This is a genomic window from Lentzea sp. NPDC042327, from assembly GCF_040647275.1.
Lineage (GTDB): Bacteria > Actinomycetota > Actinomycetes > Mycobacteriales > Pseudonocardiaceae > Lentzea.
The window spans coordinates 283,806-341,476 of record NZ_JBEZBX010000005.1 but is presented as its reverse complement, the minus strand read 5'-3'; the positions used below and the strand labels follow the sequence as shown (position 1 = coordinate 341,476).

Here is a 57,671-nt window from a genome sequence, read left to right as displayed (position 1 = left end):
GCAGCCGCCACCCAGCGCAGCAGCTTCGGCACACCGCCGGGGGTCCGGAACGCGATGACCCAGGTGTCACCGGCCGGCGACACGGCCGGGTCGACCACGGTCTCGTCGGCGTAGTTCGTGACCTCGGTCCACGGGTGCCACGCCGTGCCCGCCGACGCGACCTGCCCGGTGCGGTAGACGAACCCGTCGTCACCGCGCACCGCGAGCTGCACCGTCCCCTGCGGAGCCAAGAGCGCGGACGGAGCGCCGACCGCCGTCACGCCGCTGGGCAACGAGCCGGGCACCGCGGTCCAGGTGTCCGGGATCGTGCCGCTCGACGTCGTCTGGACGGTGTGGACGGTGCCGTCCGACTTGCGCGCGAACAGCTGCACGACGTTGTTGGGCAGGGCGACGACCGCGGCCGCGCTGGTGAACCCGTTGGTGGTGGTGCACTGCCACGCCGTCTGCACCAGGTCGGTGATGCCCGCCTTGCACTGGCGGCCGTCGGCGTTGCGGACGACCAGCACGATCGTGTCGCCCTGAGCGTACGCGGTGAAGTCCTTGCTGCCCGGTGCCACCGGTGCCGCGCCACCCGGCCTGCGCCACGACGGGAAACCGCCGTTGAGCACGCGCTGCTGGCGCAGCCAGAGCGCACCGGAGGAGTCGATCGCCACCATCGTCTGGATCTTGTTCGCGGTCCGCACGAACTGCGGGGCGCTGACCATGTACCCGCCGAAGTCGGCGTGCGGGTTCCACACACCGGGCGAGTTGCGCAGGAAGCCGTGCACGTTCGAGTCGGTACCCGGCCCGTAGACGCGGATCATGCCGTTCTCGTTCTCACCCGTCGTCAGCGCACCGGTGAAGGACGAGTAGCCGGTGCGCGTCTCGAACCCGTTGGGGGTCGTCCCCGACAGGTCGGTGATCTCCCCGTGCACCAACGACTTCGCGTTGTCGACGTAGCTGTAGTGGAGGTTGCCCGTGGTGGTGGACCTCAGCAACGACGGCTTGGCCGTCGGCTCGGACGCGGCCGCGGGGATCGCCGGGTTCGTCACACCGGTCACCGCGCAGGTGTCCGGTGCCGCCGTCGTCGTCGCGCTGTCCGCCGCCCAGTTCGTGCCGGCGGGCTGGGCACCGCTGCCCGTGGCGAAGCGCTGCTCGGAGTCGATCCACCGGTACCACCACACGGTCCGGTACTGGGCGTGGATGCCGTAGACGATGTCGCCGCCGGGGGAGAACAGCGTGCTGTGCGCGTTCCACCCCGTAGCAAGCTTGCCGCTGCGCGACACCCACCGCTGGGACGGGGCGTGGTAGCGGAACCGGTACACGTCACCGGCCGGGGTGCGGGCCCACAGCACGCCCTCGCCGGCGGCGACGATCGCGTCGTACTGGTTCCACCCGCCGTCGAGGTACCACTCGGCCCAGCTGTTCGAGGTCTGGTTGTACCGCTTCATCCGCAGCGCTCCGGCGGCGTCGACGTAGTAGAAGTCGCCGCGCGCGTCGATGGTCAGGCGCTGCCGGTAGGCCGGGTCCGTGTTGTAGATCTTCCAGCTGTCCGACGTGTCGATCTTCGTCGACTCGCCGTTCTTGTCCCAGCCGGTGCCCAGCCAGATCTGCTGGTGCACCTCGCCGGCCGAGTTGATGTAGTACACCTTGCCGCCGGGCCCGGCGTACGTCGAGGCGGGCCACCCGTTGCCGATGCCGGCGTTGTTGCCCCAGACGTTCTGACCGGTCTCCGGCTCCTCGTGGTAGTGGATGTGCAACCCGCCACCCGTCCGCGCTTCGAAGATCGGCGCGGTCGTCTTGCACGTGAACGAGTCCACCGCGGCGGCAGTGGGAGCGGTGACCGCGGCGGGCAGCACCGCCACCGCGGTGGCGACGACCGCGGGCAGGGCGAATCTTCGGAAGTTCATGCGGTTCAAGCCTTTCTGAGCAGAAGAGCGGCGTGTCAGTCGCCGGCGGACGTGAACGAGCCCTGGTCGGCGACAGGAGCGCCGCCCGTGCGCGCCGCGGTCGTGCTCGGCACCCAGAACTGCATCTTCGGCACGCCGTCGGGGGTGCGGAACGCGATCAGCCAGGTGTCGTTGGCGAGCGACATGGCCGGGTCGGAACCTGCCTCGTCGGAGTAGTTCGTGATCTCCGTCCACGGCCACCACGCCGTGCTGGCGGGGGCCTGCTGACCGGTGCGGTAGATCCAGCCGTCGCTGCCGCGCACGGACAGCTGGACGGTGCCGTCGGGTGCCCTCAGCGCAGCGGGGTCGCCCACCACCAGAGCGCCCCCCGGCAGGTCGACCGGCACCGCGGTCCACGCGCCGGTCAGAGTGTCGCTCGCGGTGGTGCGGGTCGTGTAGACCCTGCCGTCGGCCCGCCGCGCGTACAGCTGGAGGGTGTTGTCCGCCAAGGGGATCACGGCCGCCGCGTCCGTGCCGCCGGAGCCGCCGCACGACCAGTCGCCGACCGCGGTGGGCGTGACCGTGAGCTTGCAGTAGTCACCGCCGGTGCGCAGGGCGACCACGTGGATGGAGGTGCCCGTCGTGACGGCGGTGACGTGCCCGGTCGCGCTGATCGGCTGCGCGGTCAGCCTGCGCCACGGGTACAGCGTGCCGTTCGACCCGTACTGCTTCGCCCAGACGTGGCCGTCGGCCGAGAGCGCGACGTAGCCGACCTTGCCGTCCGAGGTGCGGACGGCCTGCGGCGCGGTGAGCATCCGGCCGAAGTGGTTGACCGGCGCCTTCCAGGAGTTGATCGCCTGCCGGTCGAAGACGCGCGCGTCGGCGTCGGTGGCGCGGGCCCAGATCCTGGTGCTGCCGTCGGTGTTCTCGGCGAGCGCGGGCGTGCCGCGGAAGTCGACGGCGGTGTCCGGGAGAGCGCTGAACGGGTGGGGCCCGACCCGCACGTCGGCGATGTCCGAGTGGACGACGTCGCTGTTGCCGTTGACGTAGGCGAACTGGAGGTGGCCGTCGGAGGTCTTGAGCAGCGCGGGCTTGGCGTACCCCGTGGGCGGGACGCTCGGGCGGGCCGGACCCGGTTCGGTGACGAGGGTGCACGCGTCCGGCGCGGCGAGCGCGGTGACGCCGTCGGTCCACCACGTGCCCGCCTGCACGCCGGAGGTGATGTGGTGGGCGGTCTCGGAGTAGCGGAACCAGTAGACCTTGTTGTCGCGGATGCCGTAGATGACGTCCGCGCCGGGCGAGGTCAGGTTCTGGTACTGCTCCCACGGGATGCCGGGGATCGCGACGGGCGCGGGCGTGAGCCAGCGCTGCGAGCCGGCGTGGAAGCGGTAGCGGAACATCGCGCCGTTCGGCTGGCGGGCCCACAGCACGCCGTCACCGGCCGCGAAGATCAGGTCGTACCGGTCCCAGCCGCTGTCGATCGCCAGCTCGTCCCAGACACCGGTGGCCTCGTCGTAGGTGCGGCGCCACAGCCCGCCGTTGCCGTCGACCATGTAGAACGCGCCGGTGCTGTCGATCGTGAGCTTCCTGGCGCCGGCGGGATCGGCGTAGTAGCCCATGCCTTCGCGGATGGGCTTGCTGGTGCCGCCGTTCTCCCAGGACGGCGAGCCGGTGCCGAGCCAGCGGTGCCGCTGCAACGTGCCGTCGGCCGCGTTCAGGTAGTACATGCGGCCGTCCGGGCCCGCCCAGCTCGCCGCCGGCCAGCCCGAGCTCACCTCCGAGCCGTTGCTCCACGCGTCGGCACCGGTCGCCGGCGCGTGGTGCTCGTGCAGGTGCAGCTTGGTGGTGGCGCGCACCGCCCAGAGGCGGGCCGTCTGCTGGCAGGTGAACTCGTCGGCGGCCACGGCCGGTCGTACCGCGTCCGTCAACGCCGGTGCGGCGGTCAGGACGCCCGTCGCGGCGAGGACGGCCATGACCGCGGGCAGCGTTCTTCTGCGCGACAGCTGTGGTCGCATGGGATCTCCCCAGAGGTGGAAGGTGAAGTGCGGTGCGCCGGGAAGGCGGCCTTCCCGGCGGGTGGTCAGCGCTGGAGCACGACCTCGTCAGCGGCTCAGCGGAACGTCCACGAACGAGCCGTTGCCCGTCGGTGCCGCGGACCGGGCCGTGGCACTCGTCGTCGACGGCGCCGGGACGAAGGAGCGCAGCTTCGGGAGGCCCGCCGGCGTCCGGTAGGCGATGACCCAGGTGTTCTCGGCGAGCGACAGCGTCGGGTCCACCTCCGTCTCGTCGGCGTAGGCGGTGATCTCGTGCCACGGCCACCACGCGGTCGAGGCGTGGGCCTGCTGACCGGTGCGGTAGGTGAAGCCGTCGGTGCCGCGGACGGCCACCTCCAGCGTGCCGGAGGTGGGCGCCAGGACAGCACTGGGCGGGCCCGCCGCCGTGACGCCCGGCGAGAGCTCACCGAGGATCGGCGTCCACGTGCCGTTGGCCGCGGAGCTGTGGGTGTAGACCTTGCCGTCGGTCGTGCGGGCGAACAGTTGCAGGACGCCGCCGTCCAGCGCGACCGCGGCGGCGGGACCGGTGTTGCCCGTGCCGCCGTTGTTCTGCCACACAACGGTTTCCGTGGTCGGCGTCAGCGCCGTGGTGCCGTACGTGCCGTCGGTGCGCAACGCGACGACCTTGATCGTGTTGTCGACCGCCAGCACGGTGAGCTGACCGGTCGGGCGGGGTTCGCCGGTCTGGAACGACTGGCCCTTCACCCGCGACCACGGGAGCAGGTCGCCGTTCGCGGTCTTCTGCGACCGCGTCCAGAGGAAGCCGTCCTTGTCCACGGCCACGTACGAGACGAGGCCGTTGGTGCGCACGAGCTGCGGCGGCGACTGCATCCGGCCGCCCAGGTCGGCGAGACCGCCGAACGAGGCCCCCGGCTGGGCCTGGAAGGCGCCGCGGGCGTCGGAGTCCTCGGTGTGCGCCGCGATCCGCAGCGACTGGTCCTGGTTGTCCACGATGGACGGAACACCGGTGAGGTTCGTGACACCGGGGAACGTCTCGAAGCCGTTGGGGCCGCCGGAGAGGCTGCGCACCTCGGCGTGGACGAGCATGCCGTCCTTCGCGACGTAGGCGTACTGCAGGTAGCCGTTGGACGTCTTGGTGAGCGCCGCGGCGGCCAGCCGGTTCCGCGGCACGACCGGGCGGTCCGGGTTCGGCTCCGGGGTGCGGACGCAGTTGTCGGTCAGCGCGAACACGGACAGGTCGTCGTGCCAGCCGTTGCCGACCTCCCGGCCGAAGCCGGTGACCGGGTCGCCCTGCCAGGTGCCGTTCGTCTCGTCGTAGCGGTACCAGAGCAGCTGGCCGGTGTCCGGTCGCGTGCCGTACAGCACGTCGCCGCCGGGGGAGAAGACGCGGCTGAACATCTGCCAGCCGAAGCCGACCGGCTTCGCGTACTCGAGCCAGCGCTGCGACGGCGCGTGGTAGCGGAAGCGGAACAGCTCACCGCCGGGACCGGCCTTGCGGGCGTAGACCACACCGTTGCCCGCGGCCGTGATGAGGTCGTACTGCTCCCAGCCGGTGTCGATGACCGCGGCCGCCCAGGCGCCGCCCGACTCGTCGTACGAGCGCCAGTGCAGGTTGCCTGCCTTGTCCACGTCGTAGAAGTGGCCGAGCGGGTCGACCGTGACCCTGTTCTTGAAGTTCGCGTCGGCGTGGTCCTGCCAGTCGTCGGCGATCTTGCGCCCGCTGCCGCCGTCCTCCCAGCCGGTGTTCGGGTCCAGCCGGAAGCGCCAGAGCTCCCCGTTCTCCTTGACGTCGTAGACCCGGCGGTCGGGGCCGCCGAACGCCCGCGACGCCCAGCCGGAGCCGACCTGGTTCCACTGGTTCCACTGCGCGGCACCGGTTTCCGGTTCCTGGTGCGGGTAGAGCCACAGGTTGCCGTCCGGGTAGACGGTGAAGATCAGCGCCTCGGAGTTGCACCTCAGGTAGCCGTCGGCCGCGTGGGCGACGACGGACGTGCCCGGTGCCACGACGGTGCCGAGCACCGCCGCCAGCGCGACGGCGATGGACGTGCTTCTTCTTCGCGACAGCTCAGGTCGCATCGATCCCCCCAGGGCATGTGTGAAGTTGGGCGATGGCCCGCGCCCCTCCCTTGGCCCGTGCACCGCGCACGAAGCATGCGGCGCGCACCCCGCCCACCGCAAGGGGCTTGCTTTCCGCGGCGCCGGAACGCATCCTGTGCGCTGCGTCGTGTCCGACCTGGGGAGGTGCCGGGCAAGGCGGCCTGGGTGGACACATGGGGGGATTCGACGTGGCCGAACCGCGGTTCTTCAGCATGCCCGGAAAACGGGCGCCGGGCAGCCGCGGCCGGCGTGCCGGTCTGGCCGGACTCGTGGGTGTGTTGGTGCTCACCATCGCCGGTCCCGCGCTCGCGGAGGTCTTCCCGGAGGCGTTGCAGCGCACCATCGCCGTGATGGGCCCGGCGTCCGGGCCCGGACAGCAGTGGGGTGACGCGGCCGCCGCGAACGGCGACCCGGCGGCGAACAGGGCAGACCCCCGGTCGTTGCAGGCGGAGTACCAGCCCGTGAAGGGCCAGGACACACCGTCCGCGAAGGACAACCCCACCGAGGTCGTCACGAGGGAACGCGGCGCCGTCCGCGGGTTCGACGCCGCCACGAGCAAGGAGCTCGCCGACCGGCGAACCGAGACGAGCCGCACGTTCGGCAACGCCGACGGCACCGAGACCACCGAGGTCAGCCAGGAGCCGATCAACCACCGCGGGCCGGACGGCAGCTGGGCACCGGTCGACCCGAGCCTGGTGGCCGCGGGCGGCGGCTGGCGCAACGCCTCGGACAGCGTCGACATCAGGCTCGCCGCCGCGGCCGACGCCACGCCGCTCGTGCGGTACGCCCTCGACGGCGACCACGAGCTCGGCTTCTCCCTGCGCGGGTCCGCCGCGTCCGCCGGGCAGGTGAGCGGCTCCTCGGTGACCTACCCCGCCGTCCAGCCGCGGGTCGACCTCAGGTTCGACGTCAGCGCGGGCACGGTCAAGGAGTCCATCGTCCTGCACTCCGCGGACACGCCGCGGACGTTCGACTTCCCGTTGCACCTCAAGGGACTCACGCCGCGCATCAGCAACGGCAACCTGGAGCTCACCGGCCGTGACGGGAAGGTCGCCGCCGTCGTGCCCGCCGGGTTCATGGTCGACGCCCACGACGGCCCCGCCGGTGGCGTCCAGTCGAAGGGCGTGCGGTACGAGCTGGCCGGACAGGTGCTGCGGGTCACGCTCGACGACGCGTGGCTCCGAGACCCGGCGCGCAAGTACCCGGTCGTGGTCGACCCGACGGTGACCACGCCGGAGTCCGGCCACACCATGTACGTGCAGCGCGTCGGCAGCTCGTCGAACACCAGCTACTCCGACGGGGCCCAGCTGCGCGCGGGCACCGTGGTCGACAACGGCACGCGGATCAACGCCGCCACCTACCTCGACTTCTCCGGCATCGAGAACACCCTGCGCAACCACCGGATCTTCGGCGCCACCCTCGGCCTCACCAACGAGTGGTCGTACTCCTGCGGCGCCCGGCCGGTGTCGGTGCACCCGGTCACGCAGGGCTGGAACGCGTTCGCCGGCACGTACCCCTACCCCGGCCCCGCCTACGGTGGTGAGCTGGCGAGCTCGTCGTTCGCCTACGGCTACATCGCGCCGGGCAGCTCGCGGTCGAACTGCCCGCAGGCCACCGCCGCGATCGACCTCGGCGCCGCCGGTCGCGACCTCGTGCAGCGCTGGGTGACCGGCCAGCAGGCCAACTACGGCCTCACGGTCCGCGCCTCCGAGACCGACGTCTACGGCTGGAAGAAGTTCTACGGTCACGCGACGGCGAACAAGCCGAAGCTCTCGATCACGCACACCCCGTACGACGCCGAGTACCGCTTCGACCGCCCGGTGCCCAAGCCCGCGCTGCTCAAGGGCGGTGTGCCCGGCACGATCGGCATCAGCGTGACGAACCGGGGCGCCACCACGTGGACCCCGGGCGAGTACGTGCTGTCGTACCGCCAGTTCGCCGCCAGCGGTGCGCCCATGGTGCAGGTGAACGACTCCGCGACGCTCACCGGTGACGTCGGCCGCGGGCAGACGGTCGCGCTGGAGGCGAAGATCTTCCCGCCCGCCGACTGGGGCGAGTACACGTTCGAGTTCTCCATGCACCGCAAGGGACACGCGTACTTCGTCGACGAGCAGATCCCGCCCGCGGTGCTCAACCTCGAGATGCAGAACGTGCCGCCGGCGTTGCAGGAGCAGTACCCGCCGAACGGCTACTCGGCACCGACGCTGCGCCCCACGCTGTGGGCCGGCGGCATCGACATCGACAACGGCGGTGCCGGCCTGCAGTACCGGTTCAAGGTCTGCGACAAGGACAACGCGTCGTCCTGTGTGGACTCCGGGTACAGCGCGAACCAGTCGTGGACCGTGCCGGCAGGCGCGTTGCGGTGGAGCAAGACCTACCTGTGGAACGCGTTCGTGAAGGACTCCGGTGGCGCGGAGAGCCAGCCGGTCCAGGGCAGCGCGCTGCTCACCGCCGTGCCGCAGCCGGAGATCACCTCACACCTGGGCAACGCGCCCTACAGCGGCAGCACCGGTGAGGTCGACGCGCAGGTCGGCAACTACCGCACCAGCGCGGTGGACCTGTCGGTCGGCGGTGTCGGGCCCGCGCTCGGCGTGTCCCGCACCTACAACAGCCTCGACCCGCGCCGGGACCTGACGTTCGGCGCCGGCTGGAGCACCCAGTTCGACATGCGGGTCGTCGAGGACACCGACGGCTCCGGCAACGCCGTGGTCACCTACCCGGACGGCCAGCAGGTCCGCTTCGGCCACAACGGCGGCGGCACCTACTCGCCCCCGCCCGGCCGCTACGCCACGTTCTTCCGCAACGACAGCGGCTGGACGCTCGTCGACAAGAACTCGACCGGCTACTTCTTCCGCCCCGACGGCAAGCTGGCCAGGATCGCCGACAACAGCGGTCGCTTCATCGACTTCACCTACGACGCCACCACGGGCCGGCTCACCTCCGCCGGCAACCCCGCCTCCGGTCGCGCGCTGACCTTCACCTGGACCGGCGACGTCGTCACGCAGGTCAGCGCGACCGTCGACGGCACCGAGCTGAAGTGGGCCTACACCTACTCCACCGACCTGCCCGAACGCGGGCGGCGGCTGGAGGAGGTCTGCGACCCGAAGGGCGGCTGCACCACCTACTCCTACGGCTGGGGCTCGCACTACCGCAGCACGGTCCTCGACACCCGGCCCGAGTCCTACTGGACGCTGGGCGAGACCGACGGCTCCGCCAAGGCGCACAGCCAGATCGGCCTCAACCTGGGCAACGACGCGGCCACGTACACCGACGTGACCCGCGGTGTGACCGGTGTGGCCCAGGGCTCACCGGACAGCGCGGTGTCGTTCGACGGCACCAAGTCGCGGGTCACGTTGCCGGACAACGCCATCCGCAAGAACCGCAGCGTCGCCGTCGAGCTGTGGTTCAAGACCACGAAGTCCGGTCCGCTCGCCGCGTTCGCCGACAAGCCGTTCACCGAGAACTCCGCGTTCAACGGCATGTACGTCGGCACGGACGGCAAGCTGCGCGCCCGGTTCACCACCACCGCGGCCACCCAGCCGGCACCGATCACCACCACGGGCACCGTCAACGACGGCCAGTGGCACCACGTCGTGCTCAGCGCGGACGTCGCCACGCAGGTCCTCTACCTCGACGGCGCCAAGGTCGGCGAGATCGCCGGTGACGTGCAGACGGCGGCGCTGAAGCACGGCCAGCTCGGCGCGGGCAACAGCTCCGGCCCCGCGTGGGGTGCGCCGCAGTGGTTCTTCCAGGGCGAGGTCGACGAGGTCGCCGTCTACGCGCACCCGTTGGGGCTCAACGAGGTCAACGCCCACGTGCAGGCCGCGAAGATGCCCGGCGCCCAGGTGGCGCGGGTGACGTTGCCGAGCGGCCGGGTCGCGGGCGAGGTCCGCTACGACACGGTCCGCGACCGGGTCAGCGAGCAGATCGACCGCAACGGCGGCTCGTGGCGGTTCGGCGCGCCCGCGTTCACCGGCAACGAGCAGAACCCGGTGCGCACGGTCCGGGTCACCGACCCCGGGAACCGCCACCACTTCTACGACTTCGACCCGCTGCGCGGACGCATCCTGCGCTACCTCTCGCCGCTCGGCATGGAGACCCGCAAGGAGGACCGCCCGCCGGGCTCCACGGCACCGGCACCCGGTGAGCCCACCTGCGCGCCGCAGCCGGACGGCAGCTTCTGCGACGTCCCGGTCACCGGTGGCGGTGGTTTCGTGAACGTCGAGTTCCAGGGCGTGCGGAACTTCTCCTACGACGAGGCCGGGTTCCAGACGACGATCACCGACGAGGTCGGCAACCAGGTCGTCCTGGCGCACGACCCCCGCGGCAACGTCACGTCCCGCAAGACCTGCCGCCGTGCCGCGGACTGCCAGGTCGCCCACTACACCTACTACCTCAACCCGGCCGACCTGACCGACCCGCGCAACGACAAGGTGATTGAGCACCGCGACGGGCGGTCGGCCGGCGCCACCGACAACACCTACCTCACCCGGTACTCCTACGACCCCAAGGGCCGGCTGCTGGAGCAGGTGACCGCGGACAACGCGTCCGTGAAGCACACCTACACCGACGGCAGCTCCGCGGCCGTCGGCGGCGGCAACGAACCGGCCGGACTGGTGAAGACCAGCCGCGACCCGATGGGCGCCGTCACGACGTACCTGTACCACCGCAACGGTGACGTGGCCGAGGTCCGGTCGCCGAGCGGTCTGCGGCAGGTCTCGACGTACGACGCGCTGGGCCGCAAGGTCACCGGCAAGACCATCTCCGACGCCTACCCCAACGGGCTGCTGACGACGTACAGGTACGACGAGCGTTCTCGGCTCGTGCGCGTCACGGCACCCGGTGTCGTGAACGTGCTCACCGGCAAGACGCACGTCCTGCAGACGTCCCTGGAGTACGACGCCGACGGCAACCAGACGAGGGTGTCGCGCGCCGACCTCACCGGCGGCGACCCGACCCGGGAGACGTTCACCCACTACGACTCGCGCGGCCGGGTCGAGCGGGTGGTCGACGCCGAGGGCGGGGAGATCTCGCTGGGGTACGACTCCTTCGGCAACACCACGTTCGTCGTCAACGCGGACGGCGTGCGCACCGAGTTCGCCTACACCGCCCGCAACGCGGTGTCCGAGGTGCGGCTGCGCGGCTGGAACGGCGACCCCGAGGGCGCGCCGGCGCTGCCCAACGGCTACCTCGTGGTGCAGCGCAACAGCTACGACCGGGCCGGCCGGCTCATCCGCACCACCGACGCCATGAACCGCACCGAGGTGCGCGACTACTACGGCGACGACCTGCTGTTCTCCCGCAAGCTGCTGGGAGCGGGCACGGGGACCGGCGCACCGCCGAAGATCGACCTGGAGACGAACTCCTACGACGGCGCCGGCAACCTCGTCGAACGCCGCCAGCCCGGCAACCTCGTCACGAAGTACACCTACGACGCCGTCGGCCGCACGCTCACCACCGTGGACGACCCCGGCGGCCTGGACCGGCGCACCGCGTTCGCCTACAACCTGAACGGCGGCATCACCCAGGTCACCCGCACCGGCAACACCTCCAACGCGGGGCAGCTGCAGAGCGGCACCGCGGAGGTCGTCGACTACGGCTACGACTCCTTCGGCCGGCGCACGTCGGAGGACGTGCGCCTGAACACCGGCCGGCTGCGCACCACGTGGGAGTACGACCAGCGCGGTCTCGTGCGCAAGGTCGTGCCACCGCGCGGCAACGAACCGGGCGCCAGCGCCGCCGCGTTCACGACCGACCTGACCTACGACGAGGCCGGCCGCCTGGTCGGCACGACCTCGCCCGCCGTCTCCGTCGTGACCGCCGAGAACGACCCCGCGACCGTGCGGCCCGTGACGAAGATCGGCTACAACGCGTTCGGCGAGTCGCAGCAGGCGCAGGACGCCAACGGCGTCGTGCACCGCTCCGAGGTCGACCGGCTGGGCCGGACCGTCAAGTCCTCCGCGCCCTCTTACACACCGCCCGGTGCGTCGCAGCCGGTCGAGGGCTTCTCCACGGCGCGGTACGACGGCAACGGCAACGTGCTGGAGACCGTCGACGCGCGCGGTGCGTCGACGACGTTCGAGTACGACCAGATGGGTCGCGTGGTGAAGACCACCGGCCCGGCCGGCAGCGTCGTGCGGACCTACACCAGGACCGGCGAGCTGCTGTCCACCGTGGACGAGAGCGGTGCGCGCACCGAGTCGACCTACGACGTGTTCGGCCGCCTCGCCACGAGCACCGTGCTGGAGCGGTCGCCCGCCAAGACCCTGACGAGCACCTACTCCTACAACGCGGCCAACCGCCTGGAGAAGGTCAGGTCGCCGCTGGGCGCCGAGTCGAAGCTGGAGTACGACGTGCTCGGCTCGCTCGTCCGCAGCACCGACCCCGCCGGTGTCGTCAACTCCTTCGGCTACGACCTCGCGGGCCGCCGGATCAAGGTGGCCGACGGCGCCGGCCGCGCCACGTTCACCGGGTACGACCAGGCGGGCCGGGTCGAGTCGGTCCGCCGCCTCAGTGCGTCCGGCGGGCTGGTCAGCCGTTCGACGTTCGTCCACGACGCCGCCGGCAACCTGACCACCGCCACCGACCCGCTGGGCCGCAAGACCACCTACGCCCACGACGCGCTCAACCGCACCGTCGGCCAGGTCGAGCCGGTCTCCGACACCGAGTCGATCACCACGTCCTCCGGCTACGACTCGGCCGGCAACCGCACGCGGTTCGTCGACGGCCGCGGCAACCGCACCGCCTACACCTACAACACGCTCGGCCTGCCGGAGTCCACGATCGAGGCGGCGACGGCGGAGCACCCCGCTCCGGCCGACCGCACGTGGACCACGACCTACAACGCGGCCGGCGACCCCGTGTCCGAACGCGCGCCGGGCGGTGTCGTCCGCACCCGCACGTTCGACCCGCTGGGCCGGCTGACGAAGGAGACCGGCTCGGGCGCCGAGGCGGCCACCACCGACCGCGGCTACGACTACGACGCGCTGGGCCGCCTGGTCGGCTCGTCCAGCGCGGGCGGCACCGACACGTTCACCTACAACGACCGCGGCCTGCTGCTGACGTCGTCCGGACCGGGCGGCACCGCGTCGCGCGAGTACGACGACGACGGCAACCTGACCGCGCGCACCGACGCATCGGGCACCTCCCGGTTCACCTACCTGCTCGGGCGGACCCAGTCCGTGCAGGACGGCGTGACCGGTCTGACGCAGACCTTCGGCTACGACACCGCGGGCCTGCTGAAGACGCTCGACCTGGGCAACGGCCGCACGCGCACCTACGACTACGACGACGGCGGCCGCCTGGCCAAGGACACCGTCGCCGGCGCCGCGTCCGTCGCCTACACCTACGACCGCGCCGACCGGGTGCTCACGAAGACCTCGACCGGCACGACGGCCGCCGGTCAGCAGACCTACGACTACGACCACTCGGGCCGCCTGAAGTCCTGGACCTCACCGGCCGGAACGGTCTCGTACGGCTGGGACGCCGCGGGCAACCGCACCCGCGCGGGCGACGCCCAGTCGACCTACGACGAACGCAACCGCCTCCGCACCGAGAACGGAGCGGTGGTCTCCCACAACGCGCGCGGCGGCGTGACCTCCCGTGCGGGTGTCACGGCCTCGTTCGACGCCTTCGACCGCATGGTGAGCCAAGGCGCGCAGACGTACACGTACGACGCGTTGGACCGCGTGACCAAGCGCAACGACAAGTCGTTCCAGTACAGCGGCACGTCCAGCGCGGTCGTGTCGGACGGCACCGCGGTCTACGGCCGCGACGCCTCCGGCTCGGTCCTCGCCATCGGCCAGGGCACCGACAAGAAGCTCGCCGTCTCCGACCGGCACGGCGACGTCGTCGGCACCCTCGACCCGGCCGGCACCATGACGTCGCTGGCCGACTCGACCGCCTACGACCCGTTCGGCGTGGTCACCTCCGGCGCCAAGCGCGCGGTCGGTTTCCAGGGCGAGTGGACCGACCCGGCCTCCGGCACGGTCAACATGGCCGCGCGCTGGTACAACCCGGGCAGCGGCGGCTTCGAGTCACGCGACTCGTGGACCCTGCCGGCCGCTCCGTCCGGCATGGCCAACCGCTACTCCTACGGGCTCGGGTCGCCGGTGAACCACGTCGATCCGACGGGCCACTACCCGTGCAAGGGCTTCGGCGGCGGCAACCCGTGCGGCGACGACAGCAGTGGCGGTCTCTGCATCCTCATGCCGATGCTGTGCTCGTGGTTCCCCGGCGGTGGCACCCACGAGGACCCCGGTGTCGGTGGCAGCAACCAGTCCAGCAGCAACCAGGGCAGCAGCAACCCGAGCAACAACAGGAAGAACAACAACTCGAACCAGCGCAGGACCCAGCAGCAGACCGACCCGTCGGTCAACGCCCGCAAGCAGGCCCAGGACTACGGTCGCCGCAACCCGTTGCCGGTACCGGAGGCGATGACCCAGCCGTCGTTCAGCGGTGACCGCAAGCCGCCGGTGTCGTCGGCGCCCGACCGGCGTTCCGAGGTCGCGAGCACGTACTCGAACCCGGTCAACGACGTGAACGACAGCTACCGCAAGCTCGAAATGCTGCTCGTGGTGCCCTCGAACGCCCTGATCGGCTCGGTGTCGCTCGCGTCGTCCGGCCCAGGCGAGATGACGTCGGTGCACTGGCGTCAGGACCGCGACCGCGATCCCGACGGCGTGCGGCCGCCCAAGGAGTGCGACCCCGACACCTACCTCAACCACAACGACCTGTGCCCTGCCGGCTCCGTGCCGCCGACGCCGCCGGACCCGCTCGCCGGCTGCGACTCGAACACCAAGGCCAACAAGCCGGAGCTTTGCGGGCAAGGCGGCTTCACGATGTGGGACCTCTTCGGAGGTGAGATCGAGGCCACAGCCGCCTGCGTGCAGGACCCCGGCGTCACCTGGGCATGCGGTCTCGCCGCCGCAGGTGTGGTCCTCGCCGTCATACCGTGGGGGAAGATCTTCAAACGCGCCGGCAGCGGTGTGGTGCGGCTGAGTCCGCTGGAACGGGCTGCGAGCCCGACGCTCACGGACCTGGACGAGGTCGCCGCGCACCTCGGCAAGCTCGACCACTCGCCGAGCAACGACCTCATGATCGGCCGAATCAGGGGCAACCTCCAGGCGGGAAGGCCGCTTCCGCAGAGCCAGACGAACTTCATGCGGCACGAGCTCACGGAGTCCGGACTCATGCAGCAGGGCATGAAGTACGAAGACGCGCACGAGCTGGCGCTCAAGACCCACGACCCCGGTAAGAACTACGACGTTGACATCATCGACAACGACCCGTCGTTCGGCCCGTGGTGGCGCAAGCAGAACGGCCTGCCGCCGAGGAAGTGAGATGTCGGCATGATCGAAGTAGATCTCCAGGGCCGCGGTGTGGTCGCGGTGGAGTTCGGCCGGATGAGCGCTCCACTGCTGGCGGACGACTGGCTCATCGACCGTTCCTCCGCGACCGCCACCGGTGCGGCGGGCAGCACCGTCGTGACAGTGGAGCTGTTGCGGCGGTTCGGCGGCGTCGCTCCGAGGGCGTTGCTCGGAGCGACCTACACACCACTCGGTGCAGAGGCGTCGGCGGGTGTGCTGGAGGTGCGGGTGCCCCGCGCCGCCACGTCGGCCGGCGGCGAGATCACCTGCGCGTCCCGGCTGTGGAAGAACCCGTTCGAGGTGGGCCTGCCGGAGGACTTCCCGGAAGGGGCCTTGAAAGGCGTTCTCTCCGGTGGGGCGGAGCTGCCCGCCGGAACGCTGGTGGTCGACCAGGCAGGCTTCGACGAGATGAACTCGTCGGCGTTCGCCTTCGAACAGGCGGGCGCACTGCTGCGCCGGGTCCTGTCGGCCTCGATGCGTGGGGAAGACGTCGAGGCCGTGGTGGTCAGGACGATGCAGAAGTGGTGACGGAGGACCTGGCGAGGTAGGCGGGCAGCGGCACCGGCCGTCGTCGTAGGCTGATCACCGTGCAACGCTGGCGCGGACTGGATCACCTCCCCGGCGGCTGGGGCCGCTGCGTGGTCACCATCGGTGTGTTCGACGGTGTCCACAGGGGGCATCAGGCGCTCATCGGCCGGGCCGTCGAGCTCGCGCGGGAGCGGGGGCTGCCGGGTGTCCTCATGACGTTCGACCCCCATCCGTCCGAAGTGGTCCGGCCGGGCAGCCACCCCGCCCAGCTCACGACGCTGCGGCGCAGGGCCCAGCTGGTCGAGGAGCTCGGGGTCGACCACTTCGTGGTGGTGCCGTTCAGCCTGGAGACCAGCCGGATGCCGGCGGACGAGTTCGTGCACGAGGTGCTGGTCGAGAAGCTGCACGCGGCGGCTGTCGTGGTGGGTGAGAACTTCACCTTCGGGCACAGGGCGGCGGGTAACGTCGCGATGCTGCGCCAGCTGGGGCAGCGGTTCGGCTTTGTGACCGAGGGGGCTGATCTGGTGTCCGCTGACGACGTGACCTACTCGTCGACCTACATCCGCGCGTGCATCGACGCCGGTGACGTGAAGGCCGCCGCGGAGGCGCTGGGGCGGCCGCACCGGCTGGAGGGGATCGTCGTCAAGGGCGACGGGCGGGGCAAGGACCTGGGGTTCCCCACCGCGAACCTGTCGACGCCCCGGTTCGCGGCCGTGCCCGCGGACGGGATCTACGCCTGCTGGTTCACCGACGCCAAGGGGCGGACGCTCAAGGCCGCCGTCTCGGTCGGCACGAACCCGACGTTCTCGGGACGGGAACGGCGGGTCGAGGCGTTCGTGCTGGACGTGGACGAGGACTACTACGGCCAGCGGGTCGCCGTGGACTTCGTGGAACGGCTCCGCGAGATGGAGAAGTACGACTCCGTCGAGGCGCTCCTGGAGCAGATGCACCGGGATGTAGACCGAACGAGGGAACTGCTCACCGAGTCGTGACCGTCAGATGGCACGAAGTGCGCATGTGACGGCCTTCGTGCTGGCAGGATGCGGGTCGAAGCAGGCTACGGGAGAGGCCAAGGTGGAGGACCACAAGATCGTTCAGCGCAACCTCGCCCTCCAGCGGGAGTGGTACGGGGAACCCCTGGGAGACCGGGTGAGGCGCTTGGTCGTGGCCTTCAACGTGTCGCAGGCGCAGCTGGCCGACGTGCTGGGGATCAGCGCGCCCATGCTCAGCCAGGTCATGAGCGGGCGGCGGGCCAAGATCGGCAACCCGGCCGTGCTCGCGCGGATGATCATGCTGGAGCGCAAGGTGCTCACGCCGGACGTGGCGACCGGGGCGCCGGAGGCGTTGCAGCGCGCGCTCGACGACGTGCGCGACTCCAAGCCGACCGTGTCGCGCGACTCGCTGCCGGTCAACGGCGACGAGAGCGTCGCGTACCCGGTGCTGCGCCGCGTCGCCGACCGGGTCGAGCTGCAGCAGGCCGCCGACCTCCTGCACGAGGACTTCCCCGCGATCGCCGAGCTGTTCCGCCGCGCCATCCGGGCCGCCGGGCCCCGGTGAGGTTCTTCACCGCCCTCTTCCCGCCCCGGAACGTGGTCGACGAGCTCGACGCCGTGCTGGACCGTTCGCTCGACATCGGGTGGACGAACTCCGGGAAATGGCACATCACGCTCTGCTTTCACGGCGAAAGCGCTGATGAGGAACGTTTCCGGGCACTCGCGGGACATCCCGTGCCGCAACTGCGGGTGAAGGGCTTCGGCGACTTCCGCGGCACGGTCCTGTGGGCGGGAATCGACGGCGACTTAAATGGGTTGGCACGGGCGGCGGGCGCGGACGACAATTGGAAAGCGCACCTGACGTTGGCCTACGGGTATCGGGGCCAGCCGATGCCGGCCTTCGAGAGCAGCCCGTGGACGCCGGCCGAGGCGGTGCTCGTGAGCAGCGCAGACGGCGTCCACTCGCCCGTGGCACGGGTGGGGTTGCGCACGTCAACGCGCCGTTGAGCGGTGTGCCTGATAACCTTCGCAGTTGGGTCTGGCTGCGGTCCGTGGCGGCCAGTACCGGCTACCCCGGCCAGCAATTCGGCGGGCGTGGGGCCGCACGGACCTGAACAAGTAGGAGAACCACCCAGTGGCACTGTCCACGGAGCAGAAGAAGACCATCCTCGGTGAGTACGGTCTGCACGACAGCGACACCGGCTCGACCGAGGCGCAGGTCGCGCTCCTGAGCAAGCGCATCGCCGACCTCACGGAGCACCTCAAGCAGCACAAGCACGACCACCACTCCCGCCGTGGTCTTCTGCTGATGGTCGGCCGTCGCCGCCGTCTGCTGAACTACCTGACCAAGGTGGACATCAACCGCTACCGCGCGCTGATCCAGCGCCTCGGTCTGCGCAGGTGATACCCGCCGAGGGGGAGTGACCGGCCGGTCGCTCCCCCTCGGCGCACAACCGGGTGTATACAGACCCCTGGTTGCAAAGAGGAACAAAACAGGGCCCGCATCGCGCGAAGCAGTTATCGCCGGTCCTCGGTAGTGGCCCTCTGGTGGAACGCCCCAGAGGACTTCGATCGAAGACCGGCCTCGTCAGAACGCGTGTTGCGGTGTCCCAAAAGACGAGGAGAAACACTTATATGACGGACATCGAAGTTCACGAGGCGACTGCCGTGATCGACAACGGCAAGTTCGGCTCGCGCACGATCCGCTTCGAGACCGGGCGCCTGGCGCGCCAGGCCGCGGGCAGCGTGGTCGCGTACCTGGACGACGACACGATGCTGCTCTCCGCCACCACGGCGTCGAAGCAGCCGAAGGAGCACTTCGACTTCTTCCCCCTCACGGTGGACGTCGAGGAGCGCATGTACGCCGCGGGCCGCATCCCCGGCTCGTTCTTCCGGCGTGAGGGCCGTCCGAGCACGGACGCCATCCTGACCTGCCGCCTGATCGACCGTCCGCTGCGCCCGTCCTTCGTGGACGGTCTGCGCAACGAGATCCAGGTCGTCATCACGGTCATGAGCCTCAACCCGGCCGACCTGTACGACGTCGTGGCGATCAACGCCGCGTCCGCGTCGACGCAGCTCGCCGGCCTGCCGTTCTCCGGCCCGATCGGTGGCGTCCGCGTCGCTCTGATCGAGGGCCAGTGGGTGGCGTTCCCGACCCACGAGCAGCTCGAGAAGGCCGTGTTCGACATGGTCGTCGCGGGCCGCGTGGTCGACTCCGGCGACGTCGCGATCATGATGGTCGAGGCGGAGGCCACCGAGAACGTGATCGACCTGATCGGCGAGGGCGCCGTCGCCCCCACCGAGGAGGTCGTGGCCGCTGGCCTCGAGGCCGCGAAGCCGTTCATCAAGGTCCTCTGCGAGGCGCAGGCGCAGCTCGCGCAGGTCGCCGCCAAGGAGACCGGTGAGTACCCGACGTTCCCGGCCTACCAGGCCGACGCGTTCGAGGCCGTCGAGTCGGCCGCCTCCGGCGAGCTCGCCCAGGCGCTGACCATCGCGGGCAAGGCCGAGCGCGAGAACAAGCTCGACGAGATCAAGGCCGCCACGCTGGACAAGCTGGCCGAGCAGTTCGAGGGCCGCGAGAAGGAGATCGGCGCGGCGTTCCGCTCGCTCACCAAGAAGCTGGTCCGCCAGCGGATCCTGCGCGACCAGGTGCGCATCGACGGCCGCGGTGTCACCGACATCCGCGACCTGGGTGCCGAGGTCGCCGTGATCCCGAGGACGCACGGCTCGGCGCTGTTCGAGCGCGGCGAGACCCAGATCCTGGGTGTCACCACGCTGAACATGCTGCGCATGGAGCAGCAGATCGACTCGCTGTCCCCCGAGACGCACAAGCGCTACCTGCACCACTACAACTTCCCGCCCTACTCGACCGGTGAGACCGGCCGCGTGGGCTCGCCGAAGCGCCGCGAGATCGGCCACGGCGCACTGGCCGAGCGCGCGCTCATGCCGGTGCTGCCGAAGCGGGACGAGTTCCCCTACGCGATCCGCCAGGTGTCCGAGGCGCTGGGCTCCAACGGCTCGACGTCCATGGGCTCGGTCTGCGCCTCGACGCTGTCGCTGCTCAACGCCGGTGTCCCGCTGAAGGCCCCGGTCTCCGGCATCGCGATGGGCCTCGTGTCCGACGAGGTCGACGGTGAGACCCGCTACGTGGCGCTGACCGACATCCTCGGTGCCGAGGACGCGTTCGGCGACATGGACTTCAAGGTCGCGGGCACCAAGGAGTTCGTGACGGCGCTGCAGCTCGACACGAAGCTCGACGGCATCCCGTCCGAGGTGCTGGCGGCGGCGCTGGGCCAGGCCCGCGACGCGCGCTACACCATCCTGGAGGTCATGGCCGAGGCCATCTCCGACCCGGACGAGATGAGCGCCTTCGCTCCGCGCGTCACGTCGGTCAAGATTCCGACCGACAAGATCGGCGAGGTCATCGGCCCGAAGGGCAAGATGATCAACTCGATCACCGAGCAGACCGGTGCCGACATCTCCATCGAGGACGACGGCACGATCTACGTCGGTGCGGCGGACGGCCCCTCGGCCGAGGCCGCGATCGACATGATCAACGCGATCGCGAACCCGCAGCTGCCGAAGGTCGGCGAGCGCTTCCTGGGCACCGTGGTGAAGACCGCGGCGTTCGGCGCGTTCGTCTCGCTGCTGCCCGGCAAGGACGGCCTCGTCCACATCTCGAAGCTGGGCAACGGCAAGCGCATCGCGAAGGTGGAGGACGTCGTCAAGGTCGGCGACAAGCTCCGCGTCGAGATCGCCGACATCGACCAGCGCGGCAAGATCAGCCTGGTGGTCGTGAACGAGGACGCCACCGAGGCGCCCGCGTCCGACGCCACCGAGGCGCCCGCTGCCACCGAGGCCGCTGAGGCGGCTCCCGCGCAGTGAGCACGACTGACAACAACGTGACGGCCGCGGGTGCATCCACCCGCGGCCGTCCGCGTACTCCAGTGCTGGGGCACCTGCAGAAGCCGGGCAGCACGCGGGTGCTCGAGACCTCCGCGGGCTCCGAGGTGCGGCGCAGCATGCTGCCCTCGGGGCTGCGGGTCATCACCGAACGCATCCCCGGCGTGCGGTCCGCCTCGGTCGGGCTGTGGGTGCAGGTCGGGTCGCGCGACGAGCGCCCGGCGGTCGCGGGCGCGGCGCACTACCTGGAACACCTGCTGTTCAAGGGAACGGCGCGGCGTTCGGCGGCGGCGATCGCGGAGGAGATCGACGCGGTCGGTGGCGAGCTGAACGCGTTCACCGCCAAGGAGCACACCTGCTACTACGCGCACGTCCTCGACGAGGACCTGCCGCTGGCGGTGGACCTGGTGGCGGACGTGGTGTTCGAGGCGTTGTGCGCGCCGCGGGACTTCGAGACCGAACGCGGTGTCGTGCTCGAAGAGATCGCGATGCGCGACGACGACCCCGAGGACCTGCTGCACGACGCGTTCATCGAGGCGTTGTTCGGCGGGCACGCGCTGGGCCGTCCGGTGCTGGGCACCGAGAAGTCCATCCAGGACATGGAACGGGACAACCTGTACTCGTTCTACAAGAAGAACTACACGTTGCCGCGCATGGTGTTCGCCGTCGCGGGCAACATCGAGCACGCGCACGTCATGCGCCTGGTGCGCAAGGCGATCGGTGACCGGCTGTCGCGGGAGGGCAGCGCGGTCGCACCGCGGGCGGGCCGGGCGCGCATCGCCGACGCCCGCAAGCTGGTGCTGCACACCGACGACACCGAGCAGGCGCACCTGATGCTCGGCATGAAGGGCCTCGACCGCCACGACGAGCGCCGGTTCGCGTTGAACGTGCTGAACGCGGCGGTCGGCGGCGGCATGAGCTCGCGGCTGTTCCAGGAGGTCCGCGAACGCCGCGGCCTCGCCTACCAGGTGTACTCGTCGGTCGGCATGTACGCCGACACGGGCACGTTCGCCGTGTACGCGGGCTGCCAGCCGGACCGCCTCGGCGACGTCGCCGGCGTGATCCGCGAGGTGCTGGTGGACGTGGCGCGCGGTGGCCTGTCCGACGCCGAGGTGGCCCGTGGCAAGGGCCAGCTGCGCGGCGGGCTGGTGCTGGGCCTGGAGGACACGAGCTCGCGCATGTCGCGGATCGGCAAGTCCGAGCTGAACTACGGCGACCACCTGAGCGTCGAGGCGACGCTCGCGCGGATCGACGCGGTCACCGCCGAGGAAGTGGCGCTGCTCGCACGTGATCTGCTGCGCCGACCGGTCGCCGCCGCGGTGGTCGGTCCCTACGATCATGCCGACGATCTGCCGGACCAGGTACACGAGGTGATTGCATGATTCGCGTCGGTGTTCTCGGCGCGCGGGGCCGCATGGGCTCCGAGGTGGTCCGCGCCGTCGAGGCGGCGAAGGACATGGAGGTCGTGGCGGCACTCGACGCCGACGACCCGTTGCCGGCCCTGGTGGACGCGGGCGCTCAGGTCGTCGTCGACTTCACGCACCCGGACGTCGTGCTGGGGAACCTGGAGTTTTGCATCGGCGCCGGAATCCACTGCGTCGTCGGCACTTCCGGCTTCGACCAGTCCCGTTTGGACGCCGTGGCGGCACTGCTCGCCGACCAGCCGTCGGTCGGTGTGCTGATCGCGCCGAACTTCGGCATCGGCGCGGTGCTGCTGATGCGCTTCTCGGAGATCGCGGCCCGCTACTACGAGTCGGCGGAGATCATCGAGCTGCACCACCCGCGCAAGGCCGACGCGCCTTCGGGCACGGCCGCGCACACCGCCCGGCTGATCGCGGCGGCCCGCGAGGGCATGGACCCGATGCCGGACGCGACCACGCAGGAGGAGCCGGGTGCCCGTGGCGCCGTCGTCGACGGCGTGCGCGTCCACTCGCTGCGCATCTCCGGCATGATCGCGCACCAGGAGGTCGTGTTCGGCGGCGAGAGCGAGACGCTGACGCTGCGCCAGGACTCGTTGCACCGCACGTCGTTCATGCCGGGGGTGGTGCTCGGGGTGCGGGAGATCGTCTCGCGGCCGGGGCTCGCGGTCGGTCTCGACAAGTACCTGGACCTGTGAAGACCCGGATCACCGTGGGGCTGCTGATCGCGGCCCTCGCGGTGTACTTCGTGCTGCTGGCCGGCCGTGCCGTGGCGTTGCTGCGCACCGGTGACGTGGTGGCGGTGCTGCTCGGCGTCGGCGTGCTGATCCTGCCGCTGCTCGGTGTGTGGCTCGTGTACTCGAACCTGCGGTTCGGGTGGGAGACCGAGAGGATGGCCCGCGAGCTCGACGCGGACGGGCTGCTGCCGGACGTCTCGCACCTGCCGCGCCGTCCGTCCGGGCGGGTCGACCGGGATGCCGCGGACGCGTGGTTCGAGGAGCGGCGCGGTGAGGTCGAGACCTCGCCCGACGACTGGCGCGCCTGGTTCCGGCTGGCGTACGCGTACGACGTCGCCGGGGACCGCGGCCGGGCCCGGGAGACGATGAAGAAGGCGATCCAGCTGCACTCCTGACCTCGTCGGGGTGCTGGACACGGTGAGACGCAGGGGTTCCCGCAACGGGGACCCCTGCGTTCGTTTGTGCGGGTGAAAGCGGCCCTCGACCGGCGAGCAGGCACGTGCACAATTGACAAAAAAGCTTTGAACGTTCAAAGTTGTTTTTGCGATGAGAGACGTCATCTACCTGGACCGGATGGAGCAGGCCGAGACCCTGCTCAAGCCGCAGCGGATCGAAGTGCTGCGGCAGCTCGCCGCGCCGCGGTCGTGCACCGAGGTCGCCGAGGTGCTGGAGCAGACGCCGCAGCGGGTGCACTACCACGTGAAGCAGCTGGTCAAGGCCGGGCTGGCCGTTCAGGTCGCCGAACGCAAGGTGCGCGGGGTGCACGAGGGGCTCTACCAGGCGGTGGCGCGGTCGTACTGGCTGTCGCCCGCGCTGGTGGGGCGGATCGGGACCAGGGACGAGCTGGCGCTGGGGCACCTCGTGGACCTGGCCGAGCAGGTGCAGTCGGACATCGCGGCGCTCGACCGGGACGGGGAGCTGCCGTCGGTCGGGGTGTCGGGGGAGATCCGCGTGCGGCCGGAGGACCGGCAGCGGTTCCTGGCCGAGCTGCAGACGACGTTGCAGGAGCTGTTCACCCGTTATGGCGGGGACGAGGGTGATGCGTTCCGCGTTGCCCTCGCCTGCTATCCGAAGGGAGACAACCGATGAGCACGGGAGTGGTGCGCGTTCGGGCACGGGCTTCGGTCGAGCGCGTGCGGGAGGCGTTGACGAGGGCCGGCGAGCTGCGCGTGTGGCTGGCGGAGCACGCCGAGGTGGGCCTGGAGCGCGGCGTCTTCGAGTTCTGGGGGCGGTTCACGCCGGAGGGGGAGCGGGGGCGGCAGAAGCTGCTCGGGTTCGACGAGCGGTCGGTGCGGTTTTCGTGGTTCCTGCACGGCGAGGAGCACACGGTGGAGCTGTCCGTCGAGGAACGGGACGGGGAGACCGTTGTCGCCGCCGCGCAGTCGCCGTACCCGGAGTGGGGCGAGGCGATCGTGGACGAGGTGCACGCCGGGGTCGAGCAGACGTTCTGGTCGTTCATGCTCGCGAACCTCGTCGAGCACGTCGAAGGACGCGAGGTGTTCGGGTTCTGCGACTTCTCGACGTCCGAGCAGCGGTTCGAGGTCGACATCGCGGCGCCGGCCGCGCGGATCATCGACGCGTTGACCGACATGGAGAAGTTCCAGCGGTGGTTCGGGGCGCGGGCGTCCATCGAGCCGCACGTCGGCGGCCGGTGGGCCATGGGGAGCTTCGACGACGAACCGAACCCCGGCAAGGTCCTCGCGCTCGACGAGAACCGGTTCGCGATCGAGTTCCCGGACGGGATGGTGTCGTCGTGGGAGCTCGCCGAGTCGGGCGGGAAGACGCACCTGACGTTCGTGCAGAGCGGGTTCGATCCGGAGCGGCCGCCGTACGGGTCGTGGATGGGCTGGCTCAGCGGGTTCGCGGACCTGCGGCGGATGCTGGAGATCCCGGACTGGAAGCCGATGTGGCACTCCGTGGAGGTGCCGGGGCTGCCGGATGGCGTGCTCGTGCTCGAATGATCGGGCGTGAAACGGCGGGTGAGAGCTGGATCATCCGGCTCTCACCCGTTTGCACGTGGCTTTGTCCGGTGCGGGCTCGCTAGTTTGAGGCACGTGCTGAAGGAGACCCGTGTTGTGTTCGCCGCGCTCGTGATCGCGTTCTCGGTGGCGGTGTCGATCGTGTTCGGCTAGAGCCACGCCATGATCAGGCCGGGTGAGGCGCACAGGAGGCTGAACCTGGCGAACCGGCCGACCAGCCCGGTGACCACGAAGACCAGCGTGGACATCCCGGCGAGGCCGGCGAGGACGCTCGTCGCCATGAACGGCGGCAGACCCACCAGCGAGCTGACAGCGTGGGTGCCGGCCATCCAGTTCGGGTGCGCCCGGCACTTCACGTGGATCCAGTCGCCCCACCGGTGCATGCGGGTGCCCTCGCCGAACCAGCGCTGCGCCAGCGTTGGCTTCGTGCGCTCTTTCTTCTTGCGGTGCAACCACTTCGGCAGCTGGATGTCACCGCGCGCCGCGTAGAAGTACACCAGCTTGCCCAGCACCTGGCCGACGGCGACGACGAGCCCGACCACCCAGAACGGGAGGCCCGGCCAGCGCGCGCCAAGCCCCACCACCCACGCTTCGATGCTGATGAAGGGGAGGAGCGCGGAGCCGAGAGCGATGCCGAAGGTGAGGCCCACCAAGCCGAACACCCGCCCGAGGCTACACAGTTCTCAGTCGCCGAGTCGGACCTCGAGCGGACCGGACAGCCGCACCTCGCGCAACGGACGACCGCCCGCGTCCAGGGTGCGCACCGTGCCGTCACCCGTCCAGCCCAGTCGCTCGTAGAAGTTCCGCGACGCCTTGTCGGCCTCGGGGACCCACGCGATCCCCCTGGTGGCGCCTGCTTTCGCAAGCTCGCGGCACGCTTCGGCGACGAGCCGGGTGCCGTGGCCGCGGCGGCCCCAGCGGGGTTCGGTGAGCACGCTCAGCAACGCGGTCGTCGCGGCGTCCTCGGGCAGCGACCCGTCCGCCCTGGCGACCTCTTCGTCCGGGGCCTTGGTCGCCACGGCGAAACCGACGGTCCACTCGCCCTCGGTCGCCACGAGCACGGCGCCGTTCTGCACGGCCAGCGACCACGCCTCGTCCGTGTCGAGCGTGCTCAGCACGTCTTCCGGCAGCAGTTGCGCGTAGGCGAGGCGCCAGGTCTCGCGGTGGATGCGGATGATCTCCGGAACGTCGTTCGCGGTGGCGGTGTGCACGCCGGCGTCGGCCATTGCCGCACCTTATCGGCCGTCCCCCGGAGAATTGTCAGGGGTGCGTGGCAGCATCGACGGGGTGCAGAGGATGAGTGCGGACGTCGCCCGGCGGATCGCCCTGGGGGCGCAGGGTTTCACGGACGGGCGGCCGTCAGCGGCCACGCGCAGGCACCTGCAGCGCGTGCTGTCGCGGGTGCAGCTGTTGCAGATCGACTCGGTGAACGTGGCGGTGCGCGCGCACTACATGCCGTTGTTCTCGCGGCTGGGTGCGTACGAACCGGTGCTGCTGGACGACGCGGCGTGGACGCATTCGGCGCGCAGGCCGCGGATGCTGGTGGAGACGTGGGCGCACGAGGCGTCGCTGGTGCCGGTGGCCGACTGGCCGCTGTTCCACTCCGGGGCGAAGAAGCGCGGCTGGTGGCAGAACTACCAGACGATCGTGGACCGTTCGCCCCAGCTCGTGGACGAGGTGCTGGCGGCGGTCAAGGAGCTCGGCCCGATCGGCGCGGGCGCGCTGGAGAAGGCGCTGATGGGTGACACGGGCCGGGCGAAGGGTCCGTGGTGGGACTGGTCGGAGGTCAAGCGGATCTGCGAGGTGCTGTTCGGCGTCGGCGTGCTGACGACGGGCACGCGCCGCGGCTTCGAACGGCTCTACGACCTCACCGAGCGGGTCATCCCGCCGGACGTGCTGGCGCGGCGGCTGAGTCCGGAGGAGGGCGCGCGTGAGCTGGTCACGCGGGCGGCGGTGGCGCTGGGCGTTGCCACGGAACCGGACCTGCGCGACTACTACCGGCTCGACCCGCGGCGCTCGCAGGCGGCGGTGGCCGAGCTGGCGCAGGAGGGCGTGCTGGAGCCGGTGGCGGTCGACGGCTGGCGCGGTCCTGCCTACCGGCACGTCGAGGCGAAGGCGCCGCGCCGGGTGACCGGGCGGGCGCTGCTGTGCCCGTTCGACCCGCTGATCTGGGAACGGGCCCGCACCGAGCGGATCTTCGGCTTCCGGTACCGCATCGAGATCTACGTGCCGGAGCCGCGGCGGGTGCACGGCTACTACGTGTTCCCGTTCCTGCTGGACGGCCGGCTGGTGGCGCGGGTCGACCTCAAGGCGGACCGGGCGGCGGGGGTGCTGCGGGTGCAGTCGGCGTTCGCGGAACCGGAGGTGGACCGGCCGCGCGTGGCGGCGGAGCTGGCGGCCGAGCTCGCGCACATGGCGGAGTGGCTGGGCTTGGAAGACGTACTGGTCGTGCCGAAGGGAGATCTGGCAGGCGAACTGGCGGCCGCGCAGGCGTGAAGCGCGGAGCGTACAAATAACGGCTGACAGATGTTGAAATCTGTCATCCCAAGGTGCATAGTCGACCTCAGCCACAGAGGAGGAGTTCGTCATGCAGAAGCGTCAGCTCGGCAGCACCGGCCCGGTCGTGTCCGCGCTCGGGTTGGGCTGCATGGGCATGTCCAACGCGTACGGACCGGCCGATCGGGACGAGAGCATTGCCACGATCCACGCCGCCCTGGACGCCGAGGTCACGCTGCTCGACACCGGTGACTTCTACGGTCAGGGCCACAACGAGCTGCTGATCCGCGAGGCGATCAAGGGCCGCCGCGACGAGGTGCAGCTCAGCGTCAAGTTCGGTGGCATGCGGGACCGCGCGGGGGCGTTCATCGGGTTCGACACCCGGCCCGCGGCGGTGGCCAACTTCCTGGCCTACTCGCTGGAGCGGCTCGGCACGGACTACGTGGACGTCTACCGGCCGGCGCGGCTCGACCCGGCCGTGCCGATCGAGGAGACGGTCGGCGCGATCGCCGAGCAGATCGAGAAGGGCTGGGTGCGGCACATCGGGTTGTCGGAGGTGGGCGCGGAGACGCTGCGCCGGGCGCACGCCGTGCACCCGATCACGGACCTGCAGATCGAGTACGGCGTGCTCAGCAGGGGCATCGAGGCGGAGATCCTGCCCACGGCCCGGGAGCTGGGCATCGGCATCACCGCGTACGGGGTGCTGTCGCGCGGGCTCATCTCGGCCACGCCGAGCAAGGAGTTCGCGGCGAACGACTGGCGCAGCCACACGCCGCGGTTCCAGGGCGACAACCTCACCCACAACCTCGGCCTGGTCGAGAAGCTCGCCGGGATCGCCGCCGACAAGGGCGTCACGGTGGCCCAGCTGGCCATCGCGTGGGTGCTGGCGAAGGGCGACACCGTGGTGCCGCTGATCGGCACGACGAAGCGTGCGAGGCTGGGCGAGGCGATCGGCGCGCTCGACGTCGAGCTCACCGAGCAGGAGCTGCGGGAGATCGACACCGTCGTCCCGGTCGGGGCGGCCGCGGGCACGCGGTACGCCGCCGAGCAGATGGCGATGCTGGACAGCGAGAGGTGAGGACGTGGCGGAGGCGTTGACCGGGGAGGCGATCCTCGTGGCGACCGAAGAGGTCCTGCGCAGGTACGGGCCGGCCAAGGCGACGGTGGTCGACGTCGCCAAGGCGCTCGGGGTGAGCCACGGCAGCGTCTACCGCCACTTCCCGACCAAGGCGGCGCTGCGGGAGGCCGTGACGCGCCGGTGGCTCGACCACACCCACCGGGAGTTCGCCGCGATGTCGGCCCACGGGGGCAGCGCGTCCGACCGGCTGCGCGCGTGGTTGCAGGAGCTGTTCGACCGCAAGCGGCGCGCGCACCTGGAGGAACCCGAGCTGTTCGAGACGTTCCAGGTGCTGGTCAAGGAGAGCGACAGCATCCCGGAGTACCACGTCGGGCACATGGTGGAGCTGCTCGCGCGCATCATCCGCGCGGGAGTGGAAACCCAGGAGTTCATGGCGGACGACGTCGCTGTGACGGCACAGGCGGTGTGGGACGCGACGGACCGGTTCCACCACCCGAGCCACGCGCCCGAGTGGGGGGATCCTCACATTCAGGCCGCGTTCGACGCCGTCGTCTCCCTGGTGATCGCTGGACTGCGGTACAACCGAGGTCCGAGTTCCGCAGGCGATGCTTGAGGGTCACGGAGGTGAGCGGTGCCGCCTGACGAGTGGATCGACCTGCTGGGAGCGCCCGAGCGGCGTCCGGACCCGGTTGACTGGGACGCGGTCCGGGCACGGCTGGGCACACCCCTGCCGACCGACTACGTGCACCTCGCGGAGGCGTACCCGCCGCTCATCGTGGGCGGCTACGTCCGCATCCTGCACCCCACGGCACGTGCGGGGTTCATGAACTGGATGTCGCAGGCGCCCAAGGTCCTGCGGGCGGTGCGGCGCCAGCCGGGGCTGCGGGCCCACCCGGAGCAGCCGGGGCTGCTGCCGTGGGGCACGACGCTGGGCGGCGACCACTGCCTCTGGTACACCGCCGGCGAGCCGGACGAGTGGACCGTCGTGATCACCGACCTGCGGCAGAGCTGGTCCTACGACGGCACCTTCTCGTCGTTCGTGCGGAAGTTCCTGACCGGGGAGATCCGCTGCCCGATCTTCCCGGACGACGTCCCCGGCGGCTCAAAACCGTTCCAGGAGCCCTAGCCCGAAGTGCACGCGGGGAGCTTTCGTACTCCACTGGAGCACGGGAGGTCCCCGCGTGCGGTCCGCCGAAGCGGAAGTCACGCGGGAGTCCCGCGTTCCCCCTGAGGGAACGCGGGGCCCCTGCGTTCCCCTGGGGTCAGCTTGTTGCGGCGGTTACCAGGGCGGTGCCGCTGCCGGTGCGGCCGGTGACGGACAGCGCGGCCTCGCCCAGCGGCTCCGCGGAGACGTCGAGGTCGCTGCGCGCCGCACCGGACGTGGACACCAGGTCGATCTTGGCCAGCGTGCCGGAGCGGATGCCGACGCGGATGTTGCCCGAGCCGGTGCCGAGCTGGATGTCGCCCGCGGCGGCGTCGGCCACGGTCAGGTCACCGCTGCCGGTGCGCACCATGACGTCACCCTGCACCGCGCCCAGCCACACGTCGCCGGTACCGGTGATGAGCACGGCGTTGTCGCCCACGGACGACACCTCGACGTCACCGCTGCCGGTCTTGGCCTTGAGGCGGGCGAGCATCGTGCCGAGGCGGACCGTGCCCGACCCCGAGTTGATCTTCGCCTCGCCGGTCGCGCGGTCGACGTTCACCGCGCCGGTGCCGGTGTTCAGGTCGACCCGGCCGGCCTCACCGGTCACCGACACGTCGGCGGCACCGGTCTTGGACTGCACGTGCGAGCCCGCCGGTGCCGTCACGACGACCGACAGCGGCACCGCGCGCAACGGCAGCGCCTTCGACGACTCGATGCGCAGCCGGTTGCCCAGCAACTCCACGCGGGCGTCCCGCACGGCCTCCTCCGGCCCGGCGACCGGGGTGCCCCGGTCGGAGCCGAACTGGCCGCTGACCCAGCTGAGCACGCTCGACAGGCCCTCGGTCCAGGTGTTGCCCGCCGCCGGGTCGTGGCGCACCTCGACGTGCACGCCCGGTTCGTTGACCAGGTGCACCTGCACCCGGCCGCTGAGCAGCGAGATGTCGATCTCCGCGACACCCGCGAACTCGAAGCTCTGCTGCCGCACGACGGCGGTCGGCCCACTCGACGGATCGGTCATCCCGCTCACCCCTGCACCCATCCGCGGACGCGCGAGCCGGAGCCGCCCTGTCCGCTCGGCCCCTTGTGCTGCTGCTTCCAGTGCTCGCGGTGCTTGCCCTGGATGGCACCGCCGACGGCCTGCTGGATGAACGAGTTCAGCGACACGCCCTGGGCGGCTGCGGCCTGCTCGGCCTTCGCCTTCAGCTCGTTGATCATCCGCAGCGTGATGCGGCTGATGTCACCGGTGGCGTCACCGGCGACGTACGGTGGTGGCACGTCCTGCTGCGGCCCGCTGTCCTGCTCGGGGGCCGAACCGGTGACGACCACCTGGACGTCGCGGCCGGCCAGCCTGACCTCCACGACCTGGCCGTCCAGCGAGGCGGTGACCTCGGCTGCCAGGTCCGACAGTGCGTTCATGATCGCCAGTCGCGCGGCTGGCTCGAGCGCTGCGGACAACGCGGCGGCCGTTCGACGGGTGCTTTCGTCCCCCGCAGATGCGGCCGTCGCCAGGTCCTCGCGCAGTGACGCGATGTAGGGCGACAGATCCATGACACCACTATGACGTCACTCGTGGTGTCGCGCAAGCACCGGCTAGTGTCGGCACCATGCCGAGAGTGCGTTTGGTGGCGAAAACCGAGTTCATCCCGCCGGACGACGTGCCGTGGACGACCGACGCGGACGGCGGCGCGGCGCTCGTCGAGTTCGCCGGACGGGCCTGCTACCAGTCCTGGGACCGGTCCAACCCCATGACGAACACGAACGCGACGTTCCTGCACCACCTGCTCGACGTCGGGCACCTGGCCGCGTTCGAGCACAGCAGCGCCACCCTCTACCTGACCGAGCTGCCCCGCTCGCTCACCCACGAGCTGATCCGGCACCGGCACTTCTCGTACTCGCAGCTCTCCCAGCGCACCGACCCGACCGACGTCGTCGAGCCCGCGCTGATCGCGGCGGACCCCGAGCTGCACGCGCGGTTCGTCGCGGCCACCGACGCCAGCCTGCGCGCCTACGAGGACCTGGTGCACAGCCTGGAGAAGACCGTCAACGGCCGGCGCGCGCGGCAGATCGCCCGGTCCGTGCTGCCGAACGCGACCGGCACCGAGATCGTCGTCACGGGCAACTACCGCTCGTGGCGGCACTTCATCGCGATGCGCGCCACCGAGCACATCAACGTGGAGCTGCGCGAACTGGCCGTGGCGTGCCTGCGCGAGCTGACGAAGGCCGCGCCGAACGCGTTCGCCGACTTCGTCGTCTCGACACTGCCGGACGGCACCGAAGTTGCCTCCAGCCCGCTGGTCGTTGAAGGCTGACGGTCATGAAGCGGCTCATCGTGGACGTCCGCCCCGGCGGGTACACCGTCACGCGCCTGGCACCCGGCACCCCGCTGCCCGCAGGGCTGCTGGACCTGACCGGCGTCCTGGTGTCCGTGACCAGGACCCCGGACGAGGTGTCGGTCATCGCGCCGTCGTCGTTCGAGCTGCCCGCCGGCACCGCCGAGGAGGGCTGGCGGCTGCTCACCGTGCGCGGGCCGCTGGAGTTCACCCTGACCGGCATCATGGCCGCGCTGGCCGGTGAGCTGGCGGCGGCGGGCGTCCCGTTGTTCGCGCTGTCCACTTACGACACCGACCACCTGCTGGTGAAGCAGAGCGACCTCGACCGCGCTGTCGTCGCGCTGCGTGCCGCAGGTCACGAACTGGTTGTAGCGCCGGAAGCGTAGGAACCGATCCTCCAGTCGGCGGGTCTGAAGTACCGTCAACGCCCCCCGGTTCCGAGGTCGTAGGAGCGCACGTTGCACGGACAGGCTGTCGAACCGCGCGTCATCGCGGGCAGGTACGCCCTGGTGGCCGAGCTCGGCCGCGGTGGCATGGGCATCGTGTGGCGCGCACAGGACCGTCACATCGGGCGTTTCGTCGCCATCAAGGAACTGCACCTGCCGGACGGCCTCGCGCACGAAGAACGCCGTGTGCTCGAAGAGCGCGCTCTGCGTGAAGCGCGCACGGCCGGCAAGTTGAACGACCCCGGCATCGTGACCGTCTACGACGCGATCAACGAGAACGGCACGACGTACATCGTCATGGAGCTGGTCGAGGCGGCCACGCTCTCGACGTTGATCAGCACGCACGGCCCGATGCCGCCGAACCAGGTCGTGTCGATCGCGCTGCAGGCGTTGTCCGCGCTGGAGACCGCGCACCAGGCGAAGATCGTGCACCGCGACGTCAAGCCCGGCAACCTGATGGTCCGCCCGGACGGCAAGCTCAAGCTCACCGACTTCGGCATCGCCCAGGCCGTCGACGACCCGCGCCTCACCACCAGCGGCAGTCTCATCGGCTCGCCCGCCTACATGGCACCGGAACGCATCCACGGCCACGAGGCCGGCCCCGCGTCCGACCTGTGGGCGCTGGGCGCGACGCTCTGCTACGCCGTCGAGGGCTGGAGCCCGTTCGAGCGCTCCTCCACGGCCTCCACGCTGCACGCGATCATGAGCGAGACCCCGCGCCTGACCAGGGCCACCGGCGTGCTCGGCGCGGTGATCACCGGTCTGCTGATCGCCGACCCGAACGCCCGCCTGTCCGGCCCGCAGGCCCGCGCCATGCTCTCCAGCATCGGCAACCAGCCCACGCCGCCCACCGGCATCCCGCCGGTCGCGACGCAGCAGTACCAGCAGAACACCGCGGCCGTGGACCCGGCGAAGAAGAAGCGAACCCGCATCATCGCGTCGGTGGCGGCCGCGGCCATCGCCGTCGCGGCGTTCGTCGGCGGCATCTACACGCACAGCTGGTTCACCTCGCCCACGAGCGGCGGCACCAGCGCCATGACCTACGGCGAGGGCGGCGAGGTGCCGGTGTTCGCCCTGTACGAGAACTACTGCGGCGTCGGTGAGGTCGCGCCCACCAAGCAGCTCGACTCCGACGCCCGCGAGGAGTGCGACAAGCCGCACGACTTCGAGGTGTTCGACGCGATCGACCTGCTGCCGGTGTCGTCGAGCCTCCCGGACGCGGCCTACCCTGGCGTCGAGGCGCTGAAGGACGTCGGCATCCCGCGCTGCCAGTTGATGCTGGACTCGCAGTGGATCAAGGACGGCTCGAAGCTGAAGATGTCCGTCCTGGTGCCCTCGCAGTCGGCGTGGGAGAAGGACAAGAGCGGCAGCGCCCAGCGCAAGGTCTTCTGCGTCGCCGGCGCCAAGGACGGCAGCAAGCTCGACGGCAGCATCAGCGCGAAGAAGGACAACTGACGGTGAAAAGACGGGTCATCTCATTGTTGCTGGTCCTCGGCTGCGCGGCCACGTTGCCCGCGTGCGCGAACAACGAGGACAGGTTCGTCTCCGAGCTCAAGGCCGCCGGCTTCACCAACCCCGGCGAACCCAGCACGGAGAAGGAGAAGAAGTCCAAGAAGATCGGCAAGCGCACGGTCAAGTCCTCGGAGAAGACCATCGAGGTCGTCGTCCGGGTGAAGGGCTGCGACCTGGAGTTCGCCAAGACCTCCGGCCAGTCCGGCTACTGGCTGGACGAGCTGCACGTCAACGGCCAGGAACCGGACTGGCCGAACTACCCGGAGAACCTCACCCGCGACCAGACCGTCTCGCTGCTGGCCGGCGGCTCGGCCAAGCCCGCGGGCTTCACCGGCTGCTACAGGCCGAACGAGCCCTGACCCGGCTGTGGTGCAATGGAGGCGTTGCGTTGCGCTGAGCCCGGCCAGGAGGACATGACGTGGGTCTAGCCCGCGACGAACGCAAGGCGCTCGTCGACCTGATGACCGAGCTCGGCCCGGACGCGCCGACCCTGTGCAGCCCCTGGCTGACCAGGGACCTCGCCGCCCACCTGGCGATCCGCGAGCGGCGCCCGGACACCGCGCCGGGCATCCTCGTGCCCGCGTTCGCCAAGTGGACGGAGAAGGTCCAGGGCGAGTACGCGCACAAGGCGTGGAGCGAGCTGCTCGACCTCGTGCGCACACCGCCGTTCTGGATCCAGCCGGTCGACGAGCTGATCAACGCCGGCGAGTACTTCGTGCACCACGAGGACGTGCGCCGCGCACAGCCCGACTGGGAGCCACGCCCGTACGACGCCTCTCGCGAACGCGCGCTGTGGAAGCTGCTGCCGCTCACCGCGCGCATGACCTACCGCTCGTCGCCCGACGGGGTGACTTTGGTGCGGCCCGACGGCGAGCACGTCGTGGCCAAGCCGGGCGCGAACGGCGTGGTGATCACCGGTGAGGTGGCCGAGCTGGTCCTGCTGGCGTTCGGGCGCGACCAGGCGCGCGTCGAGTACAGCGGTGACGCCGCCGCCGTGGCACGCGTGCGGTCGGTGAACCGAAGTGTGTGACCTCGGGTAACGTTCCGCGCATGTCCGGAAGCCCGTACGCTGGGCCGAACCGCCCGTTCGGCCGCGTTCTCACCGCCATGGTCACGCCCTTCGACACGCGTGGCGAGGTCGACCTCGCCAAGGCGCAGGAGCTGGCGAAACACCTGGTGGACTCCGGCAACGACGGTCTGGTCGTCAACGGGACCACGGGGGAGAGCCCGACGACCACCGACCGGGAGAAGGCCGCGCTGATCACGGCGGTCGTCGAGGCCGTCGGCGACCGGGCGACCGTGGTGGCGGGTGCGGGTACTTATGACACGGCGCACAGCATCCACCTCGTGCAGCAGGCCGAGAAGGCGGGCGCGCACGGGGCACTGGTGGTGACGCCGTACTACTCGCGGCCGCCGCAGGAGGGGCTGCTGGCCCACTTCACGGCCGTGGCGGACGCGGCCGGGCTGCCGGTCATGCTCTACGACATCCCGCCGCGTGCGGTGGTGCCGATCGAGGTCGACACGATCCTGCGGCTCGCCGAGCACCCGCGGATCCTCGCCGTGAAGGACGCCAAGGGCGACCTGCACGCGGGCAGCCGGGTGATCGCGGGCACCGACCTCGCCTACTACTCGGGCGATGACCCGCTGAACCTGCCGTGGCTCGCCGTGGGCGCGGTCGGGTTCGTGAGCGTCATCGGCCACCTCGCCGCAGACCGCCTCCGCGACATGGCCGACGCCTACGAGAGCGGGGACGTGGTCAGGGCGAGGGAGCTCCACGAGTCGCTGCTGCCGCTGCTGCGACCCTTCCGCCGGGTTCCCGGCGTTACGTACACGAAGGCGGCGCTGCGCCTGCGCGGACTCGACGTGGGTGACCCGCGTCTTCCGCTCGTGCCGGCCGCCGCCGAGGACATCGAGGCCATCGCGGCCGAACTGGGAGTCAACGCGTGACCCACTCGACCGAACTGCCACCCGCACTGCCGGAAGGCGGCCTCCGCGTCGTCGCACTCGGCGGAATTGGCGAGGTCGGCCGCAACATGACCGTCTTCGAGCACGCCGGCCGGCTGCTCGTGGTCGACTGCGGCGTTCTGTTCCCCGAGGACGACCAGCCGGGCGTGGACCTGATCCTGCCCGACTTCCGCGCCATCGAGGACCGGCTCGACGACATCGACGCGATCGTCCTGACGCACGGTCACGAGGACCACATCGGTGCCGTGCCGTTCCTGCTGAAGCTGCGCCCCGACGTGCCCGTGGTCGGCTCGCGCTTCACGCTGGCGCTGCTCGCCGCCAAGTGCAAGGAGCACCGCCAGAACCCGCGGCTCGTCGAGGTGAAGGAGGGCGAACGCCACCCCTTCGGCCCGTTCGAGCTGGAGTTCTTCGCCGTCAACCACTCGATCCCGGACGCGCTGGCCGTCGCCATCCGCACCGCCGCGGGCCTGGTGCTGCACACCGGTGACATCAAGCTCGACCAGCTGCCGCTCGACGGCAGGCTGACCGACCTCGCCGGGTTCTCGCGGCTGGGCGACGAGGGCGTGGACCTGTTCCTCGTCGACTCGACGAACGCCGAGGTGCCCGGTTTCGTGGTGCCCGAGCGCGAGATCGGCCCGGTGCTCGAGAACGTGATCCGCAAGGCGGACCAGCGGGTCATCGTCGCCTGCTTCGCCTCGCACGTGCACCGCGTCCAGCAGGTCCTCGACGTGGCCGTGCAGTACAAGCGCAAGGTCGCCTTCGTGGGCCGGTCGATGGTCCGCAACATGGGCATCGCGTCCGAGCTGGGCTTCCTGAACGTGCCGGACGGCCTGTTCGTCGACCTCGACGTGGCCATGCGGATGGAGGAGGACGAGGTCCTCTTCGTCTCCACCGGGTCGCAGGGCGAGCCGCTGTCGGCGCTGTCGCGCATGGCCCGCGGTGAGCACCGGCAGATCTCGATCCGCGAGGGCGACACGGTGATCCTCGCGTCGTCGTTGATCCCCGGCAACGAGAACGCGGTCTTCAACGTCGTCAACGGCCTCGCGAAGCTCGGCGCCACCGTGGTGCACCAGGGCAACGCCAAGGTCCACGTCTCCGGCCACTCGCCCGCGGGCGAGCTGCTGTTCCTCTACAACGCGGTGCGCCCGTCGAACGTCATGCCGGTGCACGGCGAGTGGCGCCACCTGCGCGCGAACGCCGCTCTGGCCGTGGCGACCGGTGTGGCCGAGGACCACGTCGTGATCGCCGAGGACGGCGTCGTCGTCGACCTCGTGGATGGCAAGGCCGCCGTGAGCGGACGTGTCGTCGTCGGTCACGTGTACGTCGACGGCCTGTCCGTGGGCGATGTGGGCGAGTCGACGCTGTCGGACCGGCTGGTGCTGGGCGAGGGCGGGTTCATCTCGATCTCCGTCGCGATCGACCGGACGACCGGCAGGGCCGTCACGGCGCCGACGATCTCCGGGCGCGGGTTCTCCGACGACCCGAAGGCGCTGGAGGCGGTCGTCCCGCTGGTGGAGATGGAGCTGGCGCGCACCGAGGCCGAGGGCATCACCGACACCCACCGGATCGCGCAGGCCGTGCGCCGCGTGGTCGGGCGCTGGGTCGCGGAGGCCTACCGGCGCCGGCCGATGATCGTGCCGACCGTCATCCCCGTCTGATCATCGGTCCGATTTCCGTGACCCTGCTGTGACCTGCGTCCCCCTCGTCCGATAAAGTTTGGTCCCAGACCTTGGACGAGGGGGACGCCCATGGCCGCAGACATCGTCTTCAACCCACCCGGCAAGCCGGACATCTACCTACCGCCGATCTTCACCTGGCACGACCCGTTCGGGCTGCCGTTCGCCCTTGAGATCACCAAGCCGATGGTGCTGCTGGCGCTGTCGATCGTGATCATCACGGTCTTCTTCCTGGCCACGACGAGGAAGTTGACGGTCGTGCCCGGCCGCTGGCAGTTCGCCGCCGAGTCGATCTACGACTTCGGGCGCAACAACATCGCACGGGAGCAGATCGGTGCGAAGGAGTTCGCGCCGTACGTGCCGTTGATCGTCAGCATCTTCTGCTTCGTGCTGGTGAACAACCTCTACGGGCTGGTGCCGCTGGTCCAGTTCCCGACGATGACGCACTTCGGGTTCCCGGTGGCGGTGGCGCTGCTCATCGTCTTCCCGCTCTACCACTTCGTGGGCATCAGGAAGTTCGGGCTGCGCGGCTACCTGCGCAACCAGTTCGTCATCGAGGGCGTGCCGAAGCCGGTGCTGTGGGGCCTGCTGATCCCGACCGAGGTCATCCTCAAGTTCTTCTTCGACCCGGTGAACCTCGCGATCCGGGTGTTCGCGGCGATGTTCGCGGGCCACCTGCTGGTGCTCGTGTTCACCCTCGGCAGCGAGTTCCTGTTGCTGCAAACCAACGTGTGGCTCAAGCCGGTGTCATTGCTCGGGTTCGCGCTCGCCATCGCGATCGTGTTCCTGGAAGCGTTGATCCAGGTGCTCCAGGCGTACATCTTCGCCACGCTGTCGGCGCACTACATCGGCCGCGCGCTCGCCGCGCACCACTGAGCCGCTAGGGGCGCTGGCACACCAGGTGCAGCGACTCCTCGGGCATGGCGCCGGGGTAGGACGGGGTGAACACCGGCCGGCTCCGGCGCACGACCCGCAGGCCGACCTCGCCGAGGTGCGCCTCGAAGTTCTCCTCGGAGAACGAGGACACCTCGATCTCCTGCCCCATCCAGGGCAGCCGGACCTGTTCGACGTCGATCGCCACGGTGGCCAGGAAGAAGTGGCCGCCGGGCCGCAACCAGGTCGAGACGCGGCCGAGGGTGTCGATGATCTCCGCCTGCGTCATCTGCAGCAGCGAGAAGACGGCGCAGATGACGTCCCAGGAACCGGGCGGCGACTCGAAGTCGCGGATGTCGATCTTGTGGAACGTCGCGTCGGGGACCTGCTCGGTGGCGAGGTCGACCATGACGGGCGAGACGTCCAGACCGGTGACCCTCATGCCCGCCTTGGCGAGCGTGCGGGCGACCGGAACGCCGGTGCCGCACCCGATGTCGAGCACGCGCGAGCCGGCCGGCTGGGTCGCCGCGAACCAGGCGAGGGTGCCGTGCAGGGCCGGCTGGTGCGACCATGCTCGTTGGTACTCCAGCCCCAGCGTGTCGAACACCTCGGCCGCGTTCATCCCCGCCCCCCTCATTTCGGCCCAATCCACCTGATGTGAAGTGTGGAGAAGGGCTCTGCACGGACTCTGGATGGCTTCTGGACGAACCCTGACGGTAGGTTGCTAGCTGACTGCGGACAGCGACGAAGTGGGACAAAGGGTGCAGAACGAGTTGCGCGTCAGTCTGCTGGGCGCGCTCGCGGCGACCGTGGCCGGCCAGGAGCTCACCCTCGGGCCGCCCAGGCAGCGCGCCGTGCTGGCGGTGCTCGCGTTGCGCGCCAACCACGTCGTGTCCCGCAGTGAGCTGATCGACGCGGTCTGGGGTGACGAGCCGCCGGCCAGCGCCGACAACGGCATCCACACCTACGTCGCCGGTCTGCGGCGCCTCTTCGAACCGGGCAGGGCCTCGCGCGCGCCGAGCTCGGTGCTGCTCTCCACGGACACCGGGTACCTGCTGAGGCTGCCCGCCGACGCGAACGACGTCGCGATGTTCCGCGCCCACCTGGACGAGGCCGGGCGGTTGCGCCGTGAGCCGGCGGCCGCCATCAGAGCGTTCGACGCCGCCCTGGGGCTGTGGCGCGGCGTTGCCCTGGAGGGCGTGCCGGGACCGTTCGCCGCCGTCGAACGCGCGCGCCTGACCGAACTGCGGCTCACGGCCGTGGAACAGCGTGCGGCGCTGATGCTGTCCGTCGGGCGTGAGGCGGAGGTGGCGGCGGAGCTGACGACGTTGATCAACGCACACCCGCTGCGGGAGAGGCTGCACGGCCTGCTGATGTCCGCGCTGTACCGCGGTGGCCGGCAGGCCGAGGCGCTGGCGGTCTTCGCGGACCTGCGCCGGCTGCTGGTCGAGGAGCTCGGCATCGAGCCCGGTCCCGAGCTGCGGCAGCTGCACGAGCAGCTGCTGGTCGGCCGGCACGAGCCGCAGCCGGAACCGGTCGCCCCCGCGCTGGTGCCGGTCCAGCTGCCGCACGAGATCCGCGACTTCACCGGCCGTGCGAAGGAGCTCGCGAAGCTCGCCGAGGTCGTGCCGCACGACCACAACCCGGCGCTCGTCGCCATCACCGGCACCGGCGGTGTCGGCAAGACCGCGCTGGCCGTGCGGTTCGCGCACCAGGTCGCCGAGCGGTTCCCGGACGGGCAGCTGCACGTCGACCTGCGCGGGTTCGACGCCTCGTCGCCGCCGGTGCAGCCCGCCGCCGCGCTGCACCAGCTGCTGCAGAGCCTCGGCGTGCCGCCCGAGCGCATTCCGGAGGACCTGCCCGCGAAGTCCGCGCTGTACCGCAGCGTGCTGGCGGGCAAGCGCGTGCTGGTGCTCCTCGACAACGCGCGGCTGGCCGAGCAGGTCCGCCCGCTGCTGCCGGGCCGGTCGTCGTCGATGGTGCTGGTGACCTCCCGCAACCACCTCGGCGGTCTCGTCGCCCGCGACGGCGCGCACCCGGTGACGCTGTCGACGCTGACCCGCGACGAGGCGCTGGCGCTGCTGACCTCCGCCGTCGGCCCCGACCGCGTCGCCGCCGAGCCCGAGGCGGCCGCGCGGCTCGTCGAGCTGTGCGGTCACCTGCCGCTGGCGGTGCGGATCGCGGCCGAGCGCGTCGTCACCCGCCCGCACCTGACCCTGGCCGACCTGGCCGGCGACCTCGCCGACGAACGCGACCGCCTCAACGTCCTCGCGACCGGCGACGACGAGGACACCGCCGTGCGCGCCGCGTTCTCGTGGTCCTACCTGGCCCTCAAACCCGACGCCGCGCGGATGTTCCGGCTCATCGGCCTGCACCCCGGTGCCGAGATCAGCCTCGCCGCGGCCGCCGCGCTGGCCGGAGTCCCCTCGTCGCGCGCGCGGACCCTGCTCGACGTGCTGGCCGGCGGCCACATGCTGGAGGAGGTCGCCCGCGGCCGTTTCCGCCTGCACGACCTGCTGCGCCTGTACGCCACCGAGCTCAGCGCCACCGAGGAGTCCGGCCCCGGCCGCTCCGAGGCCGTGACCCGCCTGCTGCGGTGGTACGCCGACACCGCGAACGCCGCGGGTCTCGCCATCTCCCCGCCCGACCACCCGGCGTTCCTGTTGCCGCCGCTGTCCACTCAGGACTTCACGTCGCACGACGACGCCTTCGGCTGGTGCCGCGCGGAGTCCGCGAACCTGCTCGCCGTGACCCGCCTCGCCGAGGACGCGCACTCCTCCACCGCCTGGCAGATCCCCGTCGCGCTGTGGAACTACTTCATCGTCTCCAGCGCGCTCGACGAGTGGACCCGCACCTACCGCGTCGCCGAACGCGCCGCCGCCGTCGACGGCAACCAGGCCGCCCGCGCCTGGGCGGTGCACGGCCTGGGCCTCGCCGCCTGCCGCGGCCAGCGCTTCGCCGACGCGCTGGAGCTCTTCGACCGGGCCCTCGCACTCCGCCGCGACATCGACGACCGCGTCGGCGCCGCCTGGAGCCTGACGGGCCTCGGCATGGCCTACGGCGGCCTGCGCCAGTTCGACCTCGCCGTCGACCGCTTCCGCCTCGCCCTCGACCAGCACGCCGCGGTCGGCTCGTGGTTCGGCGAGGGCGGCACGCGGCTGTTCCTGAGCGACATCCTGCGGTCCGCCTGCCAGTTCGAAGCGTCGCTCGCGTCCGCGCGGATGGCCTACGACCTGATGGACTCCCACGGCGCCGTGCACGGCAAGGCGATGGCGCTGGTGAGCATCGGCCGCGCCCAGCTCCGCCTCGGCGCACGCGCCGAGGCCCGCGACTCGTTCCGCACCGCCGTCGAGGCCCTGCGGGTGCTGGGGGACCGCAAGAGCCTGGCGGAGGCGCTGCACGGCCTGGGGGAGACCAGCTCCGGGCAACCCGAGGTGGCGCGCACGCACCTGCTGGAAGCGCTGACGATCTACGAGGACTACGACCACCCGTTGACGGCGGAGGTCCGGGCCCGGTTGCACGAGCTGGCCTAGGAGCACCTGGGGGAGATCCCTGATGCGTAGCGAGCCGATGTGTAGGCACACTACACGTCATGGCGAAGCGGTTGAGGACGTTGGTGGTGTGGCTGCACGTCGTGACGTCGGTGGGCTGGCTCAGTCAGGCCGTCGCGTTGCTGGCGTTGGTGCTCTACGGCCTGAAGACCAGTGACGGCAGCGCTTTTCGCATGGCGCGGGTGCTGGACCACCGGGTGCTGGCGTTCATGGGGGCGGCCAGTGCGTTCACCGGCATGATGCTCAGCGCCACGACGCCGTGGGGGTTCTTCCGGCACTGGTGGGTGACCGCGAAGTTCGCGATCACCGTCGTGCAGCTCTACGCGGGGATCTTCATCCTGAGCGACAACCTCGAAGCGGCGGCCCAGGGGCACGTCACGCCGTGGCTGCCGGTCGGGACGGCGTGCATGATCAGCGCGTTCTCGTTCCAGACGTGGCTCAGCGTCGCGAAGCCCTGGGGGCGCACGCCGTGGGCGGACCCGGGGGTCAAGCTGCCCGCGGCGAGCGCGAAGGCGTTCGCGCTGGCGCTGGTCGTGCCCGCGGCGGACCTGGCGATCGGACTCTGGACGGGCAGCCCGGCGCCGTTCCTCATGCTGGTCACGGTGATCGCCTACGCGGTCAGGCGGGCCGCCAGGGGGAGACGCCGGTGGTCGGGCGGGTCGGGTCCTGGAAGCGCGGCAGGTCGGGCTCGTCCAGGCGCAGCGGCACCAGGTTCTCGGTGATGGCGCGCATGATGCGCTCGTGCGCGCGGCGGGCGTCGCCCATCGTGTCCGCGGACAGGTCACCGAGCTCGACCGGCTTGCCGAAGTGCACCTTGAAGGTCGGGCGCTTGCGGACCGCGGAGAACCACGACGTCAGGTACGGCAGGAGGTCCCGCCACCCGTTGACGTGCAGGTTGCCCCAGTACACCGCCTCGTGCGCGCCCCACTGGCTGATGGGGATCACCGGGATGTCGCCGCCCAGCGCCATGCGGGCGACGCCGGTCTTGCCGCGCTCGGGCCACATGCCGGGGTCGAGGGTGATCTTGCCCTCGGGGTAGACGGCGATCGAGTCGCCGCCGTTGCGGAGCGCCGCGACGGCGCGGTGCATGGCCTCACCGGCGTTCGCCGATGCGCGGTCGACGCGCAGGTGACCGCACGCCTTCAGGGCCGGGCCCATGACCGGGGCGTCGAGCAGACCGCCGGCGAGCATGAACCGCGGGTTGATCCCGACCTTGCGGCACGCGGCGATCAGCACGAACGGGTCGAGGTTGCCGATGTGGTTCGAGGCGAGCAGCAACGGCTTGCCGAGCAGATCCGGTGGCACGTCACCGGAAACCTCGAGCTTGCCGGTCAGCGCGACGAGGCCGCGGTCGACCACCATGAGCACGCGCCAGAAGAGCGGTGTGGACACGCGGGGCAGCGTACGGCGTGTCGGATCGTCTTCGTGCACGAACGGGTGAACGATGGGGTTTCGCGCGCGTCCCAGTTGCGAACGAGGCTGGTGAGGCGCAAGGGACTACCTTGTACACATGGCCGGGCGCACAGGGACTTCGAGAAAGACCACGTCACGCGGCAAAGCACCAGCGAAGCCACGGGCGCGGTCCACCGCGTCCAGAAAGCCCCCCGCGCGCAAGAGCGGCGGCGCCGTCAGCGCTGTGTGGGGCGGCGTGGGACGTGGCGTCGGCAGTGTGGTGCGCACGGTGAGCCGCACCAAGGACCTCGATCCCGAGCACCGCCGTGACGGGCTCGGGCTGCTGCTGATCGCGCTGGCGTTCATCACCGGTGCCGGTGTGTGGTGGCAGGCGGGCGGTCCCGTCGGCCAATGGGTGGACGTCGCCGTGCGCAGCTCCGTCGGGTTCCCCGCGGTGATCGTGCCGGTGGTGTTGCTGGGCATCGGCATCACGTTGATGCGCACCGACGCCGTGCCCGACGCGCGGCCGCGGCTGATCATCGGCTCGCTGCTGATGATGATCGGCGTGCTCGGCATGTTCCACCTCATCGGCGGCCTGCCGATGGACCCCGTCGCCCGCCGCGACGCCGGTGGCGCCCTCGGCTACCTGGCCGGCGGGTTCCTGGCGCAGGGCCTCACGTCCTGGGTCGCGGGACCGTTGCTGTTCCTGATCTTCTCCTACGGCCTGCTGGTCGTGACGCACACGCCGATCCGCCAGGCGCCCGAGCGGATCCGGTCCCTGCTGCACCCGCGGCAGAAGACCGACGTGTTCGCGGACGAGGACGACGAGCTGCCGGAGGAGGAACCGAAGCCGGTCAAGCTGCGGCGTCCGTCGCGCCGCCGCCAGGCCGTGGCGCCGGTGGAGCCGGAACCGGAGATCGAGCTGCCGCTGGAGGAACCGGAACCGGCGCCGAAGCCCGCGCCGAAGGAGTCCGCGAAGAAGGCACCCGCCCCGGCGATGGCCGTGCGGGCCGTCGAGGGCGACTACCAGCTGCCGCCGCCGACCATCCTCAAGGACGGCGACGCGCCCAAGGCCCGCAGCAAGGCCAACGACCAGATGATCGAGGCCATCACCGGCGTCCTCGACCAGTTCTCGATCGACGCCCAGGTCACCGGCTTCACCCGCGGCCCGACGGTCACGCGCTACGAGGTCGAGCTCGGCCCCGGTGTGAAGGTCGAGAAGATCACCGCGCTGACCAAGAACATCGCCTACGCGGTCGCGACCGACAACGTCCGGCTGCTCGCGCCGATCCCCGGCAAGTCCGCGGTCGGCATCGAGGTCCCGAACAGCGACCGCGAGATGGTGCGCCTCGGCGACGTGCTGCGCGCCGGCTCGACGGTCAAGGACACGCACCCGATGGTGATCGGCCTCGGCAAGGACATCGAGGGCCACATGGTCACCGCGAACCTGACGAAGATGCCGCACCTGCTGGTCGCGGGCTCCACGGGTTCCGGCAAGTCGTCGTTCGTGAACTCGATGCTGGTCTCGCTGCTGGCCCGCGCGACGCCCGACGAGGTCAGGATGATCCTCATCGACCCGAAGATGGTCGAGCTGACGCCGTACGAGGGCATCCCGCACCTGATCACGCCGATCATCACGCAGCCGAAGAAGGCCGCGGCGGCACTGGCGTGGCTCGTCGAGGAGATGGAGCAGCGCTACCAGGACATGCAGGTCAACCGGGTGCGCCACATCGACGACTTCAACCGCAAGGTGAAGTCCGGCGAGATCAGCGCACCCCCCGGTTCCGAACGCGTGTACCGCCCGTACCCGTACATCATGGCGATCGTCGACGAGCTCGCCGACCTGATGATGACCGCGCCGCGCGACGTGGAGGACGCCATCGTCCGCATCACGCAGAAGGCGCGTGCCGCGGGCATCCACCTGGTGCTGGCGACGCAGCGCCCGTCGGTCGACGTCGTGACCGGCCTGATCAAGACGAACGTGCCGTCACGGCTGGCGTTCGCGACCTCCTCGCTGACCGACTCGCGGGTCATCCTCGACCAGCCCGGCGCCGAGAAGCTGATCGGCATGGGCGACGGCCTGTACCTGCCGATGGGCGCGGGCAAGCCGGTGCGCATCCAGGGCGCGTTCGTGGGCGACGAGGAGATCGCCCAGATCGTCGACTTCACCAAGAACCAGGCACAGCCCGAGTACACCGACGGCGTCACCGCGGCCAAGGCCGGCGAGAAGAAGGAGATCGACGCCGACATCGGCGACGACCTCGAACTGCTCGTCCAGGCCACCGAGCTGATCGTGACCTCGCAGTTCGGCTCGACCTCGATGCTGCAGCGCAAGCTGCGGGTGGGCTTCGCGAAGGCCGGCCGGTTGATGGACCTGCTGGAGACGCGGGGCGTGGTCGGGCCGTCGGAGGGGTCGAAGGCGCGGGAGGTGCTGATCAAGCCGGACGAGCTGGAGTCGGTGATCTACCTGATGCGCGGTGGCGGGCCGGGTGACGAGGACTAGGGCGTCTGGGGCCGTTCGGGGCTCGGGTGGGCTGACGGGCCCGGTGTGATCGGGCGGGCTTGCGGGCGTGAAGTCCGGCTTGGCTGGGTCCGGCTCGGCGAAGTCTGGCCTGGCGAGATTTGGCCTGGCGAGGTCCGGCTCGGCGAGGTCCGGCCGCGCCCGTTCCTCTCCCGTCGAACGCTGACGCAGGGGTACCCCCTGATCGGGGACCCCTGCGTTTCAACGTACTCAGCGGGTCTGACAGTGCCGGGCGACCTACCGCAGCCCGGCCTGCTGCAACGTGGCCGCCGTCGACGAGCCGCTGCCACCGAACTGGCGCACGGCCGCGTAGTACACGTCGGCCGTGCGGTTGCACGCCCAGTTGCCGGCGCAGATGCCGTACATGTCGGTCTTGAAGCGGTTGTCGATGCGCAGCCGGTTCGCCTCGGTGAAGCGCGACTGCCGCTTGAAGTTGCGGTAGCCGAAGTCGTGGCGGTGGCAGGCGGGCAGGAACTTGAAGCCGAAGGGGCTGTCCGGCGAGTACGAGCAGCCGTCGGACGACCAGTCGAGCTGGCCCGCGTAGGGCTGCTCGGCACGCAATGTTGTGAACTGGCCGACGGTCTTCGTGAACACGTAGTCGTCGGTGACCGCGACGATGTCCACGGCCTGGGCGGGCGCGCCGGTGAAGATCAGGGCCACGGACGCGGCGACACCCACGAATGCCGAGCGCACGGTCTTCGACATGACGGGCTCCTCTGTGTGTGAGCGGGGTCTCGTTCCGTTGTAGCCGGTGATCCACAGGTGCCGGTAGACACGATCCGGTGAACGTCAGGTGACCGCACCGCGGTTCGTGCCGCCACTGCTGAACCGCCGCTCAGCTCTCGGGGTCCACATCGGACAGACTGCGTGGTGCGCACGACGAGCACCAGGCCGGGTCAGCGACCAGGCTCGTCCTCGTCCCCTCTGCGCAGGAAGTTCTCGATCTCCTGTTCGCTCGGCAGGTCACCGGCCGGGTCGACGATGTTCTCGGCGATCGGCGGCAACGGCTGCTCGGCCCACGCGGGCTGGAAGTCGTCGCTGGGCAACAACCCGTGCCGCGCCGCGAACTCCTCCGCCGCGTCCCGGATGGACTCCCGCAGCGTGCCGACCACCGCGGTCTCCGCCGTGAAGGTCAGCTCGACGAGCAGCGAGCGGACGTTCTCCAACTGGTTGTCGTCACCGGCCTTGCGGGCCAGCTCCGGCCAGAACCGCTGCTCGAACAACCGCACGAAGTCCGCCGCAATGGAGTCCGTGGCCGCGCGGAGCCGGGTGAAGCTGTCCATCACGTCGTCGCTGGGCACCCTCAGCCCCGCGAGCCGCCCACCGGCCTCGAGGGCCCACCTGCGCGCGTGCGGCCAGCCGTACTTCCAGCGGACGAGACCCAGCCGCATTGCCCGGAGGAGGAGACGCGGCTGGACCTCACCCATGGGCACGAGGTGCTTGATGTCGCGCACCTTGATCCGCACCCAGTCGTCCGGCCCCTCGGTTTCACCCATGCCGAGGACCGTGGCGACGCTTTCACCCTTCTCGCGCGCGGCGATGAGCTCGGCGATCGCGGGCAGCGAGAACCCCCGCTGCTGCAACCGCTGCACCAACGTCAGCCGCTCGACGTGCGAGGCGTCGTAGTACGCCACGCGCCCCTGCCGTCTCGGCGCGTGCAGCACACCTTTCGTCTGGTACATCCGAATGGTGCTGCTGGGCAGCGCGACACGGGCGGCGAGCTCGTCGATGGTGAGCGATTCGGGCACGAGTACGAGCTTGGCGGGCTCAAGTTAGTCGAGTCAACACTCTTCGAGTGGGTACTCGAAGAGTTACAGCTCCAGGAGCATCCGGCTGTTGCCCAACGTGTTCGGCTTCACGTAGCTCAGGTCGAGGAACTCGGCGACACCCTCGTCCACCGACCGCATGATCTCCTCGTAGACCTCCGGGCTCACCGGCGTGCCCTCGATCTCCACGAACCCGTGCTTGCCGAAGAACCGCGTCTCGAACGTGAGCACGAAGATCCGGGCCAGCTGCAGCTCCTTCGCGGTGGCGATGAGCTGGGCGACGATCCGGTGCCCGACCCCGCGGCCCAGCGCGACGGGGGACACGGCGACGGAGCGGATCTCGGCCAGGTCCTCCCACATCACGTGCAGGGCGCCGCACCCGAGCAGCTCACCGTCCTCCTCGGCCACCCAGAACTCCTGGACCGCCTCGTACAGCGTGACCAGGGGTTTGGAGAGCAGGACCTTGCCGGCATACCCGTCGATCAACGCCTTCATGGCGCGCACGTCGCTGGTGCGGGCGCGCCGCACGACTACCCCACTGGTCACAACCGTCAAGTATGGGCCGCCGTGTCACATGGGCCGCTGGCGGTAGCTACGAACATGAAAACCGGATGGGTGGAGAGCCACAGCTTGTTCTGTGCGGTTTACTTGCACAGATCGGCTTGTAGGTTCTCGGGAGGTGGGTTGCGGTGCTGCGCAGCTTTCGGCTGGACAACCACCGCTCGTTCCGCGACGAGCACGAGTTGTTGCTCATGCCCGCCTACTCGAAAGACCGCGAAGCCCTGCCGGTGGCGGGGATCTACGGGGCCAACGCCTCCGGCAAGTCGAACCTGCTCGACGGGTTGGCGTTCATGCAGCGCGCCGTTCGGGACTCGTTCTCCTCGTGGACTCCGGACGCAGGTGTCCCACGCCGGCGTTTCGCGCTGAACGGGGACGGTGAGACGTCCACCTTCGTGGTCGAGCTCGTGCTCGACGGAGTTCGGTACACCTACGGCTTCGAGGTCGACGACGACTCCGTTCATGAGGAGTGGCTGTACTCCTACCCGGAAGCGCGCAAGCGCGTGCTGTTCGAGCGGGACGAGAAGGGGCTGAGGTTCGGGAGCACCGTCGACGATCGCGCAAGACTGGAGCTGCTGGGAGGTCTGCTCAGGCCCAACGCGTTGTTCCTCAGCCTGGCGGCGCAGTCGGCGGTGGCCCACGTCCTGCCGGTGCGGGGGTGGTTCACGCATCAGCTCCACTTCCGGCTCGGCGTGAGCGCCTCGGCCGGCGAAGACCCCATGGCCGAGTTCCTCAGCAACCAGCCCTCTGAGCACAGCCGGGCCGTCGAACTGGTTCGAGCCGCCGACTTCGGGATCACGGATCTGGTCGTCGCCAACGTGCGGCGTCCGGACGGCGAGCTCAGGCCAACCCTGATCGTGGCTCACGGAGGCTTCGGGCTGTTCCTGGGCGACGAGTCGGCAGGAACCAGGTCGTGGCTGGGCTTGCTGCCGACAGTGCTGACGACCTTGCGCACCGGCGGCACGCTGGTGATCGACGAGATCGACGCGAGCCTGCACCCCCTGCTCGCCGCCCGGTTGGTCGCCCTCTTCCACGACGGCGAGGTCAACCAGGCCGGGGCTCAGCTGATCTTCACCACCCACGACGCGACGCTGCTGCACCCGCCCCTGGGGGAGGAGGTGCTCCGGCGCGACGAGATCTGGTTCGTCGAAAAGGACCGGGAGACCGGCGCCAGCACGCTGTACCCGCTCACCGACTTCAAGCCCAGGGCCGAGGACAACCTCGAACGCCGCTATCTGGCCGGGCGGTACGGAGCGGTGCCGGAACTGTTCCAGGACCGGTTCGCCGAGGCGGTTCGAGGTGACCGTGGCGAGGCGTGAGAACACGCAGCACCGCAGAGGACGCGACCGCGCGCTGCGGCCAGGGCACCTGTTGGTCGTGTGCGGAGGTCAGCGCACCGAACCCGACTACTTCAAGGGCATGGCGAGGACGCGCGGCGTTCGGCTGAAGGTCAGGACCAAGGTCGAGTCACCGGAGAACCTCGTCCGGTACGCCAAGAGCATCTTCACCGCCGATGAGTACGACGGTGTGTGGTGCGTGGTCGACGTCGACGAGTTCGACGTGGAAGCCGCACGCCGGGCGGCGGAACGGGCTGACGTCGAGCTCGCGGTCTCCGAGCCGTGCTTCGAGCTGTGGCTCCTGCTCCACTTCCGCGACCACCGTGCGCACATCGACGACGGGTCAGCGGCGTGCCGGCTGGTGCAAAAACACGTGCCGGGTTACGACAAGAAGCTCGACTACGCGGCGTTCGACCACGGGGTTGAGATGGCGGTCACACGGGCGAGGGAACTGGGGCCGGGCAACCCCTCGACCGGTGTGTGGCGCCTCGTCGAGGTGCTCCTGCAGCACTGAGTTCAAGCGTCGGCACCCGGGGCGGTTACGCTGAGCGCCGTGTCTTCTCCCACCACTCCGCGACGCGTGTCGCTGCTAACCCTGGGCTGCGCCCGCAACGAGGTCGACTCCGAAGAGCTCGCCGGACGGCTCGGCGAGGGCGGCTGGGAGCTGGTGGACGAGGGCGCGGACGTCGTCGTCGTCAACACGTGCGGCTTCGTCGAGCAGGCCAAGAAGGACTCGGTCGACACGTTGCTCGCCGCGTCCGACACCGGCGCCAAGGTCGTCGCGGTCGGGTGCATGGCCGAGCGGTACGGCAAGGAGCTCGCGGACAGCCTCCCCGAGGCGGCCGCGGTCCTGGGGTTCGACCAGTACAACGACCTGGCCGAGCGGCTGCAGGACGTGCTGCACGGCAAGCCGGTCGAGTCGCACGTGCCGGTGGACCGGCGCACGCTGCTGCCGATCACGCCGGTCAAGCGCCAGGAGGCCAAGGACGCGGTGCAGGTGCCCGGCCACGGCTGGGGGCCGACGAAGGTCCAGCGCAAGCGGCTCGACGACGCGCCCGTGGCGCCGTTGAAGATCGCGTCCGGGTGTGACCGGCGGTGCAGCTTCTGCGCCATCCCGAGCTTCCGCGGCGCGTTCGTGTCGCGGCACCCCGACGAGGTCGTGTCCGAGGCCATGTGGCTCGCCGAGAACGGCGTCAAGGAGCTCTTCCTCGTCAGCGAGAACTCCACGAGCTACGGCAAGGACCTGCCGCGGGAGCAGGGTGCGCTCGAACAGCTCCTGCCGCGTCTCGCGGGCATCCCGGGCGTCGAGCGGGTGCGGGTGAGCTACCTGCAGCCGGCCGAGACCAAGCCGAGCCTGGTGGCCGCCATCGCGAAGACCGACAAGGTCGCGAACTACTTCGACATGTCGTTCCAGCACTCCAGCGAGAACGTGCTGCGGCGCATGCGCCGGTTCGGCGACACCGACAGCTTCCTCAAGCTCGTGTGGCAGATCCGCGAGCACGCGCCCGAGGCGGGCATCCGCAGCAACTTCATCGTCGGCTTCCCCGGTGAGACCGAGGAGGACCTGGCCGAGCTGGAGCGGTTCCTCACCGAGGCGCGCCTGGACGCGGTCGGCATCTTCGGCTACTCCGACGAGGACGGCACCGAGGCCGAGGACCTCGACGGCAAGCTCGACGCCGACACCATCGCCGAGCGGGTCACCCGGATCGGCAACCTCGTCGAGGAGCTCACCAGCCAGCGCGCCGAGGACCGGGTGGGCACCGAGGTCGTCGTGCTCATCGAGCACGAGGAGGACGAGGAGAGCGACTGCGTCGGGCGCGCCGAGCACCAGGCGCCCGAGGTCGACGGCGAGTGCATCGTGCTCGAAGCCGAGGACCTCAAGCGCGGTGACCTCGTCCGCTGCCGGGTCGTCGACTCCGAGGGCGTCGACCTCGTGGTCGAGCCGATCGGGGTAGTGGGCACATGACCGAGGCCCGGAAGGTCCCGCTGTTCAACGTCGCGAACATCCTGACGATGACGCGGCTGGTCCTCGTTCCGGTCTTCCTGTTCTCCCTGTTCGAAGCTGGCGGTTTCGACACGACCTGGCGGCTGATCGCGTTCGGCGTGTTCGCCGTCGCGAGCTTCACCGACCACATCGACGGCACGCTCGCCCGCAAGCACGGCCTGATCACCGACTTCGGCAAGATCGCCGACCCGATCGCGGACAAGGCGCTCACCGGGTCCGCGCTGGTCGGGCTGAGCATCCTCGACGTGCTGCCGTGGTGGATCACGATCACCATCGCCGTGCGCGAGGTCGGCATCACGCTGCTGCGGTTCTGGGTGATCCGCTACGGCGTCATCCCGGCCAGCCGCGGCGGCAAGGCCAAGACGCTCGCGCAGGTCATCGCGATCGGGTTGTTCGTGCTGCCGGGGAACGACGTGCTGGAGCTGGTCGCGTGGGCGATCATGGCACTGGCGCTGGTGCTCACCGTGGTGACGGGAATCGATTACGTCATCAGGGCGTTCAAGATGAAAGCAAGGGCAGATCGGGCCGTCGCATGACGAACGTGGTCGATCTGCTCAAGGCGAGGAACCAGACCGTCGCCACGGCCGAGTCGCTCACCGCGGGTCTGCTGTGCGCGACGATCGTCGACACACCGGGGGCGAGTGCCGTGGTCCGCGGTGGGTTGATCGTCTACGCCACCGAGCTCAAGCACGAGCTCGCAGGCGTGGACCAGCAGCTGCTCGACGAGCACGGTGCCGTGCACCCCGAGGTGGCCCTCCAGCTGGCCGACGGTGCCCGGACCAGGTGCGGGGCGGACTGGGGGATCGGGCTCACCGGGGTCGCCGGACCGGACCCGCAGGACGGCGTCGCTCCAGGCACGGTCCACATCGGCTTGAGCGGGCCTGGAGTGTCCACGGTGCGGACCATCACCGTGAGTGGCGACCGAAAAGCGGTCCGTCTCACAGCGGTGGAAAAAGCCCTGGTCCTGCTCTCGGACGAGCTGCTGGGCACCGCGGACGGGAACAAATGACGACCAACCGTTCGTTCGCCCTGGGCGGACGTGTTCGGAAGTCACTGCCCGTTGTCGGTGTCGATCGGTAACGTAGGGACACGGCCGGCCGGAAGGAGGCGCGCGATGACCGTGCTGCTGCGCGAGGCGATCGGTGATCGGCTTCGCCATGCCCGCACCAACCAACGCCGCACGCTGCGCGAGGTCTCTCGGACCGCCCGCGTGAGCCTGGGGTACCTGTCCGAGGTGGAGCGCGGCCGCAAAGAGGCGTCCAGCGAGCTCCTCGCGGCCATCTGCGAGGCACTGGAACTGCCGCTGTCCGAGCTCCTGCACCACGTCGCCTCCGACATCGGCGCCGTCCAGCAGACGCCGGACACGGTGCCGGACACCGTTCAGAGCGGTCGTGCGGACCACGGGCGCGGCAAGCTGGAGGGTGGCCGCGTGCTGCCCAAGACGCTCTCGGACGACCTGTCCGACCTGCGGTTGCAGCCGATGCTCAGCCACCGGCTCACCAGCAAGATCGGCGAGCCGCCCAAGGCAGTGGCCGCCGCATAACTACCCATGTCGTTCTCGGCCCCGTTCGCCCCCTGGTGAGCGGGGCCGCTGGCGTTCTGGTGAGCTGAGAGGGCGCTGAGAGCCGCTGTGGCCGCCGCCACGTGACTCGCTGCAACAACATCGTGCGCTCGTGCGTTCAACTGACAACGACCCCCGTCGGCTGAACGGGAGACAACGGCTTGGCCACAGCGGGTGGGGTCACCGCGTCCCAGGACGCGGGTGCGGGCAGGATTGCACGTCGTCAGGCGTGTTCTCCTCAGTCCCGGGGTGGGGTCAGGGTGTTCCCGGATATCTCCCCGTGTCGGTGGATACGCCGACGCACAATTGAGACGATGGATCCAACACCGGCACCGAGAAGGCAGGCGTAGGAGATGGCCAGTCCGTTCGTGAAGTTCTGGAAGTACCTGATGGCATCGTTCTCGTCCAAGATCGACGAGCACGCTGACCCGAAGGTGCAGATCCAGCAGGCCATCGAGGAGGCGCAGCGTCAGCACCAGGCGCTCTCTCAGCAGGCCGCGGCCGTCATCGGCAACCAGCGGCAGTTGGAGATGAAGCTCAACCGCCAGCTCGGCGACGTGGAGAAGCTGCAGGCCTCCGCGCGCCAGGCGCTCGTGCTCGCCGACGAGGCGCGCGCGAAGGGCGACGAGCAGAAGGCGCAGCAGTTCGAGAACGCGGCGCAGGGCTTCGCCACCCAGCTCGTGACCGCGGAGCAGGGCATCGAGGACCTCAAGACGCTGCACGACCAGTCGCTGCAGGCCGCCGCACAGGCCAAGCAGGCCGTCGAGCGCAACTCGATGATGTTGCAGCAGAAGCTCGCCGAGCGCACGAAGCTGCTCAGCCAGCTGGAGCAGGCGAAGATGCAGGAGCAGGTCTCCGCGTCGCTGAACCAGATGAGCGAGCTCGCCGCGCCCGGCAACGTGCCGTCGCTGGAAGAGGTCCGCGACAAGATCGAGAAGCGCTACTCCACCGCGCTCGGGTCCGCCGAGCTCGCCCAGAACTCGGTGCAGGGCCGGATGCTCGAGGTGCAGGCCTCGACCACCCAGCTCGCCGGTTCGTCGCGGCTGGAGCAGATCCGCGCGTCCATGCACGGTGGCCAGGCGAACACGCCGCAGCAGGTCACCCAGGGCAACAGCGCGGCGGCGCAGATCCAGGCCGAGATCGCGCAGCGCGTGCAGCACGAGCAGAAGACCACGCAGCAGCAGGTCCCGCCGGCTCAGAACTGAGCGGGGCAGGAGGAGTCAGCAGGTGATCATGGAGCCCTGGAGAAACCGTCCCAACAACGAGATCGTCCGCAAGGTCGTCGGCGAGTTGGGTGCGTCGCTCCAGGGCCACCCGCTGGCCGAGCAGGCGCGCTACCGCCTCCAGAGGTGGAACGACCCGGTCGCGAAGCTCGAACGCAGGCGCAAGCGCACCAACGCCGTGCTCACGTTCTGGGCGATCCTGATCACGATGCTCGGCACGCTGGCCGTCTTCGGCTTCACCGGCGTGCTGGGCACCTGGGCCGCCGTCGCCGGCACGGTCGGCGCGGCAGTGCCCGCGGTCCTCGCCGTGCGCAGCGGCTTCAAGCTGCGCGAGATCGGCGCGGCCCGGCAGCGGCTCGCGCTCAGCCCGCCGCCACCGCCCCGGCCGCCGCTGCCCGCGCACATCTCCGCGGCACGGGTGCCGATGGAGAAGCTGCACAGCGCCGAGGACACGATGACCGAGCTGCTGAAGCAGCTCGACTCGCCGGCGCTCACCTCGTTGCCGACGGAGTCGATCCAGCACGCCCGGCAGACCGCCCAGGAGGCGTCGGCCGCCATCCGTTCGGTGTCCGCGCAGCTCCAAGCCGTCGAACGGGCCCGCGACACCGCGCCGCACCTGGAGCGCGGCTCGCTCGTCGAGGGTGTGCGGGTGCTGCGGATCCAGCTGGCCGACGGCGTGGACCGCTACTGTGCGCTGGTGGCTGCGGCGGGCCAGGCGCTCGCGGCGAGCACCGCGTTCCAGGACCCGCGCATGGTGCTGGACGACGCCACCGACCACATGGCCGGTCTCGCGTCCGCAATGCGGGACGTGACAGGCTATTCAGCGTATTAATCGTCACCCTGGGTAATCACGTGCGTCTATCGGCGTGGATTGCTGGAGATATTTACGGCAATCGTGTGATTATCAGACCGTTATCTAGCCGTGGCCACTACCAGGCGTGGCAGGATTCCGGGGCCGGGCAGCGGGAAGTCCGGGTGGGTTGCCGGGAGGCAGTGCGTTGGCGTTGTGGACCGTGCACGGGGACGGTCGGGTCACCGACGGTGAGGCCGTCGCACCGCAGGAGCGGGCGAGCTGGCCGCTCACCATCGGGTTCGGCGTGCAGCACCTGGTCGCCATGTTCGGCGCGACGGTGCTGGTCCCCACCGCGACCGGCCTGCCGGTCGCCACGACGCTGCTGTTCTCCGGCCTCGGCACGCTGCTGTTCCTGCTGATCACCAAGAACCGGGTCCCCAGCTACCTCGGCTCGTCCTTCGCGTTCGTCGCGCCGCTGGTGGCCGCCCGTGAACAGGGCATCGCCGCGCAGCTCGGCGGGGTGGTCGCCGCCGGTCTGCTCGTGATCGTCGTCGGCATCGCCGTCAAGGCGCTCGGCGTGCGGCTGCTGGAGTCGGTCATGCCGCCGGTCGTCACCGGTGCCGTCGTGGTCATCATCGGCCTGAACCTCTCGCACCAGGCCACCTCGCACTTCGCGGAGCAGCCGGCGCTGGCCGCGATCACGACCGGCGTGGTCCTGCTGGCCGGTGTCCTCGGCCGCGGGCTGCTGGTCCGGTTCTCGGTGCTGGTCGGGTTCGTCGGCGTCTGGGCCGGCGGGGTGCTGGCCGGTGCCGTGCCGCCGGCGCGGTTCACGGCGTTGCGCGAGGCGTCCTGGGTGGGGCTGCCACAGCTGCACCAGCCGGAGCTGCGCCCGTCCGTCGTGCTGCTGATGCTGCCGGTGGTGATCGTCCTGGTCGCGGAGGTCGTCGGCCACGTCAAGGCGGTGGCCGCGCTGACCGGCCGCAACCTCGACGGCAGCGCGGGCGACGCGATCATCGCCAACGGCCTGTCCACGGCGCTCTCGGGCCTGGGCGGGGGCGTGGGCACGACGACGTACTCCGAGAACATCGGCGTCATGGCCGTGACCCGGATCTACACCACGGCGGCGTTCGCGGTCACCGGGGTGCTCTCCGTGCTGCTCGCGTTCTCCCCGAAGGCCATCGCGCTGTTCGGCACCATCCCGCCCGGTGTGCTGGGCGGGTGCACGCTGGTGCTCTACGGCCTGATCGTGCTCATCGGCGTGCGGATCTGGATGGACCGCGGCGTCGACCTCACCAACCCGGTCAACGCCATGGTCGGCGGGGCGGCGCTGGTCGCCGGCGTCGGCGACCTGACCATCGAGATCGGCTCGCTGAAGATGGGCGGCCTGGTGTGGGGGTCGCTGCTGGTCGTGATCCTGCACCCGGTGATGCGCTGGCTACGCGCCGCCCGGCACCCCGCGTAGCGCCTCGTTGATCCGGCTCACCAGGCCGGGACCCTCGTAGATGAACCCGGTGTAGAGCTGCACCAGGCTCGCGCCCGCGTCGATCATGCGCAGGGCGTCGTCGGGCGTCGCGATGCCGCCGACGCCGATCACCGGCAGGTCGCTGTTCTTCGTGATGAACCGGACGACGTCGTTCGCCCGCTGGGTGAGCGGCCTGCCGCTCAGACCGCCCGTCTCGTCCCTGTGGGGGCTCCTGAGGCCCTCGCGGCCGAGGGTGGTGTTCGTGGCGATGAGGCCCTTGATGCCGTGGTCCACGCACACCTGGATGACCTCGGCGATGGCGTCGTCGGTGAGGTCGGGCGCGATCTTGACGAGCATCGGCTTCTCGGTGGCCCGCGTCATCGCCGCGACGAGCTCGGTGAGCGCGCCCTTGTCCTGCAGGCTGCGCAGGCCGGGGGTGTTGGGCGAGCTGACGTTGATCGCGTAGTAGTCACCGTGGTCCTGAAGGGCGCTCAGCGAGTTCAGGTAGTCCTCGACGGCGTGCTCGACCGGGGTGACCTTCGACTTGCCCAGGCTGATGCCCAGCGGCGCCCTGAGGGTGGTCTTGTCGAGCTTCTGCGCGAGCGCGCGCGCTCCGGCGTTGTTGAAGCCCATCCGGTTGATGATCGCCTCGTCCTCGCGCAGGCGGAACAGCCGCGGCTTGGGGTTGCCCGGCTGCGGGTGCCACGTGACCGTGCCGACCTCGACGAACCCGAAGCCCAGCGCGGCCCACGCCGGCAGCGCCCTGCCGTCCTTGTCGAGACCGGCGGCGAGCCCGACCGGGTTGGGGAACCGGACGCCGAACACGGTGCGCGGGTTGTTCTGGCCCCGCGCGAACCTGGCCAGCGGGCTGAGCCGGGCCATGGCGGCGAGCGTGGTCTCGTGGACCCGCTCCGCGTCGCCACCGTGCATCGAGAACAACGCCTTGCGAACCACCTGCTTGTAGACCACGCGCCCACCCTATAACGCCAGTTCAGAACGGGCGCACCGGCTCTCGTCCGCCAGCGCCGGTCAGGACGGCCTGGGCACCTTCACCGTCGCCTGCTCGTCGAGCGG

Annotated in this window: 50 protein-coding genes (2 of these 50 cut by a window edge); 36 read left to right on the top strand and 14 right to left on the bottom strand. The window is 70.3% G+C overall.

Annotated features, from left to right (window positions below; genetic code table 11):
* The 3 genes from AB0A63_RS15380 to AB0A63_RS15370 form a co-directional block, all read right to left on the bottom strand.
* On the bottom strand, window positions 1-1,889 hold the 5' portion of the coding sequence (locus tag AB0A63_RS15380) for a tachylectin-related carbohydrate-binding protein (protein WP_360390712.1). The gene continues 73 nt to the left of window position 1, outside the view; only the first 1,889 of its 1,962 coding nucleotides appear in the window; its start codon is at window positions 1,887-1,889; the stop codon falls past the left edge of the window.
* 35 nt (window positions 1,890-1,924) lie between these two features.
* Window positions 1,925-3,883, bottom strand: coding sequence for a tachylectin-related carbohydrate-binding protein (locus AB0A63_RS15375; RefSeq protein ID WP_360390709.1), 1,959 nt, complete (start codon window positions 3,881-3,883; stop codon window positions 1,925-1,927).
* 87 nt (window positions 3,884-3,970) lie between these two features.
* A complete protein-coding gene (locus tag AB0A63_RS15370) occupies window positions 3,971-5,959 on the bottom strand; it encodes a tachylectin-related carbohydrate-binding protein (protein ID WP_360390707.1) in 1,989 nt (662 codons plus the stop codon).
* A 194-nt stretch (window positions 5,960-6,153) separates the two neighbouring features.
* Between AB0A63_RS15370 and AB0A63_RS15365 the strand changes: the two genes are divergently transcribed.
* From AB0A63_RS15365 to AB0A63_RS15310, 12 genes are all read left to right on the top strand, one after another.
* Window positions 6,154-15,321 (top strand): LamG-like jellyroll fold domain-containing protein, encoded by a 9,168-nt coding sequence (locus tag AB0A63_RS15365; RefSeq protein ID WP_360390704.1) that lies wholly within the window; start codon window positions 6,154-6,156, stop codon window positions 15,319-15,321.
* 9 nt (window positions 15,322-15,330) lie between these two features.
* On the top strand, window positions 15,331-15,876 hold the full coding sequence (locus AB0A63_RS15360; protein ID WP_360390701.1) for a hypothetical protein: 546 nt from the start codon (window positions 15,331-15,333) through the stop codon (window positions 15,874-15,876).
* 59 nt (window positions 15,877-15,935) lie between these two features.
* A complete protein-coding gene (locus tag AB0A63_RS15355) occupies window positions 15,936-16,868 on the top strand; it encodes a bifunctional riboflavin kinase/FAD synthetase (RefSeq protein ID WP_360390699.1) in 933 nt (310 codons plus the stop codon).
* Window positions 16,869-16,950: 82 nt separating this feature from the next.
* Entirely contained in the window at window positions 16,951-17,433 is a 483-nt protein-coding gene (locus tag AB0A63_RS15350; RefSeq protein WP_360390696.1) for a helix-turn-helix transcriptional regulator, read from the top strand.
* Window positions 17,430-17,876 (top strand): RNA 2',3'-cyclic phosphodiesterase, encoded by a 447-nt coding sequence (locus AB0A63_RS15345; protein ID WP_360390693.1) that lies wholly within the window; start codon window positions 17,430-17,432, stop codon window positions 17,874-17,876. The genes AB0A63_RS15350 and AB0A63_RS15345 overlap by 4 nt, the downstream gene beginning before the upstream one ends.
* 127 nt (window positions 17,877-18,003) lie before the next feature.
* Window positions 18,004-18,273 carry a 30S ribosomal protein S15 gene (gene rpsO / locus AB0A63_RS15340; protein WP_360390691.1) on the top strand — a complete coding sequence of 90 codons (270 nt, stop codon included), beginning with the start codon at window positions 18,004-18,006 and terminating at the stop codon, window positions 18,271-18,273.
* Window positions 18,274-18,503: 230 nt separating this feature from the next.
* The gene (locus AB0A63_RS15335; RefSeq protein WP_360390688.1) at window positions 18,504-20,753 is read left to right on the top strand and encodes a polyribonucleotide nucleotidyltransferase; all 2,250 of its coding nucleotides are present in this window, start codon (window positions 18,504-18,506) and stop codon (window positions 20,751-20,753) included.
* A gap of 62 nt (window positions 20,754-20,815) precedes the next feature.
* The gene (locus tag AB0A63_RS15330) at window positions 20,816-22,153 is read left to right on the top strand and encodes a pitrilysin family protein (protein WP_360390684.1); all 1,338 of its coding nucleotides are present in this window, start codon (window positions 20,816-20,818) and stop codon (window positions 22,151-22,153) included.
* On the top strand, window positions 22,150-22,887 hold the full coding sequence (gene dapB / locus AB0A63_RS15325) for a 4-hydroxy-tetrahydrodipicolinate reductase (RefSeq protein ID WP_360390682.1): 738 nt from the start codon (window positions 22,150-22,152) through the stop codon (window positions 22,885-22,887). Before AB0A63_RS15330 ends, dapB begins: the two co-directional genes overlap by 4 nt.
* Entirely contained in the window at window positions 22,884-23,321 is a 438-nt protein-coding gene (locus AB0A63_RS15320) for a hypothetical protein (RefSeq protein WP_360390680.1), read from the top strand. The genes dapB and AB0A63_RS15320 overlap by 4 nt, the downstream gene beginning before the upstream one ends.
* A gap of 151 nt (window positions 23,322-23,472) precedes the next feature.
* Window positions 23,473-24,015 carry a helix-turn-helix domain-containing protein gene (locus AB0A63_RS15315; RefSeq protein WP_360390677.1) on the top strand — a complete coding sequence of 181 codons (543 nt, stop codon included), beginning with the start codon at window positions 23,473-23,475 and terminating at the stop codon, window positions 24,013-24,015.
* The gene (locus AB0A63_RS15310) at window positions 24,012-24,887 is read left to right on the top strand and encodes an SRPBCC family protein (RefSeq protein ID WP_360390675.1); all 876 of its coding nucleotides are present in this window, start codon (window positions 24,012-24,014) and stop codon (window positions 24,885-24,887) included. The genes AB0A63_RS15315 and AB0A63_RS15310 overlap by 4 nt, the downstream gene beginning before the upstream one ends.
* A 167-nt stretch (window positions 24,888-25,054) precedes the next feature.
* On the opposite strand, the gene AB0A63_RS15305 is transcribed toward AB0A63_RS15310, so the two are convergent.
* Both AB0A63_RS15305 and AB0A63_RS15300 read right to left on the bottom strand, forming a co-directional pair.
* Window positions 25,055-25,567, bottom strand: coding sequence for a hypothetical protein (locus AB0A63_RS15305; protein WP_360390672.1), 513 nt, complete (start codon window positions 25,565-25,567; stop codon window positions 25,055-25,057).
* 21 nt (window positions 25,568-25,588) lie between these two features.
* Entirely contained in the window at window positions 25,589-26,131 is a 543-nt protein-coding gene (locus AB0A63_RS15300) for a GNAT family N-acetyltransferase (RefSeq protein ID WP_360390669.1), read from the bottom strand.
* 70 nt (window positions 26,132-26,201) lie between these two features.
* Here AB0A63_RS15300 and AB0A63_RS15295 point away from each other — a divergent pair, with 70 nt between their 5' ends.
* The 4 genes from AB0A63_RS15295 (at window position 26,202) to AB0A63_RS15280 (ending at window position 29,605) form a co-directional block, all read left to right on the top strand.
* Window positions 26,202-27,401 (top strand): crosslink repair DNA glycosylase YcaQ family protein, encoded by a 1,200-nt coding sequence (locus AB0A63_RS15295; protein ID WP_360390667.1) that lies wholly within the window; start codon window positions 26,202-26,204, stop codon window positions 27,399-27,401.
* A gap of 91 nt (window positions 27,402-27,492) precedes the next feature.
* Window positions 27,493-28,479, top strand: a complete 987-nt coding sequence (locus AB0A63_RS15290) for an aldo/keto reductase (protein WP_360390665.1) — start codon at window positions 27,493-27,495, stop codon at window positions 28,477-28,479.
* Window positions 28,480-28,483: 4 nt separating this feature from the next.
* On the top strand, window positions 28,484-29,092 hold the full coding sequence (locus tag AB0A63_RS15285) for a TetR family transcriptional regulator (protein ID WP_360390662.1): 609 nt from the start codon (window positions 28,484-28,486) through the stop codon (window positions 29,090-29,092).
* A gap of 18 nt (window positions 29,093-29,110) precedes the next feature.
* Window positions 29,111-29,605, top strand: a complete 495-nt coding sequence (locus tag AB0A63_RS15280; protein WP_360390659.1) for a hypothetical protein — start codon at window positions 29,111-29,113, stop codon at window positions 29,603-29,605.
* A 136-nt stretch (window positions 29,606-29,741) separates the two neighbouring features.
* Here AB0A63_RS15280 and AB0A63_RS15275 read toward each other — a convergent pair whose 3' ends face one another.
* On the bottom strand, window positions 29,742-30,644 hold the full coding sequence (locus tag AB0A63_RS15275) for a DUF4097 family beta strand repeat-containing protein (protein ID WP_360390656.1): 903 nt from the start codon (window positions 30,642-30,644) through the stop codon (window positions 29,742-29,744).
* A gap of 5 nt (window positions 30,645-30,649) precedes the next feature.
* Window positions 30,650-31,174 carry a toxin-antitoxin system HicB family antitoxin gene (locus AB0A63_RS15270; protein ID WP_360390654.1) on the bottom strand — a complete coding sequence of 175 codons (525 nt, stop codon included), beginning with the start codon at window positions 31,172-31,174 and terminating at the stop codon, window positions 30,650-30,652.
* 56 nt (window positions 31,175-31,230) lie between these two features.
* Between AB0A63_RS15270 and thyX the strand changes: the two genes are divergently transcribed.
* The 8 genes from thyX (at window position 31,231) to atpB (ending at window position 38,431) form a co-directional block, all read left to right on the top strand.
* Entirely contained in the window at window positions 31,231-31,935 is a 705-nt protein-coding gene (thyX, locus tag AB0A63_RS15265; protein ID WP_360390651.1) for an FAD-dependent thymidylate synthase, read from the top strand.
* Between the two features lie 5 nt (window positions 31,936-31,940).
* On the top strand, window positions 31,941-32,342 hold the full coding sequence (locus tag AB0A63_RS15260; RefSeq protein WP_360390649.1) for an ACT domain-containing protein: 402 nt from the start codon (window positions 31,941-31,943) through the stop codon (window positions 32,340-32,342).
* Between the two features lie 72 nt (window positions 32,343-32,414).
* Window positions 32,415-33,857, top strand: a complete 1,443-nt coding sequence (locus tag AB0A63_RS15255; protein WP_360390646.1) for a protein kinase — start codon at window positions 32,415-32,417, stop codon at window positions 33,855-33,857.
* A gap of 2 nt (window positions 33,858-33,859) precedes the next feature.
* Entirely contained in the window at window positions 33,860-34,273 is a 414-nt protein-coding gene (locus AB0A63_RS15250) for a hypothetical protein (protein WP_360390644.1), read from the top strand.
* A 59-nt stretch (window positions 34,274-34,332) separates the two neighbouring features.
* On the top strand, window positions 34,333-34,944 hold the full coding sequence (locus tag AB0A63_RS15245; RefSeq protein ID WP_360390641.1) for a TIGR03085 family metal-binding protein: 612 nt from the start codon (window positions 34,333-34,335) through the stop codon (window positions 34,942-34,944).
* A gap of 20 nt (window positions 34,945-34,964) precedes the next feature.
* The gene (gene dapA, locus AB0A63_RS15240) at window positions 34,965-35,861 is read left to right on the top strand and encodes a 4-hydroxy-tetrahydrodipicolinate synthase (RefSeq protein ID WP_360390638.1); all 897 of its coding nucleotides are present in this window, start codon (window positions 34,965-34,967) and stop codon (window positions 35,859-35,861) included.
* On the top strand, window positions 35,858-37,537 hold the full coding sequence (locus tag AB0A63_RS15235; RefSeq protein ID WP_360390636.1) for a ribonuclease J: 1,680 nt from the start codon (window positions 35,858-35,860) through the stop codon (window positions 37,535-37,537). The genes dapA and AB0A63_RS15235 overlap by 4 nt, the downstream gene beginning before the upstream one ends.
* A gap of 90 nt (window positions 37,538-37,627) precedes the next feature.
* Window positions 37,628-38,431 carry a F0F1 ATP synthase subunit A gene (gene atpB, locus AB0A63_RS15230; RefSeq protein ID WP_360390633.1) on the top strand — a complete coding sequence of 268 codons (804 nt, stop codon included), beginning with the start codon at window positions 37,628-37,630 and terminating at the stop codon, window positions 38,429-38,431.
* Between the two features lie 4 nt (window positions 38,432-38,435).
* Here atpB and AB0A63_RS15225 read toward each other — a convergent pair whose 3' ends face one another.
* The gene (locus AB0A63_RS15225) at window positions 38,436-39,050 is read right to left on the bottom strand and encodes a class I SAM-dependent methyltransferase (protein ID WP_360390630.1); all 615 of its coding nucleotides are present in this window, start codon (window positions 39,048-39,050) and stop codon (window positions 38,436-38,438) included.
* Window positions 39,051-39,189: 139 nt separating this feature from the next.
* On the opposite strand from AB0A63_RS15225, the gene AB0A63_RS15220 reads away from it, so the two are divergent.
* Both AB0A63_RS15220 and AB0A63_RS15215 read left to right on the top strand, forming a co-directional pair.
* Window positions 39,190-41,961 carry a BTAD domain-containing putative transcriptional regulator gene (locus tag AB0A63_RS15220; protein ID WP_360390627.1) on the top strand — a complete coding sequence of 924 codons (2,772 nt, stop codon included), beginning with the start codon at window positions 39,190-39,192 and terminating at the stop codon, window positions 41,959-41,961.
* Between the two features lie 59 nt (window positions 41,962-42,020).
* Window positions 42,021-42,701, top strand: a complete 681-nt coding sequence (locus tag AB0A63_RS15215) for a hypothetical protein (protein ID WP_360390625.1) — start codon at window positions 42,021-42,023, stop codon at window positions 42,699-42,701.
* On the opposite strand, the gene AB0A63_RS15210 is transcribed toward AB0A63_RS15215, so the two are convergent.
* A complete protein-coding gene (locus AB0A63_RS15210; protein ID WP_360391474.1) occupies window positions 42,598-43,341 on the bottom strand; it encodes a lysophospholipid acyltransferase family protein in 744 nt (247 codons plus the stop codon). The genes AB0A63_RS15215 and AB0A63_RS15210 overlap by 104 nt on opposite strands.
* A gap of 148 nt (window positions 43,342-43,489) precedes the next feature.
* Between AB0A63_RS15210 and AB0A63_RS15205 the strand changes: the two genes are divergently transcribed.
* Complete coding sequence (locus tag AB0A63_RS15205; RefSeq protein ID WP_360390623.1) at window positions 43,490-45,874, top strand: DNA translocase FtsK; 2,385 nt, start codon at window positions 43,490-43,492, stop codon at window positions 45,872-45,874.
* Between the two features lie 255 nt (window positions 45,875-46,129).
* On the opposite strand, the gene AB0A63_RS15200 is transcribed toward AB0A63_RS15205, so the two are convergent.
* The 3 genes from AB0A63_RS15200 to AB0A63_RS15190 all read right to left on the bottom strand — a co-directional run bounded on the left by AB0A63_RS15200 (window position 46,130) and on the right by AB0A63_RS15190 (window position 48,204).
* A complete protein-coding gene (locus AB0A63_RS15200; RefSeq protein WP_360390620.1) occupies window positions 46,130-46,597 on the bottom strand; it encodes a phospholipase in 468 nt (155 codons plus the stop codon).
* Between the two features lie 191 nt (window positions 46,598-46,788).
* Window positions 46,789-47,640 carry a MerR family transcriptional regulator gene (locus AB0A63_RS15195; protein ID WP_360390617.1) on the bottom strand — a complete coding sequence of 284 codons (852 nt, stop codon included), beginning with the start codon at window positions 47,638-47,640 and terminating at the stop codon, window positions 46,789-46,791.
* Between the two features lie 63 nt (window positions 47,641-47,703).
* Window positions 47,704-48,204, bottom strand: coding sequence for an amino-acid N-acetyltransferase (locus AB0A63_RS15190; RefSeq protein ID WP_360390615.1), 501 nt, complete (start codon window positions 48,202-48,204; stop codon window positions 47,704-47,706).
* 143 nt (window positions 48,205-48,347) lie between these two features.
* Between AB0A63_RS15190 and AB0A63_RS15185 the strand changes: the two genes are divergently transcribed.
* The 9 genes from AB0A63_RS15185 (at window position 48,348) to AB0A63_RS15145 (ending at window position 56,597) form a co-directional block, all read left to right on the top strand.
* Window positions 48,348-49,535: an AAA family ATPase gene (locus AB0A63_RS15185; protein ID WP_360390613.1), complete on the top strand. Its 1,188-nt coding sequence runs from the start codon at window positions 48,348-48,350 to the stop codon at window positions 49,533-49,535.
* On the top strand, window positions 49,522-50,067 hold the full coding sequence (locus AB0A63_RS15180) for an RloB family protein (RefSeq protein ID WP_360390610.1): 546 nt from the start codon (window positions 49,522-49,524) through the stop codon (window positions 50,065-50,067). The genes AB0A63_RS15185 and AB0A63_RS15180 overlap by 14 nt, the downstream gene beginning before the upstream one ends.
* Window positions 50,068-50,106: 39 nt before the next feature.
* Window positions 50,107-51,519 carry a 30S ribosomal protein S12 methylthiotransferase RimO gene (gene rimO, locus AB0A63_RS15175; protein ID WP_360390608.1) on the top strand — a complete coding sequence of 471 codons (1,413 nt, stop codon included), beginning with the start codon at window positions 50,107-50,109 and terminating at the stop codon, window positions 51,517-51,519.
* Complete coding sequence (gene pgsA / locus AB0A63_RS15170) at window positions 51,516-52,094, top strand: CDP-diacylglycerol--glycerol-3-phosphate 3-phosphatidyltransferase (protein ID WP_360390605.1); 579 nt, start codon at window positions 51,516-51,518, stop codon at window positions 52,092-52,094. The genes rimO and pgsA overlap by 4 nt, the downstream gene beginning before the upstream one ends.
* A complete protein-coding gene (locus tag AB0A63_RS15165; protein ID WP_360390602.1) occupies window positions 52,091-52,567 on the top strand; it encodes a CinA family protein in 477 nt (158 codons plus the stop codon). The genes pgsA and AB0A63_RS15165 overlap by 4 nt, the downstream gene beginning before the upstream one ends.
* A gap of 105 nt (window positions 52,568-52,672) precedes the next feature.
* A complete protein-coding gene (locus AB0A63_RS15160; RefSeq protein ID WP_360390599.1) occupies window positions 52,673-53,101 on the top strand; it encodes a helix-turn-helix transcriptional regulator in 429 nt (142 codons plus the stop codon).
* Between the two features lie 371 nt (window positions 53,102-53,472).
* Complete coding sequence (locus tag AB0A63_RS15155; RefSeq protein WP_360390597.1) at window positions 53,473-54,324, top strand: PspA/IM30 family protein; 852 nt, start codon at window positions 53,473-53,475, stop codon at window positions 54,322-54,324.
* Between the two features lie 28 nt (window positions 54,325-54,352).
* Window positions 54,353-55,174: a hypothetical protein gene (locus AB0A63_RS15150; protein ID WP_360390594.1), complete on the top strand. Its 822-nt coding sequence runs from the start codon at window positions 54,353-54,355 to the stop codon at window positions 55,172-55,174.
* 181 nt (window positions 55,175-55,355) lie between these two features.
* Entirely contained in the window at window positions 55,356-56,597 is a 1,242-nt protein-coding gene (locus AB0A63_RS15145; RefSeq protein WP_360390591.1) for a solute carrier family 23 protein, read from the top strand.
* Here the strand turns inward: AB0A63_RS15145 and AB0A63_RS15140 are convergent.
* Together AB0A63_RS15140 and AB0A63_RS15135 are read right to left on the bottom strand one after the other, a co-directional pair.
* Window positions 56,571-57,566 carry a quinone-dependent dihydroorotate dehydrogenase gene (locus tag AB0A63_RS15140; protein WP_360390590.1) on the bottom strand — a complete coding sequence of 332 codons (996 nt, stop codon included), beginning with the start codon at window positions 57,564-57,566 and terminating at the stop codon, window positions 56,571-56,573. The two genes, AB0A63_RS15145 and AB0A63_RS15140, sit on opposite strands and share 27 nt — an antisense overlap.
* Before the next feature lie 60 nt (window positions 57,567-57,626).
* A protein-coding gene (locus AB0A63_RS15135) for a cytochrome P450 (protein WP_360390587.1) crosses the window boundary here: on the bottom strand, window positions 57,627-57,671 show its final stretch. 1,194 nt of this gene lie beyond the right edge of the window; 45 of the gene's 1,239 nt are visible here — the last part of the coding sequence; the start codon falls outside the window, past its right edge; the stop codon is at window positions 57,627-57,629.

Excerpts from the sequence above, each read along its gene's own strand:
- AB0A63_RS15375 (WP_360390709.1), bottom strand. The coding sequence starts at position 3,883 with ATGCGACCACAGCTGTCGCGCAGAAGAACGCTGCCCGCGGTCATGGCC.
- AB0A63_RS15370 (WP_360390707.1), bottom strand. The coding sequence starts at position 5,959 with ATGCGACCTGAGCTGTCGCGAAGAAGAAGCACGTCCATCGCCGTCGCG.
- AB0A63_RS15365 (WP_360390704.1), top strand. The coding sequence starts at position 6,154 with ATGGGGGGATTCGACGTGGCCGAACCGCGGTTCTTCAGCATGCCCGGA.
- AB0A63_RS15360 (WP_360390701.1), top strand. The coding sequence starts at position 15,331 with ATGATCGAAGTAGATCTCCAGGGCCGCGGTGTGGTCGCGGTGGAGTTC.
- AB0A63_RS15335 (WP_360390688.1), top strand. The coding sequence starts at position 18,504 with ATGACGGACATCGAAGTTCACGAGGCGACTGCCGTGATCGACAACGGC.
- dapB (WP_360390682.1), top strand. The coding sequence starts at position 22,150 with ATGATTCGCGTCGGTGTTCTCGGCGCGCGGGGCCGCATGGGCTCCGAG.
- AB0A63_RS15315 (WP_360390677.1), top strand. The coding sequence starts at position 23,473 with ATGAGAGACGTCATCTACCTGGACCGGATGGAGCAGGCCGAGACCCTG.
- AB0A63_RS15310 (WP_360390675.1), top strand. The coding sequence starts at position 24,012 with ATGAGCACGGGAGTGGTGCGCGTTCGGGCACGGGCTTCGGTCGAGCGC.
- AB0A63_RS15300 (WP_360390669.1), bottom strand. The coding sequence starts at position 26,131 with ATGGCCGACGCCGGCGTGCACACCGCCACCGCGAACGACGTTCCGGAG.
- AB0A63_RS15295 (WP_360390667.1), top strand. The coding sequence starts at position 26,202 with ATGAGTGCGGACGTCGCCCGGCGGATCGCCCTGGGGGCGCAGGGTTTC.
- AB0A63_RS15290 (WP_360390665.1), top strand. The coding sequence starts at position 27,493 with ATGCAGAAGCGTCAGCTCGGCAGCACCGGCCCGGTCGTGTCCGCGCTC.
- AB0A63_RS15275 (WP_360390656.1), bottom strand. The coding sequence starts at position 30,644 with ATGACCGATCCGTCGAGTGGGCCGACCGCCGTCGTGCGGCAGCAGAGC.
- AB0A63_RS15270 (WP_360390654.1), bottom strand. The coding sequence starts at position 31,174 with ATGGATCTGTCGCCCTACATCGCGTCACTGCGCGAGGACCTGGCGACG.
- thyX (WP_360390651.1), top strand. The coding sequence starts at position 31,231 with ATGCCGAGAGTGCGTTTGGTGGCGAAAACCGAGTTCATCCCGCCGGAC.
- AB0A63_RS15260 (WP_360390649.1), top strand. The coding sequence starts at position 31,941 with ATGAAGCGGCTCATCGTGGACGTCCGCCCCGGCGGGTACACCGTCACG.
- dapA (WP_360390638.1), top strand. The coding sequence starts at position 34,965 with ATGTCCGGAAGCCCGTACGCTGGGCCGAACCGCCCGTTCGGCCGCGTT.
- atpB (WP_360390633.1), top strand. The coding sequence starts at position 37,628 with ATGGCCGCAGACATCGTCTTCAACCCACCCGGCAAGCCGGACATCTAC.
- AB0A63_RS15225 (WP_360390630.1), bottom strand. The coding sequence starts at position 39,050 with ATGAACGCGGCCGAGGTGTTCGACACGCTGGGGCTGGAGTACCAACGA.
- AB0A63_RS15215 (WP_360390625.1), top strand. The coding sequence starts at position 42,021 with ATGGCGAAGCGGTTGAGGACGTTGGTGGTGTGGCTGCACGTCGTGACG.
- AB0A63_RS15210 (WP_360391474.1), bottom strand. The coding sequence starts at position 43,341 with ATGGTGGTCGACCGCGGCCTCGTCGCGCTGACCGGCAAGCTCGAGGTT.
- AB0A63_RS15205 (WP_360390623.1), top strand. The coding sequence starts at position 43,490 with ATGGCCGGGCGCACAGGGACTTCGAGAAAGACCACGTCACGCGGCAAA.
- AB0A63_RS15200 (WP_360390620.1), bottom strand. The coding sequence starts at position 46,597 with ATGTCGAAGACCGTGCGCTCGGCATTCGTGGGTGTCGCCGCGTCCGTG.
- pgsA (WP_360390605.1), top strand. The coding sequence starts at position 51,516 with ATGACCGAGGCCCGGAAGGTCCCGCTGTTCAACGTCGCGAACATCCTG.
- AB0A63_RS15165 (WP_360390602.1), top strand. The coding sequence starts at position 52,091 with ATGACGAACGTGGTCGATCTGCTCAAGGCGAGGAACCAGACCGTCGCC.
- AB0A63_RS15160 (WP_360390599.1), top strand. The coding sequence starts at position 52,673 with ATGACCGTGCTGCTGCGCGAGGCGATCGGTGATCGGCTTCGCCATGCC.
- AB0A63_RS15155 (WP_360390597.1), top strand. The coding sequence starts at position 53,473 with ATGGCCAGTCCGTTCGTGAAGTTCTGGAAGTACCTGATGGCATCGTTC.
- AB0A63_RS15150 (WP_360390594.1), top strand. The coding sequence starts at position 54,353 with ATGGAGCCCTGGAGAAACCGTCCCAACAACGAGATCGTCCGCAAGGTC.